A 57,671-nucleotide genomic window follows, 5' to 3' on the forward strand; every position below is an offset into this window, starting at 1 on the left:
CGTAATGGTAAACGGTATGCCGGTTAACGATATGGAAAACGGAGCTGTATACTGGAGTAACTGGGCAGGTTTATCTGACGTTACTTCTTTCATTCAAGTACAAAGAGGTTTAGGATCTTCAAAATTAGCTATTGCTTCTGTTGGAGGTACTATGAACTACGTAACCAAAGCTTCAGATTTGAAACAAGGCGGTACTGTTGGTACTTCTTTTGGTAACGATAATTTCTTCAAATCTAACGTTTCTTACAATACAGGAAAATTAGACAGCGGATTCTCTGCTTCTGTTTTATATAGCCACACACAAGGTGATGGATACGTTGATGGAACTAAATTTAACGGAGATAACTACTATGTAGCTCTTGGTTATACTACAAAAAATAACAAGCACGATTTCCAATTTACGGTTACTGGTGCTCCACAATGGCACGATCAAAGATCTACATTTATTACTATAGCTCAATACCAAAAATATGGTACAGAGTCTGATCCAAACATTAAATATAACTCTGATTGGGGTTATAAAAATGGAGAATCATTTAATATGGTAAGAAACTACTACCACAAGCCAGTTATTTCATTAAACTATGATTGGAACATTAACGAAACTTCGAAATTATCTACTGTAGCTTACGTTTCTTTTGGACGTGGAGGAGGTTCTAGAGGAGCTGGTGGTATTAGAGGTTTTAACTATGCCAATAACGCATTCAGAACTGCAGACGGTTTAGTTGATTTTGACAAAATTGTTGCTTACAACTCAGGACAAACAACAAACATCAATGGTATTAATTACACTCGTACAACTAACGGTACAAGCGGACAATTCCAAAACAGTTCTGCTACTGGAAGTTTAACAAACTCTACAACTGGTATTTCTCAAATTTCATCAGTTAACTCTCATAACTGGTACGGTGCAATTGTTAACTTCAACAAAAAATTCTCTGATCATTTAACTTGGGATTTAGGAGTTGACGTTAGAGGATACAAAGGTCTTCACTATCAAAACATAAACAACTTATTAGGAGCTAATGCTTACATTGATAACTTTGATGTAAACAATCCAAACAGAGTTTTAACAAACACATATTCTACATACGCTTCTTGGAATGTATTTAAAGATACTGACAAAGAAGAAAAAATCAACTTCAACAATGATGGCGATGTAAGATGGTATGGTGGATTTACTCAATTAGAGTATTCTACAGATAAATTTACTGCATTCGTGCAAGGAGCACTTTCTCAGCAAGGATTCAAAAGAGTTGATTATTTCAAATATCAAGCTGGAACTCCGTTGGCAAGTACTGATTACGAGAACATCTTAGGTGGTAACGTAAAAGGTGGTGTTAACTACAACATCAACGAGCACCATAACGTTTTTGTTAACTCAGGATACTACTCAAAACAACCATTCTTTAATGCTGTTTACCCAAACAACGCTTCATTAGTAAACGGTAACTTAACAAATGAGAAAATCTTCGGTATTGAAGCTGGTTATGGCTTACGTACACAAATGTTTACTGCAAACTTAAACTTTTACCGTACTTCATGGAAAGACAGATACCAAAGACAAAATGACGGAGCTGCTGACAACCCTGGAGGTTACTTTGATTTCGCTGGAATTACAGAAATTCACTCAGGTATCGAGTTTGACGCTACTGCAAAAATTATTGACAAACTTACTCTTACTGGAATGTTTTCTATTGGAGATTGGAAATATGACGGAACAAGTACAAGTAATCGTTACGATTCAGGAAACAATCCTATCGGTGGAGGAACTCCTATAACATTATACCTTGACGGTGTAAGAGTTGGGGATGCTGCTCAAACAACTGCAGCGTTAGGAGCAATTTACGAAATCCTACCTCGTTTTACTGTTGATGCAAACTATTTCTACAATGATAAGTTATATGCTGCAATTTCTCCAGGAAACTTTACTTCTGCAACTAACAGAGGGTCATTACAATTACCTTCTTATGGTACAGCTGATGCTGGATTATCTTACAAATGGTTAGTTGGTAAAAACAAAGACAACTCAGTAGGTTTCAGATTAAACGTTAACAACGTTTTTGATTACACTTACATTGCTGAAGCTAAAACAAATATATTTGCAGCTGATGTTCCTACTGTTCCAACATACAAAGGTATTGCTACTACAAACCAAGTATACTTCGGTTTCGGTAGAACTTGGAACTTTGCACTACGTTACGATTTCTAATATTTAGAATCTAAATAAATATCTAAAGCGGCATTGACTTTTAAGTTTAATGCCGCTTTTTTTTGACCAATTTTGCTATATTTGTTTTTAACAAAAAAACACAGTTTATGTATCATTTTATTCAAAAGCTTCATTCTGGCTGGGCATATCTAGCTTTACTGCTTTTATTGTTTGCAGTAATAAACGCTGTTATTGGCTTGACTTCTAAAAAAGAATTTACAGCGAAAGACCGCAAAATATCTTTGTTTGCCTTAATTGGAACGCATACACAATTATTGATTGGATTAATCCTTTATTTTGTATCTCCATTAGGAAAAGATTCTTTTGGCCAAATGTCTAATGCCGCATTAAGATTAACATCATTAGAGCATCCTCTTATTAACCTAATTGCTATAGTGTTAGTTACTATTGGATGGTCAAAGCATAAAAAATTAATTAATAGTGAGGCTAAACATAAAACCTTTGCTATTTATTACGGATTAGGATTAATCCTTATTTTAAGTAGAATTCCGTGGAGCCTTTGGTTCTAAAAAATACCAATTAAAGCCCTTCAAAAAAGGGCTTTTTTTATCTCGGCATATTATTTGTACAAACTCCCCAAGTCTGAAAAAAAAATAAACCATGAGTAAAAAAAACTTTATACTTACCGCATTTGCAATAACTTTTTTGAGTTGTTTTACCTACGTAATAAGTCAAACAAAGCCAGTAATTGATCCCAAAGTACCTCAAGACACTGTAAAAAATGCCAGACCAAACATTATTGCAATACCAACCGATTCTGTATTTACAGACAACGGTTTAAAATTAAAACTATACAAAAAAACGGCACATGCTTCCTACTATGCAGACCGTTTTAATGGTAGAAAAACAGCTGACGGCAGCAGATTTAACAACAACAAATACACCGCCGCACACAAGAAACTTCCCTTTGGAACAAGAGTTAAAGTAACAAATGAAGCAAACGGAAAATTTGTAATTGTAAAAATAACGGATCGCGGCCCATTTGTAAAAACCCGCGAAATAGATCTTTCAAAACGAGCTTTTATGGAAATCACAAAGCACAAAGGTGCCGGAGCTATGAAAGTAACAATCGAAAGAATAATAGAATAAAAAAAATCCCGTTCTGAAATTTCAGAACGGGATTTTTCATTTTTAGATAAATTTCTTAATGCCCATTATAATTCCGGTATGAATTCCTTCGTGATAACTTACGAAATCTAATGCATCCTGAACATTTTTGAGATCAAAACCCATACTGGTCGTGTATTGATTATAATTAGTAAAAACATTATCATTATAATCTTTTTCTGTTTGAAGTAAAGTTTGGGTAAGCAAATCTCTAATCTCATTCACTTCTTCCTGCAAAACATCTACTTCCGGTTTTGTTCCTTTTGAATATTTGGCAATAAGTTCATCTGAAACCTGCAAAGGCAGACCTGATAATTTATATACTAAAATTTGCTGCGAAGCGATACAATGTCCGATGTTCCAAATCAAATTATTTTTAAATCCGTCTGGGATTTTATTTAATTGTTCCAATGAATGATGGTCTAAAATTTTTACAAGGATTTCCCTAATAGTCTTTTGGGTTTCAAAAACTGAACTCATAATTTTATTTTTTTCTAAAATTAGACAATTTTAAGTTTCAAATGAATTTTCTTTGTACTCTAACAAATTCGAAAAAACATGAACAAAATATATTATTTAGCATCTTGCGACACTTGCCGTAAAATCATCAAAAGTCTTCCGAAAAACAATCTAGTTTTTCACGATATTAAACAAGATCCAATTACAGAAGCTGAATTAGGAGAAATGTATAAACTTTCTGGAAGTTACGAAGCTTTATTCAGCAGAAAAGCACAGCTATACAAATCAATGGATTTAAAAAACAAATCGCTGACCGAAGCTGATTTTAAAAAATACATTTTAGAACATTATACATTTTTAAGCCGCCCGGTTTTTATTATTGATGGCAAAATTTACATTGGCAACAGTCAAAAAAATGTAGCGGAAGTTATTCAGGCTTTGAGTTAGTTTTTTTTGCCGCTAATTTCACGAATTTCCACGAATTTCATTTAAGCTTATTAAGTCTACAAACTGCAAAATTCATTTGTGAGAATTCGTGAAATTCGTGGCAGAAAAACTTTAAATCCTGATATCCCTTACAGAATAGTATTTTACATCATAACACTGCAAACTTTTATTTATCTTTGCGCCTTTATACTCAATTATATGATACAATCTATGACAGGGTTTGGCAAAGCTTCTTTGCAATTGCCTACAAAAAAAATCACAGTCGAAGTAAAATCCTTAAACAGTAAAGGTTTAGATTTAAACGTAAGAATGCCATCGGTTTACCGTGAAATGGAATTAGGTTTAAGAACCCAAATCTCAACCAGACTTGAAAGAGGAAAAATTGATTTTGCAATTTACATTGAAAGTACTGCAGAACAAACTTCGACGAAAGTAAATGTGCCTGTTGTGAAAAATTATATAGCACAATTGAGAGAGGTTTATGCTGACGCTGATGAAACTGAATTAATGAAAATGGCGGTTCGTATGCCAGACACATTAAAAACAGAACGCGAAGAAATCGATGAAAACGATTGGGAGCAAATTCAGGTTATTATTGACGAGGCTTTACAAAACATTTTAAGTTTCAGAAAAGACGAAGGGGAATCTCTTGAAAAAGAATTTAATCTTCGAATTGGAAACATCCGTCAATATATGAATGATGCTTTGGCTCTTGATCCAGAACGTGTTCAGGCTATTAAAGATCGTTTACAGACCGCAATTGCAGAATTACAGGTTAATGTTGATGAAAATCGTTTCGAACAGGAATTGATCTACTATCTTGAAAAATTAGATATTACCGAAGAAAAAGTTCGTTTAACGAATCACTTAGACTATTTCATCGAAACTTTAGGAGGAAGCGAAGCAAATGGCCGAAAATTAGGTTTCATTACTCAGGAAATGGGTCGTGAAATTAATACAATGGGTTCAAAATCAAATCATGCACAAATGCAAAAGTTAGTTGTGATGATGAAAGATGAATTGGAAAAGATTAAAGAACAGGTTTTGAATGTTTTGTAATTGAACCTATTTTTTTGAAATATCAAAAATGAAAATAGAAAAAGGTACCATAATAAAGCTGAAGTCATTTTTAGGAACCTTAAATTCTAAAAATAAAATTAAAAATGATAATGATTATTGGAAACTAATTGGAGAAAAAGGAAGAGTAATTAATGACGTTGAAGCTACTGAAGAAAGGGTTTTAATATTATTTGATAAAAATCTAAATGATTTTAAAGTTGCAAACCATAATCCGATTCAGAATTCATTATGGATTAAAAAAACAGATTTAGAAATACTATAACCACTTCTGTACAAGTACATCAAAAAAGCTTAAAGCATATTGCTTAGAGCCTAAAGCATAAATTAATGAACAAAGGAAAATTAATTGTTTTTTCGGCGCCTTCGGGATCGGGAAAAACAACTATAGTAAAACATTTATTAGGACAAGAAGATTTAAATCTTGAATTTTCGATCTCAGCGGCATCACGTGATCCGCGCGGTGAGGAAGTCCACGGAAAAGATTATTATTTTATTTCACTGGAAGAATTCAAAAAACATATTAAAGCTGAAGATTTTCTGGAATGGGAAGAAGTTTACCGCGATAACTTTTACGGTACGTTAAAATCTGAAATTGAAAGAATCTGGGCTTTAGGGAAAAATGTAATTTTTGACATTGATGTTGCAGGTGGTTTACGTATTAAACATAAATTTCCGGAACAAACTTTAGCTGTTTTTGTAAAACCTCCAAGTGTAGACGAACTTAAACGCCGCTTAAAAGAGCGTTCTACAGAAAGCGACGATAAAATCAATATGCGTATTGCAAAAGCGTCTGTAGAATTAGCCACTGCGCCACAATTTGACGTGATTATCAAAAACTATGATTTACCAGTTGCTTTAGAAGAAGCGCATCAATTGGTTAAGGATTTTGTAAATAAGTAATTTTATTCCGCAGAGATTCACAAAGAAAAAATCACAGAGATTCGCAGAGTTCTAATTAAACTTTGCGAATCTTTGTGTTATCTTAGCGAATCTCTGAGAAACTCTAAAAAATGAAAATAGGTCTTTATTTCGGAACATACAATCCTATTCATGTTGGTCATTTGATCATTGCCAATCACATGGCTGAGTTTGCAGATTTAGATCAGATTTGGATGGTGGTTACGCCTCATAATCCATTAAAAAAGAAAGCCACTTTGCTTGATGATCATCATCGATTGCAAATGGTTTATCTGGCAACTGAGGATTATCCGAAAATCAAACCTTCAGATATTGAGTTTAAGTTACCTCAGCCGAATTATACCGTAATTACTTTAGCACATTTACAAGAAAAACATCCCAATCATGAATTTTCTTTGATTATGGGCGAAGACAATCTGAAAACGTTTCATAAATGGAGAAACTACGAAGTGATTCTTGAAAATCATGATATTTATGTTTATCCGAGAATTTCTGATGAACCTGAAAATACAGAATTAAAATCACACCCAAAAATTCATGTAATTGATGCCCCAATTGTAGAGATTTCTTCCACTTTTATTCGAAACAGCATCAAAGAAGGCAAAAATATTCAGCCTTTGTTACCGCTGAAGGTTTGGGAGTATATTGATCATAATAATTTTTATAAAAAGTAAAGATTATCAAATTTTAAATTGCCTCCAGTTTTAACTGGAGGTTTTTTAATTTCACAACTTAGGGCTTTAGCCAAAATTGAATATTTGGCTAAAGCCCTATTCCAAATCTATTCTCTAACCTCCAGTTAAAACTGGAGGCAATTGATTTCTTTGGAAAAGAAAAAACCTTTGTCAAAGTTTTAAACTTTGACAAAGGTCTCGGCTCATTAATAAATCCAATAAGAAAGCCTGAACTTACATTCAGGCTTTCTTGTTTTTATGCTTCAACGTTAACTTCGCTTTTTACTCGGTTTCGAATCTCACTTAGCGATTGATCTACTAAAAGTTTTCCATCTCTGAAAACCTCTTTCAATTCGCCTTGTTTTTCTTCTTCCCAAGAAACATTATCAGTTAAATGATACTTCCCGTCGATTAAATCGATTTTCATCAATCCTTTGGCCGATTTTTTAGTTCCGTCATCTGTAATCGGATCTTTGAAGATGGCTCTTCCCTCTCCTTTTACTTCTCCGTAAGTTGCTTTCATCGCAAAACCAAAAGTATCTCTGGTGTTATATTGATACGTAAAAGAACCTATTCCTAAAACTACGTTTGTAGACGCAAATCCTTTTTCTTTTAATCTTTCGCAGATTTGTGTCGCTCTTGCTACGGTAATACTATCACCATAAATTGCTCCAATTTGAGGAACTAATTCTTTAAATCCTTTGTTGTTTACAGATCCGCCAAAAACATCCCAAAGCAATTCAATTACACCTTTCTTTTCCTGTTCTGTTTTTCCATTTGGATTTCCGCAGATAATATCAACCGGATCACCACTATCAGGACGAATTACTACTTTGCCTTCTCTAGCAACAATATCTTCTCTTAAACGTGGTAAATAATCGGTTAAAACTTTCCACAAATCCCAAGTATCAGAAACAATAGAAACAATTCCTTTTGGATAAACTTCGGTAATTAATCTTTTAAAGGTTTCATATTCTCCTTCTGTTGTTCCCATACACATTACAGAATGTTCTGTTGCAGCAACTGAACCCGCAACTAATTCTGAATCTGAATTGGCTTTGTAATATTCTTCTAAGAAATCTATTGCCGGAATCGTATCAGAACCTGTAAAACTCAATAAATGCCCGGCTGCAGAAGTTACTGCGGCTTCGATTCCGCCCATTCCGCGCATAGAGAAATCGTGCGCCTGCCAATCTACAAATTCAGGAACAGAAGACGTTTCAACTGCATATTTATCCAATACTTTTCTGTATTCTTTTGCTAAAGTTGCAGAGTTACAAGGAAGCCAAATTACTGCTGAAAGCAATGTTTCAAAATAATTCGTCAGCCAGAAGAATTCTGGAATTGTATTGTACATTGTAAACATTGGAACTCTCAAAGGAACGCTTGCTCCTTCTGGCAAGGCTTTAAAAACCATCGGAATATATCCTAAATCGTGTAAATCTTCGATATGTTTTGTCCCAACTTGATTTTCGCCTAAATAGTTATTGATTCTTCTAGAATATTTCTTAACTACTTCTTCTTTTGGCTGTTTGAAGAAATATTGTTCAAAATCGTGAATGATATATTTTTTGATAAAATACTGTAATCCAAAAAACACAACCTCATCAAGATCTTCAATTCTTGATTTACGAGGCGTCCAGTTAGAATAAACTAAAGTGGTATTATCTGGGTATTGTCTTCTGTGGTCAACTTTGTAACCGTCGGTTAATAGTAATGGGTTCATATATTTTAATTTAATAAATTTTGAATTAACTCTTCTAATGTTTTAAATTTTTCTACCGAATATCTTTCGCATACAATATCAATATTGCCTTTGCGCCAGAAATTTTCTTCGACAACTACTTTCATTTTATGCGATTGCGCATAAAGTCCAAACTCCAGTAACGATATCGGAGACATTGTGTTATCTGCAAAATACATGATAATAATATCTGCTCTTTCAAGTGCCTGAAGTTCCCAGCTTACCTGTTCCTTAAAATGGATATTTTCTATAGTTTGCGACCAGCTGCTGTCCCACTCGTTTCTTCTTGGATTAAAAATAACGAATTGATCTTGCAGTAATTCTTCACATCTTTTCTGCCAGTTAATAGCTTTGTCCATCTCTATAGAACCTGCTAAGAAAACGGTTTTTAAATCAATTTGCAAAGGAATTTCTTCTGGTGCTTTATAAATTTTCTTCATGGTTATTTATTTCTTCCTTTTTCACTTGGATAAAACGTTTGTACAACATCACTCTGCCAAAATTCCTTTGTTTCAACATCAATACAAGTTAATTTTCCATAAAAACCAGCTCCGGTATCAATATTCCATACATTACAGCCTTGCATTGGCACTTCAACATTATAATGAAGTGTTGGTGTATGGCCAATATAAATTTCATTATAAAGTAATAATCTTTTTGGGTACGAAAGCGAATCTTTCTGGATTCTCTTATCCATTGTCAAAGCCATTTCCCAAAGCGTTCTGTCCCAAGAATAATTCGTTTTGTAATGTTCTTTTTCTGGTCCATGCATCGATGAAAAACCAGCGTGAATAAACAAATTATTATTTTCATCTACAAAGTAATCTTTCATAGTATTAAAAAAATGGCGATGTTTTTCTTTTTCCGAAGACTCAATATCCGCATAATTTTCTATCGTCGATTTTCCTCCGTGCAGAAACCAAATGTCGTTTATAATATCTTTTTCTAACCATTCCTGACACCATGCATCATGATTTCCTTTTATAAAAATGCATTCTTGTTTTTGAGATAATTCAATAAGAAAATCAATCAATTGTTTTGATTCGCTCCAGCCATCGACATAATCGCCCAGAAAAATAAATCTGTCATTTTGAGAATAATCAATTCTTTCTAATAACTGAATTAACGCTTTTAATCCACCATGAATATCTCCAATAACTAAAGTTCTCATTATATTTATTTATAAATGAAGTAGTAGTTTTTGCTACTTAATAATCCCAGATTAGTCCTTTTTCGTTTAGTCTGTATTGGTACTTTTGGGCATCGCCGAAAGTTTTATATTCTTTGTAATTTCTATTTATAATTTCATCATAAGCCAAAAACATTTGATTAGAGGCAATATGAAAAGGCATTCTTCCGCATCCAGTACATAAACCCGGAATTGTGACTGTTTCTATTTTAGGATTATTTATACAAGCTATCAAAATTGCTTTCATAGCTAAAAAGGCATTTACTGAAGTTGCAATATTAAAACTCATTGGAACTCGCATAGTTGGAGCTGAAATTAAAAAAGGAACTTCACTATCTCCTGTTTCTAACGTGATTGATCTTCCAATTAAGAGTTCTCTTTCATCAAGTTGAGCAATTTTTGCTTGAAGTTCATCCTGCAAATGCCATCCAAATCTTTCTGACAAATGCCAATCTAATCCGCCGTCCATGAATCCAAACGAATTTGCTGGACTTACAACTGCATCAGATTTTATTTTTGTAATATCCCCTTTTATTATGCGGAGATTCTCACATTCTGAAAAATCATTTCTCCATGAATTGCCAAGTTCATCTTCTAAGTAAACCAATTTTATATGCAGCATATTTTTGAATTAAAATTGAATATATCTAACCGGAACTTCATCTGTCAACCAAACGTTATTTTCAGACGAATAAAACTTGAATCCGTCTCTGTACATTTCACCGCTTCTAACGGTTAAAATTTGTGGAACTCCGCGTCTGCTTCCTACTTTTATCGCCGTTTCTTTGTCTTTGGAAAGATGTACATGCTGACGGCTCATTTTTTTCAGACCTTCTTTCTGGATGTTTTCCATAAACTTTCCAACAGTTCCGTGATATAAATATTCTGAAGGTTCGGTTTCTGCTAAATTCAATTCAACCGAAATGGAATGTCCCTGACTTGCACGGATTTTAGTTTCATCTTCGTTATAGGCAAAACGCTTTTTATCATTGTTTTCTACCACATAATCTAAAAGAACTTTATCTAATTTATTTCCTTTTTGAGAACATTTCAAAATTAATTCTTCTACATCTGCCCAGCCATTTTCGTCTAGTTTTAATCCGATTTTTTCCGGTGAATGTCTAAGTACTAAACTTAGAAATTTACTTACTGTTTTTGCTGTATTTTCATTCATGATTTCCAGAAATTTTTAGTTTTTTATTCAATTCCTCATCTTGAAAAACCAAAGGTTTCTCGGCAGGAATCAACAGATTTTCCAATTGTTTTTTCTGAACAAACTCATATTGTTCTTGTACAAAACCTGAAATATCTTCAATTAGCAGAATATCTTCTTTGGCAAAAGATTTAATAAAATTATCTCTTAAGCTCTTCTTTCTAATTTTCCTCCGTAAGGATCATGATCTGGATCCCATTGCAATCTTACCGAAGATGTTTTTACTTCTGTCTGCCATTCTTCATAACTTTTTCCAAGTGATGAATCGTGAGTAGAATAAACTGCATTTTGCAAATATTTTTGAAATGCATCTATTTTAAGATGAATTGCCAAAACTACTTCTTGTCCTTCTTTTGTTCCCCAGCCATTTCGATACATCATCCAAAGGAAATTTGGTTTAATCCATGTCATTCTTTCCAAACTGAATGCTCCTCCAAAAAACTGATTCTTTGCGGCAAATTCGCCTATTTCTTTTCTGTACGACTGATAAACAATTATTTCTTTATCATCGTATTGAGCCATTATATGATAACCTGATTTTGGCCATTCTTCTATTTGCTCGTTATATTTTTTTAATTCTATTTTCATTTTGTAAATACACAATAACGTGATTGTGTTTATTTTTTAATCATTATTTTGTTGATCAAACGTTCCTATGGAACGTAAATACAACCTGATAACATTTTATTCTACCGATGAAATGTTCCTATGGAACATCTATAAAATGTTTTTGTAAATCTGATAATTTTCATCATCGAAGCAGACAAAAATTACCTTTTCTATTTCTGAAATTCTTTCAAAATCTTTTACCGTTTTTATTGCTATTTCTGCCGCTTTATCTTTCGGAAAATGATAAATACCAGTACTAATATTTGGGAAAGCGATTGTTTTTATTCCGTTTTGAATAGCAAGGTTTAAACTTTTTTTATAACAGTCGGCTAACAATTTTGATTTCTCTTCTTTATCACCATTCCAAACCGGGCCAACAGTATGAATAACATATTTCGAGGGTAGATTTCCTGCTGTTGTTATAACCGCTTCACCCGTTTTGCAGCCGCCTTGCTTATTTCGAATCTGGATACATTCATCCAAGATCGCTTTTCCTCCTTTTCTGTGAATCGCACCATCAACTCCGCCGCCGCCAAGTAAAGAAGTGTTTGCAGCATTTACAATCGCATCAACCTGAATCTCTGTTATATCTGCTTTTAGAAGTTCTAAAATCATTTTTTAAATTCATTTAATTTGTTCCTTAGTCCGACATTTGAACTTACTGCTGAACGATCTGTGAATTGCACTTTTACTATTTCAATTTCTCCAACAATATTAGAATTGAAATCGTTTAAATCTTCTGACGGAATCCAAAGTTCGTTATGGTTTTTATCGCCTACATTTTGAACTTCATATTTCTCCAAAAAAGAGGTTTTGACTTCAAAAGCGGTGACTATTGCAATAAAACCTGAAAATTCATCAACGGTATTCCATTCTAAAGCAATTTGTTCTGCATATTGTTGATTCGTTACAGGATAAAAAATGGGCTGCCAATCTAATCTTGGTGGAAAGGCTTTGTACTCCAAATCTGCAATAAGCTCCATTTCTTTCAATCCAACCGGACGATATAATCTTGTTGTTTCCATAATTTATTTCAATTCATCCCTAACTTCCATCAAAGCAAAACCCAAAAGATTCAATCCCTGCCATTTTTCAGGATTTGAAGCATCTGTATGATCGCTCGCCATTCCGATTCCCCAAATGGGATCAACCGGACTTGCTTCAACTAAAACCCTGTCCTTTGTGTTTAATAAAAATGTTTTTAAATCTCGATTTTGACTGAATTTATGATAATTGCCTTGTTTTACAATTTCGTATCGGTTTTCTAACCAAAGTTTGTCATCATAATTTCTAACTTCTCTACCTAACTTTTTGGCTTCGGCTGGAGAATCAGCTGCTAGAATTTTTTCTAAGGTTTCTTCATCCTTAAATAACTCTGCTTTTTTTGCCATCATCCAGTGTTCTGCCGTTTTATAGGTCACTTTTTCAACTTTAAAAGAACTCAACCACCATTGACTGAAACAGGTTTTGGTAATTTTTCCGTCTTTATTAGCCTGATGTCCCCAGAAAAATAAAAACTTACTTTCTGGAGCTATATCTTGAATATTGTATTTCATATTAATTGATCTAATTTGATTTGGAAAACTCTTTCATCATCAAAATCTTTGAAAGAATTTGTGGTAAAGATTTTGTCAAAGCAATCCAGAACTTCAAAACCTTTATTGAAAATTCCGTGGCTTACGGCTAAGTATAATTTTCCGGCATTTTTCTTTTTTAATTCTTCGGCAAGTCCAACAAAAGTTCCGCCGCCGTCACAAATGTCATCTACAATTAAACAATCAATTCCGTTTAAATCGTCTTCATAAACTTTAAAACCAGATAATTTTCCTGTTTTTACGTCACGGCTTTTGCTACATTCTACCACATCAATTCCGCCTAAAAATTCAGAAACTTTGTAGATTTTCTTTAAAGCGCCGCCATCTGGAGAAATTAATTTTACGTTTTCTCCAATAACTTTTAAGATCTGCTGAATAAAAGTATGATTCGGAATTACGATACAATTATTTACCAAGGCCGGAGTAACTTCAGAATGTGCATCAAAAACAAAAACTTTATTTAACTGAAGTCCGTTTATAATATCAGCATACACTTTTACAGATAAAGGTTCGCCGGGAATCATAACACGATCTTGTCTTGCAGCCGGGAAATACGGAATAAACAAATCGATGATTTTAACGTCCATTCTGCGTAAAGCATCAACCGTAATACACAACAAACCTAAATCGTTGAAAGAATTTAATCTATGTGTAATTGTTATTTTTTGATTGCTATCAAAATCGGGATTAATTTTTATATGTGGTTCTCCTCCAGAGAATGTAAAACTTTGAAATTGGATTTCTTCCTGATTTTGGAAAGGAGCGAATTTTGGGTCGAGATTTAGTATCATAGTTTTTTAGTTTGCGTTAATTATACGCAAATGTAGAATTTAATTTTAAATAAACAATTTATTTTGTGTAAAAATTACGCAAACTTTATTTCGAAGTGAAAACCTTTTTGAGTTAACTCATTATATTTCTGCTTATTAAACTTAAAAAGTTTAGCCGGACGGCCTGTTTTTATTGGTGAAAACTTTTCTGTTTCCTCTAAAATATCAAAGCTTAAGATTTTTTTTCTGAAGTTTCGTCGGTCAATTTCTTTTTCTAAAATAGTGCAGTAAAGATTTTCAAGATCAGAAAATAAGAATTCTTCGGGAAGTAAATCGAAGCCGATTGGTTCGTAAGTAAGTTTAGATTTTAATCTTGAAATTGCTTTTTCGAGTATTAAATTATGATCAAAAGCCAAAGCCGGAATTCCATCTATTTTGCACCATTGTACTCTTTCGGCATCGGTACTGGCTTTGATATCTAAGTTTGAAGCATCGACCAAAGCATAATAAGCAACTGAAATTACACGATTTCTGGAATCCCTATAAATATCGTCTCCAAAGGTGAATAATTGTTCCATAAAAGTCAGCTGTACATTTGTTTCTTCGTGCAGTTCACGAATAACGGCATCGCTCAAAGATTCAGAATTTTGAACCAAACCGCCTGGTAAAGCCCAATATTTTTCTGAAGTTCCAAATTGCTGTTCAATCAATAACACATATAAATCATTGTTTTTGTATCCAAAAACAATCGCATCGACAGCAATTCTAATATTTTGTAAATTTTCCATAATCCTAAATCATATCAAACAAATATAACAAATGAGAGCCAATTTTATAATCTAATGCACAAGCATAAATTATAAAATTGACTCTCAATATTTTTCTTTTACTTTTTCTCTTTAAGTTTTTCTAATTCACGGTAATATTTTTCTTTGGGCTGCTGGTACATTCAGAACTTCCTTCTTTCGTAGTAACATCTGCCTTTACTTCAAAGTTTCCGGCGGCCGCATAAGTATGTGAAATACTCATCCCTGTTCCTGTACTTCCGTCTCCAAAAGTCCATTTTACAGAACTTATTGTTTTTGTTCCGGCATATTCTATCGAATAATTAATTTTCTTTGAATCAGCTCCATCAACAGAATGCTTTAATTGAATTAAAATCGATTCTCCAAAACAATCTACGATTTCTTCATCATCATGTTTACTACAAGAAATACTCAAAAAAGCTATAATAACAACTGCAAAAATTCTTTTCATCTTTTTCATAAGTTATTGATTTTAGGTTTGTTATATTCAAAAATAAATCTTTTTCCCACAGAAAAAACAAAAAGAGAGAATTTACTTTCTAAAGTATTGAATAATTACATTAGTTTTTACATTCTATTGCCATAAAACAATTTTAGCTCTTTTGAAATAATTTCGAAAAACGAATTCAAATTATTGTTTTTGGGAGTTAGCAAATACACAAATTCTTCCGGAACATGAAAACTGTTCCAAACTAACTGCAATTTATTTTGTTTGATGTAATCTCTTGCATTACAATTCCAGGTAACGGCTACTCCTTCGTTTTTAGATAAAAGTCTAAGCATTTCAGATTCAGAAGGAATAATATAATTAGGAACCATGGATGGTCTTTTTTTATTGAAAGCATGCAGCCAGAACATTTTTATATGCGGAATTCTCGCATCATGACTGTACCATTTTTGTGCATTCAGCCATTGTTCTATTTCTGTAAAATTATCGGCTTTTAATCTTTGGCGGAATTCTGTTATGTCTAAACTTGTTGGCGCAACCATAATCAGTTTAATTTTTCCAACAATTTCATAAGTTGTATCAAACGTATCAAACCTTTTTGTGGTAATAGCAAAATCAAGTTTTTTCGAATTAACTAATTCAAAAAGTTCGTCGTTTTCTGCAAAAGTAAAATCGATTAAATCAAACTTAGCAATCAAAAGATTACCAATACAATCAAAAAGATTTTTTGAAACTCCAACAGAAATTAATCGGTTGGCGTCTTCTGCTTTAGCTCTAAAACCTGTTTCAACACTTTCGAGTCTGTCAAGTGCGTCTATAATTAAATTATTCAGTAACTTAGCGTATTCGGTTGGCTCAACTCCTTTTGATTTCCGATTAAACAATTTATTCCCCACATGAGCCTCGAGCATAGAAATCTGCTGACTTACTGCAGGCTGGCTCATAAATAATTCCTTTGCGGCAACTGAAAAATTGCCGTTTTTGTAAACTGCTTTAAAAGTTCTGTACCATTCTAGATTAACCATGATATAAATTTGTCTATAGCAAACATAGTTTATTTTATTTTTACTGATATCACTTTCCGCGTAAATTTGTTAAAAATTTTAATCACATGAAAAAAATAGCACTACTCGCAATAATTGCATTTGCCACTGCAGGTGTTTCTGCTGTCGCACAAAAATCAAATAAAAAAGGGATGAAAAAAGTATTATTTGTTGTTACCAGCAACGATAAGCTGGGCAATACAGGAGAAAAGACAGGATTTTGGTCTGAAGAATTTGCTGCTCCTTATTATGAATTATTAGATAAGGGAATTGAAATTACAATTGCTTCTCCGCTTGGAGGACAACCGCCAATTGATCCAAAAAGTGCAGATCCATCATCAGCAACTGAAGACACAAAACGTTTTGACGCTGATAAAGGTTTACAGGAAAAATTAAAAAACACGCTGAAGCTATCAACTGTTAATCAAAAAGATTACGACGCCGTTTTTTATCCTGGTGGACACGGCCCGCTTTGGGATTTAGTTCAAGATAAAAGTTCTATCGCTTTAATCGAAGATTTTTATACTCATAAAAAACCTGTAGCTTTTGTATGTCACGCTCCGGCTGTTTTAAAAAATGTAAAAGTAAAAGGTGAATATTTAGTAAAAGGTAAAAAAGTTACCGGATTTACAAATGCCGAAGAAGAAGCGGTTGGATTAACTAAAGTTGTTCCATTTTTATTAGAAGATGCTTTGGCATCAAACGGAGCGATTTTTTCTAAAGGCGCAAACTGGCAGCCGTATGCTGTTGAAGATGGTCTTTTAATTACAGGCCAAAACCCGGCATCATCTAAATTAGTAGCTGGAAAATTATTAGAAAAATTGAAATAAAGATGCTAAGATTCTAAGTTGCTAAGGTTCTAAGATTTTAGCAACTTGGTGATTAGTAAATAATAATTGAGATGCTAGGCTACTAGAATATTAAGTTTTGAGAAAAAACTTAGAATCTTAGAACCTTAGCATCTTAGAAACTCAAAAAAAATCATGCTAAACTTTGAATTATACAATCCGACAAATTTGATTTTCGGAAAAGGACAAATTGAAAAACTTTCAACTTTAGTTCCAAAAGATGCTAAAATCCTTTTGGCTTATGGTGGTGGAAGTATTTTTAAAAATGGTGTTTACGATCAGGTAATCGCAAACTTAAAAGGTTTTGAAATCGTAGAATTTGGAGGAATTGAGCCAAATCCGCATTTTGAAACTTTAATGAAAGCTGTTGAAGTTATCAAAGCAGAAAAAATTAATTTCATTCTTGCTGTGGGCGGAGGATCTGTAATTGATGGTGTGAAATTTATTTCGGCAGCCGTTAATTTTGAAGGAAATCCAATTGATATTTTACAAAAACGAATTCTGATTAAAGAAAACGCTGTACCATTCGGAACTGTTTTAACGCTTCCTGCAACGGGAAGTGAAATGAATTCAGGTTCTGTGGTTACAATTGAAGCTACACAGGAAAAACTGGCTTTTGGTGGAAGCGCTTTATTCCCAAAATTTTCTATTTGCGATCCTACTGTAATTGAATCTTTACCTAAAAGACAAATCCAAAATGGTGTTGTCGATGCTTTTACACACGTAATGGAGCAATATTTAACGTATCCGCACGAAGGTTTTCTACAAGACAGAATTGCAGAAGGAATTTTGCAGACTTTAATTGAAGTTGGTCCAAAAGTGGTTGAAAATCCAAATGATTATGCTTTAGCTTCAAACTTTATGTGGAGTTGTACAATGGCATTAAACGGATTAATTCAAAAAGGTGTTCCAAGTGATTGGGCAACACATATGATTGGTCACGAATTAACGGCTCTTTACGGAATTGACCATGCGAGAACTTTGGCAATTATCGGCCCAAGTTTATACAACGTAATGTTTGAAACTAAAAAAGGAAAATTAGCGCAATACGGAAGACGTATTTTCAACCTTTCTGGTTCTGATGACGAAGTGGCAAAAGAAGCTATCAATAAAACAGTTGAGTTTTTCCATACAATGGGAATGGACACAAAACTTTCTCAATACACAGATGATTATACCAAAACGGCAGATTTTATCGTAAATCGTTTCGACGAAAGAGGCTGGAAAGGTTTAGGCGAAAATCAATTGGTAACTTTAGATAAAGTGAAGTCTATTGTGGAGCTTAGTTATTAAATAAATTCCAAAATTTAAAAATTCCAAATTCCAATTACATCTAAGATCATTGGAATTTGGAATTTTTAAATTGGAATTTCTACTAAAACTAAAAAAGGCGTTCTTAACAAGTTTAGGAACGCCTTTTCAAAATACTAAAACAAAACTAACTAACTCAATTCTTGATAAATTCATTAAATTCTAATTTACAATTAGTTACAACGCACGTTTTTATTCTTTATTGTATACTTGTTAAAAATATTTTTTATTTTATCCAAACATGCTGAAAACCATTGAAATTAAAGACATTCATCAAATTTCTTAAATCAGATTTTGTATTATTACTACATTATTAAGTACTTTTGTTTTAAATTATTAAAATAATGAGCGGAAAATTAAAATTTGCAGTAATTGGAGGAGGAAGCTGGGCAACGGCAATTACAAAGATGTTATGTGTGAATCTTTCAGAAATTGCCTGGTACATGCGTAATGAATCTGCAATCGAACATATCCAAAAATACAAACACAATCCAAACTATTTAAGTTCAGTTGAATTTGACACCAGCAAACTTAAATTAACAAGCAATATAAACGAAGCAATTGAATTTGCTGATTATATCATTTTTGCGATTCCATCTGCTTTCTTGGATGCCGAATTAAAAAACATGACGGTTTCATTAGCTGATAAAATCATTTTTTCGGCCATTAAAGGAATTGTTCCTGAAACAAGTTTAATCGTTGGTGAACACTTTCACATTCAATACGATATTCCATATTATAATATTGGTGTTATTACTGGTCCTTGCCACGCTGAGGAAGTTGCTCTTGAAAGACTTTCGTACTTAACAATTGCCTGCGGAGATCCTGAAAAAGCGCGTACGGTTGCAAAATCGCTTTCAGGAAATTACATTAAAGCTAAAATTTCTGATGATATTATTGGTACCGAATATGCTGCAATGCTTAAAAACATTTACGCCATTGCTGCCGGAATTGCTCACGGTTTAGGTTATGGAGATAATTTCCAATCGGTTATGATGAGTAACGGAATTCGCGAAATGAAAAAATTCATCCGTAAAGTACATAAAATGAAACGTAACATTAATGATTCTGCTTATTTAGGAGATTTATTAGTTACAGGATATTCTGTTTTCTCCAGAAACAGAATGTTCGGAAATATGATTGGAAAAGGATATACAGTAAAAAGTGCCATGATGGAAATGAGCATGGTTGCCGAAGGTTATTACGCAGCAAAAAGTGCTTATAAACTAAATCAGGGTTACGGAGCAAAAACACCTATTATAGACGCTGTTTATGCTGTTTTATATGATGGAAAAGATGCGAAGTCTGTATTTAAGAAATTGACGGAGTCTTTGGATTAGTTTTTTTGAAGAATATAGAATAAAGAGTATAGAAAATAGACCTATACTTTGAGAATAAAAAAGAGTCAAGACTTATTTAATTTCGTCTTGACTCTTTTTCTTTTCCTGCAAGGTTTCCAAAACCTTGTAGGTATTTATTATAGATGTGTTAAATTCTAAACCTACAAGGTTTTAAAAACCTTGCAGGAGAAATGTTATTTTACCATTATTCCTTCAACAAACAAAATCGGCACTTCTTCCGTATTATTTTCGTTGATTAAGTTTGATTTGAATATGAATTTCTTATCGTACAAAGTATTCCCGATAAAGAACGTTACCATAAATTCATTATTCAAAACCAAAAGGCTTTTCTCTATCATTTCGATCTTTACCACAGAAACAGCCGGAACTTCAACAAAAGCGTGACGTAAAACAGATGTTTTTTTCATTTCGCCATCAATAGTTCCAAATGCTTTTGAAACCACCATAACGCTGTCTAAATTAAAGTCGCTGTCGTTTACAAGATAAGCGTACCACACTTTTTCCATAAAATCATCGCTCCATTCCTGCACCGCAGCAATAAATACGTTCTCTACTTCTGGAATTGTTATATCTTTTTTCATTTTTATTAAAAGCTTTAAAACCTTTGTCAAAGCCTAAACTTCAACAAAGGTTTATTATATTATGATAATAAATTAGACATTCGAATTAATCTAAAATCTACAGTCTAAAATCTAAAATTGCAACTTATATATTTGCTTTAAATTGCTCTAAGAAACGAACATCATTTTCATAGAACATACGGATATCGCCAATTTGGTATAAAAGCATTGCAATACGCTCTACTCCCATTCCAAATGCAAAACCGTTGTATTCGTCTGGATTAATATCACAGTTTTTCAAAACGTTTGGATCAACCATTCCGCATCCACCAATTTCTAACCAGCCCGTTCCTTTTGTGATACGGTAATCTGTTTCCGTTTTTAGTCCCCAATAAATATCAATTTCAGCACTTGGCTCTGTAAAAGGGAAATACGACGGACGAAGACGGATTTTAGATTTTCCGAACATTTCTTTAGTAAAATAAAGTAACGTTTGTTTTAAATCTGCAAAAGAAACATCTTTGTCAATATACAATCCTTCTACCTGATGGAAAATACAGTGTGAACGCGATGAAATAGCTTCATTACGGAAAACACGTCCCGGAGAAATCGTACGAATTGGCGGTTTATGATTTTCCATATAACGCACCTGAACAGATGATGTATGCGTACGCAACAACACATCAGGATTTGTCTGAATGAAAAAGGTATCCTGCATATCACGCGCCGGATGATATTCTGGCAAGTTTAATGCAGTAAAGTTATGCCAGTCGTCTTCGATTTCCGGACCTTCAGAAACGTTGAATCCAATATTGGCAAAAATATCTATAATTTGATTTTTTACGATAGAAATAGGATGACGAGAACCAATAATTACTGGTTCTGCAGCACGCGTTAAATCACCAAAAATTCCTTTTGTTTCTTCTTTGCTTTCAAGTTCTTCCTGAATAACTCTTACTTTTTCTTCAGCAACAGCTTTTAAAGTATTTATTACTTGTCCAAAGTCTTTTTTCTGATCGTTTGGAATATTTTTAAATTCAGTAAAAAGTTCTTTTAATAAACCCTTACTACCTAAATATTTAATACGGAATTGCTCTAAAGATTCTTTATTTTTCTCATTAAAGGCTTTAGCTTCCTCTATATGCTGTTTTATCTTATCTATCATTTTCCTTCAATAATTGAGAGTACAAATTTAAGTAAAAAAGTGAGATGTTAAAGGTTAGACGTTAGAAGTATTCCAAACTTCTGCTATATTTTCAATCCAAAATCTAAAATCTACACTCTAAAATCAAAAATTATTTACTCAATAACGTTTCTTTCTAAAAAATAATTTACAATTGCTTCTTTCATTAAAACAGATTGTTCTCCGGCTTTTAGCGAAGGCAATTGTTCTTTTACTTTATAATGCGGCCAGCCTTCAGCATCAAAAAAATCAAATTCATAAAACCCGTAAGGTTCAAGTAATCTGCAAATTGCAATATGCATTAAGTTTAGTTTTTCATCTTTTTTGAATTCACGGTGCACTTTTCCAAGTTCCTGAACTCCAATTAGGTAAATTATGGCATCTAAATCTAAGTCTTCGCCTTGCGAAAATTGATTTGAAAGTATATCGACGAGCTTTTCCCAGCGCTCTTTTAATTGTGTATCTCTAGACATTTAATTTATGTTTTTTGATTGTAGATTTTAGACTGCTGATTTAAAAAATCAATTCTGAAGGGGGCAGAATCGCAATCTGAACTCTAAATTTTGATTTGCAAAGATACACAGTTCAAATTCAAACACGTTAAAAAAATTAAACACATAAAAACATAGATTTTAAATATTAGATAAATCAAGATTAAAAACAGCTGAACCTTTGCAACTCTGAGCCTCTGAACCTTAAAAAAACATATATTTGCGCCTTTATTAAACATACCAAAACATGAGTTTTTTTGATATTATCGTTGCCGCACTTTTAGTTTACAGTTTATACAAAGGAATTAAAAACGGTCTTTTTGTAGAAGTTGCTTCTTTTATTTCGCTGTTATTGGGAATTTATCTTGCAATTAAATTTTCTTCTTTAATTGCTGACATGATTTCAAAACATGTTTCATGGAACCCAAATAATATACAAATTACAGCTTTTATCCTAACTTTTATTCTGGTCGTAATTGGCGTTTATTTCCTTGCTAAAATATTAACCGGAATCGCTGATTTTGCAATGCTGGGCTGGATGAATAAGTTAGGCGGAGGCTTTTTCAGAATCTTAAAAACAATCCTGATTTTAAGTATTTTTATTGCTTTGTTTGAGAAAATCAACTTCAATAATACTTTCGCTAAAAAAGAAACTTTAGATAAATCTATTTTCTATAATCCGGTGAAAAAAGTCGCGGCTTTTGTTTATCCTTCTATTGAAAAATGGTACGAAACTTTTAAAGAAAAACAGGCTGAAAAATCTGAAGAAAAAAAAGATACTGCTAAAAAAGAATAATACTATTTACAAAGTAAACCCGACAGGTTTTAAAAACCTGTCGGGTTTAATCATATTTATTAATTAGAAAAAACCTTTATAAAAGTTTAAAACTTTTATAAAGGTTTTTTTCAAGAGAGATTAATAGCATTAATAGCCTCCAGTTTTAACTGGAGGTTTGAGAATAGATATACATACAAGGCTTTAGCCAAAATAATGCATTTAGGCTAAAGCCTTTGGTTGTTGAAACTAAAAAACCTCCAGTTAAAACTGGAGGCAATTTATCTGTTTGTCAGGCTGAGCGAAGTCGAAGCCCTTTTATGTTAATCGAGCCTTCGACTTCGCTCAGGATGACAGTAGTTTTCAAAATAATATTTAGAAATTTATTTCTGTTTTCTCATCTTTCTTTAAAGTAATATCTTGTTTTTTATCCCCAAAAATTAAAGTTGTTTTCCTTCCTTTTTTCGAAGAAATAATTACTTTTTCAGGTTTCTTATTGTTCCAGATTATTTCTAATTCAAATCCGCCTCTTGCGCAGATTCCTTTTACAGAACCTTGTTCCCAGGCATCTGGTAAAGCAGGAAGTAATCTAATTTCATTTTCATTTGATTGCACTAACATTTCGGCAACAGCTGCCGCTCCTCCAAAATTTCCATCAATTTGAAATGCCGGATGCGCATCGAATAAATTTGGATAAGTTCCTCCGCCTCTTCTTGGTTTTTCCGTTTTCTTTCCGTCCGGATCAACATAACGAAGCAATTCACGGAACATTTTATAAGCACGGTTTCCGTCCCAAAGTCTAGCCCAAAGATTAATTCTCCAGCCTTTTGACCAGCCCGTTGTTTCATCGCCTTTTATTTCGAGCGTTTTTCTCGAAGCTTCTGCAAGATCCGGAGTTTTTAAAGGCGTAATATGATCCCCCGGAAAAAGCCCGAATAACTGCGATTGATGGCGGTGTTTCGGATCATTATCTTCCCAATCAAAATACCATTCCTGAAGGTTTCCTTTTTTACCAATTTGATACGGATAAAATTTTGCCAATGCTGCTTCTAATTTTTTTCTGAACTCAGCATCAACATTAAGAACTTTTGAAGCTTTTATAGTTTTATCAAAGCATTCACGAATCATAGCTAAATCGGCAGTTCCTCCATATAATGTAGCGCCTACAAAACCATCTGTTAGTTTATATTGATTTTCCGGTGAAGTTGATGGTGATGTAATTAAATTTCCATTTTTATCGGTTACCAGCCAGCCAAGGCAAAATTCTGCTGCACCTTTCATCAAAGGATATCCTTCTTTCTTTAAATAAGCCTCATCCCGAGTAAAAATATAATGTTCCCAAATATGTGTGCTCAGCCATGCGCCCGCTATTGGCCAGCAAGCCCACATTGGTTCTTCTTTTCCAAATTGCCCAACGGGATTTGTCATTGCCCAAATATCAGAATTGTGTGCCGCTGCCCAGCCTTCGTTTACACCATAAAAAGTCTTCGCGGTCACTTTTCCGGTTACCGAAAGATTTTTTATAAAACTCAAAAGCGGCAAATGCATTTCTGAAAGATTGGTATTTTCTGCCAGCCAGTAATTTTCTTCGAGATTAATGTTCATCGTATAATTACTACTCCAAGGCGGATTCAAATACGGATTCCAAATTCCCTGTAAATTCGCCGGAACGCCCAATGTCCTTGAAGAACTTATTAATAAATAGCGACCGTAATTAAAATAGAGAATTTCCAGGTTTTTATCTTCTTTTCCGTCAGCGTAGCGCAGTAAACGTTCGTCTGTTGGTAAATCTGGTGCTGTGGTTTTGCCTAAATCTAACGTTAGACGGTTGTAGAATTTTTGATAATCGGCAATATGAGATTCTTTTAATTTATCAAAAGGTTTTGCAAATGCTTTGTTCAGGTTTTGCAATGCAATGGCTACATCATCAGGACCTTCTGTTGCTGGATTTTTGTCAAAACCATTAAAACTTGTGGCAACAGAAACATAAATAATAGCTTCTGTCGCATCTTTTAAAATTAAAGATTCTCTGGAATTTGTAATTTTTCCATCCGTTTTTTTGATTTGGACTAAAGTCGTAAATTTTGTTCCTCTATCTTTTATCTCCAAATATTTTGGAGAAGCAGTATATCCGGCATTTTCATGAATGGGTGCAGAACCGGTCATTACCAAAATATTATTTCTTACTTCGACATTAGACTGTAAAAGACTTTTTAAATTGATATCAAAATTTAAAGCCCCTTTTTGATCGGCTGTTAATTTGATTACCATAATTTGATCTGGAGCAGAAACAAAATATTCACGTGTATATTTTATGCCGGCCATTTCGTAACTTACTTTTGAAACTGCATTCGAAATATCCAGTTCTCTATGATAATTTACAGCTTTTCCTTTTTCAGAATTATTGATTTCTAATGTTCCTAAAGGCGCATATGACTCGGAGTTTTTTCCCTGAAGTTTCTTGTTTAATTCTTCAGCCAGTTTGTAATTTTCATTTTTTAACGCTTCGCGAATTGCCGGAATGTTTTTATAAGCTTCCGGATTCATTTTAGCATTTACGGGCTCTCCCGACCAAAGTGTGGCATCATTCAAATAGATTTTATCTGAATTTGAACCTCCAAAAACCGTTGCTCCCAATTTCCCGTTTCCTAAAACTAAACTTTCTTCAAAGAAATCGGCAGGTTTATCGTACCATAAAACATTTTTCGATTGCGCCGAAATGTTTGTGTAGTAAGAGGTGAAAAGTAAAATGAGAAATGTTTTTTTTATGATTTTTGGATTCATAGGTTTGTTGTTTTTGATCATGCTTTTACATCTGGTATTTCTGCAATCTTGTCATTCCGAGGAACGAGGAATCTTCGCAAGTAACTCGACAAAGATTGATGATTTACTTTACGGAGTTTCTTGCGAAGATTCCTCGTTCCTCGGAATGACAAAACTATCGTGTTAATCTTGCACTACCAAATAATTGTTCCTAACGGAAAATTTCTTATCACCTTTGTTCGCGTGAGGGATAGGAGCTGGCTACCGAAGTAGCGCGGATAGCCCGACCGTACCGAGATAAGAAGGCGTATTTACGCAAAGTATATTTGCCTTCTTATCTCGGTATGGTCACGCCCAAATGATTATTTACTCACTTTATAAACTTCATTCGCCGTAATCATTTCCCAATTATCAGTTCTAAATGGTGATGCCGGAAATTTTTCTTTATTGAAAAGATTGATTTCGGTATCGTCATCTGCCCAGCCGTAATGAACGACAACGGGATTTTGAACCTGATCGCTTGATACAACTATTTTATTGTCTTTAATTATCGCTTTCGCAGAATGAAAAACTTTATCTGCGCCAGCAATTTCGAATCCTTTTAGTTCATCGTTATTTGGCGTTGATAATCCAGTTCCTAAATTGTCGAAAGTCAAAATAATTTGATTTCCTTTTATTTCTTGTGATTTATAAGTTGGTCCGCTGTGAACTTGTTTTTTGCCATAAACATTGTTTAAAGCAACTGCTGCCAAACGCAAACCGATATCTTGTTTATTAGTTGGGTGAATATCTTTTGCATTTCCGATATCGGTTGTAACGGCCATTCCTGTATTTGGTAATTTTAAAGTTTCAGATTGTGCTTCGCGAAGTTCTGCCCAACGGCTTCCTGTTTTACTGTTTCCGTTGAACTCATTGAAAGTTGATAATTGAACGAAATAAAAGGGAAAATCACCTTGTTTAAATTTGGTTCGCCAGTCTGTAATCATTAACGGAAATGCTTTTTTATACTGATTCGCTCTCCAAACATTCGCTTCGCCCTGATACCATAAAACGCCTTCAATAGCATACGGAACCAGCGGATTTATCATTGCATTGTATAATAGCGAAGGATAACTGTTTGGTGACAAAGCTGTTTTGACAACAATAACTTTAAATTTCCATTTTCCGTCAAGCGGAATATTTTTACTTCCGAGAGCTAATTTTAAATCTGCAGATTCGCCGTAGATTCCGCCTCCGCCGCCGTTATCGACAATTCTGACTGCAATTACATTTTTGCCTTCTTTTAAAATATTTGATGGGATTTCGTAAACACGTTTTATATCGTATTGTGTATTTCTTCCAACTTCAATTCCGTTTACATACGTAATGTCTTCATCATCGATTTTTGAAAGATAAAGTGTTAATTTGTTTTTAATATCTTCTGCAGAAAGCGTAATTGTTTTTCGCATCCAAACAATTCCGTCTAAATCGCCTAAAGGTTGGTTTTCCCATAAACTCGGCGTATTTAATTCTCCCCAAGATGAATCGTTGAAATCAAATTCTTTAAAAGTATTTTCATTATCTGTACTTACCGGAGTTCCTTGAATTTTTTCGACTCTTTCTTTCATGTTTTTGGCGTACAATTTCGAGATCGAATCTACATTTAGCGAAGGAACTTCAGCAATCATAGATTTGAAATCGTCGCTTTTTTGAAATGCTTCACGGCTTGTCCAGGTTTCTACATTAGTTCCGCCCCAGGAAGTATTGATGATTCCAATTGGGATTTTTAATTCGGCATATAATTTTCTGGCGAAATAATATCCAACTGCTGTAAAATTACCAACTGTTTCTTTATTTGCTGTTTCCCATTTTCCCGCTTTTAAATCGTCTTTTGGTTTGCCGCTTAAATCTTGTGCAACTCCAAAATGACGAATCATTGGATAATCAGAATTAGCAATTTCTTTTTCGGCATTTATAGTTTTTGAAACTTGAAATTCCATATTCGATTGTCCGCTGCAAATCCAGACTTCACCAACCAAAATATTTTTGATCGTGATTTTATTTTTTCCGATAATGATTAATTCGAAAGGTCCGCCTGCTTTTTCAGAATTTAGATTTAAAGTCCATTTTCCGTTTTTATCGGCAGTTGTTTTTTGTATTTGTTTGTTAAAATGAACCTCTATTTTTTCATTTGCATCGGCAAAACCCCAAACTGGGATTTTTTTGTCGCGCTGCAGCACCATTCCGTCAGAAAACAGCAAAGGCATTTTGACATTAGCATTAGCTAAAACATTTATTATCAGAAAAATAAATACAACACATTTTTTCATTTCTTCTAAATTTAAATTGATTAAACCATATAAGTGATATAAGTAAAATTAAGTTTTAAATTATAATTGAACTTAAATTATCTTATATCACTTATATGGTTTAGATATTTTTTCTACTGTAATCCTTCTTTCAAAGCGGTTAAGGCCTGAGTATCGAAAACGGAATTATCACTTCTATTAAAAATTCCAAAACCATTATTTCCGATGCTTCCTTCGTCCCAATAAAAAGGTAATAATCCATTTGCTTTTGCTGTTTTTACCACCGTTTTTAAATAATACGCTCTCGAAGCTAAATGTAAAGTTAAGGCATCTCCAGTTAAAGACGTTCTGCGTATGGCTCCAAATTCTCCTAATAAAACCGGAATTCCTTTATCGACAAACTGGGTTTTCATTAATTTAAAGTTTTTCTCCAAATCAGCTTCTTCCCCATAAGTTGCATTTCGTTCCGTATCGGTTGTGGAATGATAATTTGCTCCCCAATAATAGAACATTTTTCCCCAGCTTTCATCTTTGGTTAAACCGCCAAAATTCCACGGAGCATAATAATGAACCTCAACCATCATTCTGCTTGTCGCAGAATCTGTTGGCAAAGTAGTCATTAATTTGTTTGTTTTGTCAATATCAGTTGTTGGTCCCTGAACCACTAAAGTACGATAGGCATTTTTTCCTCCGGTTGAGCGAACTGCGTTTATAAAAGTTTGATGATAGGAAGTTAAAACTGCCATTTGTGCGGCATCTTCAACCGCTGGTTCATTGGCACTCGCAAAAAGCAAATGTTCGTCAAATCCGCGTAAATGTGTTGCGATTTGTTCCCAAAAAGCTTTTTGTTTCGCATTGTTTTCTACTTTTTTAGCTTCGGTAATATTATTTTCCAGCCAGCCGCCGTCCCAGTGAATATTTACTAAAACATACATATCATTATCCACACAATATTGAACTACTTCTTTTACTCTGTCCAGCCATTCGGTTTTGATTTTTGCTGTTGCAGCATTTTCCAAATTCTGGTTCCACGAACACGGAATTCTTATCGCATTAAATCCGTTTGCTTTTACAGCATCTATCAACGCTTTTGTCACTTTTGGATTTCCCCAAGCGGTTTCTCCTCCGGTTGCTTCCAATGTATTTCCGATATTCCAGCCCAATTTTATTTTTGTCGCTAATTGTACAGCTGTACTTGACATTCCGGATTGATCTGCCGTAATTGGGTTTGTATTGTAACTTGGATATAAACTCGTAACAACCGCCGCGCCTGCCTGAGTAACTGCGATTTGTACCGATGAAGTTTCACCTGAATTAATTGTAATCGTTCCCATTCTTGCTTCTGTACTTGTATTTTCTGAAGCTGTTATTTTAACAGTAATAGTTCCAGATGTTCCTCCTGCCTGACTTAACTGAATCCAGCTTGAATTTGGATTACTAATGGTCCACGCCGTAACATTTGTATTTATTTTTACGCTGGCTTCGCTTCCTTTGCTTACAAAATCAATTTTATTGGTATCGATTGTAAGTGTTTTTGCCGTTGCTTTTTCTTCTTCTTTATCTGAACTGCATGCCCAAAGACTTAAAAATGAAAAGCATAAAAAGGCACTTAAGAAATAAGTTTTAATTGTATTTTTCATCTTATTTGATTATTACAGCGATTTCTTTTTTAATATCTCTTGAAGAATTCCCCACTTTTAAAGTGTATTTTCCTGGTTCAACTGTCCATTTTTTGGCAGCAACATCATAATAAGCTAATTCTTTTACCGGAACTTTAATTGTAACGGTTTCAGATCCTCCAGCTTTTACCAATACTTTTGCAAATCCTTTTAATTCCTGAGCTGCTCGAGTAACTTTAGAATCTGATTTTGCAACATATAATTGAACTACTTCTTTTCCATCCACTTTTCCTGTGTTTTTTACTTCAACAGAAACTGAAATTGTTTCATTTTGCGCATAATCTGTTTTATCTGATTTCGCATTTTCAAAAGCAAAAGTGGTGTATGATAATCCATAACCAAAAGGATATAAAGGCGCAATGTTTTTAGTATCAAACCAACGGTATCCTATTAAAATTCCTTCGGCATAATTTACTGTTTTTCCTCCAGGGAAACTGTTTGTGGCGTGCGCAGGAGAATCCACAATTGCTTTAGGCATTGTCCAAGGTAATTTTCCCGACGGATTTACTTTTCCTAATAATACATCGGCTAAAGCATTTCCTCCTTCAGAACCATTAAACCAAGACCAGACTACAGCTTGCGATTTTTTACTGATATTTTCAATTTCAAAAGGCGCTCCGGCAACAAAAACTACAATTGTTTTTGGGTTTACAGCCAATACTTTTTGAATTAATTCTTCTTGTCCGAATGGTAAATGCAAATCTCTACGATCGGAAGCTTCTGTTTCGTAATCACGGTTTGAACCTGCAAAAATGATGGCAACATCAGATTTTTTAGCGGCTTCAACTGCTTCCTGAACTTTTGCCGGATCTAACTGATCAATTGTTACCGGACCATTTGAGGTTATGTTTCCTAAATTTCCTTTATTTTTTTCGTCGTAACGCTCTAAATATCCTTCAGCATAATTGATTTTTATTGAAGATGGAAGTCTGTTTTTTAAACCTTCAAGCGGCGTAATTTCTCTTTTTGTTTTTACTCCCGCACCAAATCCGCCAAGAGCGTTTTTCTTTGTGGCGTTGTTTCCAATTACGGCGATAGATTTAACTCCGTCTAATTTTAATGGCAATGCGTTGTTATCATTTTTCAATAAAACTACCGCTTCTGCAGCAATTTTATAAGCGTCTTGGTAATGTGCTTCGGTTGCGATACTTCCTTTTGCACGTTCGCCCCCGCCCATTGCTTTAACCTGAAATAAAACTCGTAAAATACGTTTTACATGAAGATCAATTTCTTTCTCTGAAACTTCTCCGGATTTAACCGCAGCAATTAATTTATCGGCTAAGAAAAATTCATTGAACGGTTTTGGTGTTCCCATTTCAATATCTAAACCATTTTTTAATGATTTTGCTGTAGAATGCACCGCAGCCCAGTCTGAAACCACAATTCCTTTAAATCCCCATTCGTCACGAAGGATTTTATTTAGCATATAATCGTTTTCACATAAATATTCTCCTCTAAATTTATTGTAAGCGCCCATTATGCTGTATGCTTTTGCTTCTTTTACCGAAGCTTCAAACGCCGGCAGATAAATTTCGCGAAGTGTACGTTCGTCAATTTGCACATCAACATAATCACGATTGGTTTCCTGATTGTTTGCTGCGAAATGTTTCACGCAAGCCATTACGTCTTTTTCCTGTAAACCAACGATCAAAGGCACTGCGATTTTTTTATTCAAAAACGGATCTTCAGACATGTATTCGTAAGTTCTTCCTCCAAGGGGCGTTCTTACCATATTAATTGCCGGAGAAAGTAACATGTCTTTGTCTCTTGCACGTAATTCTTCTCCTAAACTAGTTCCGAAAGTATGCGCCATTTCTGCATTCCACGTTGCAGCCAAAGCGCCGCCTGCCGGATAATAAGTTGCAAAATCGTTTGTCCATCCTGCCGGAGCCCAATTGTCACGTGAAATTTCTTCACGAACACCAAGCGGTCCGTCGGCCATTTTTAATTCCGGAATTCCTAAACGTTTTACGCCCGCATTGGCAAACATACTGTTACCGTGCAGCATTCCAATTTTTTCCTCAAGTGTCATTTGAGAAATTAATTTATCTATTTCGGCATCATGTTCTGTACCGATTTCTTTTCCTATATATTCTTTTTGAGCTGATTCAGCATCTGAATTTTGTACTTCATTTTTGCACGAAACAAACAGCATCACTGCCAATGCTGCTGAGAAGTATATAAATTTGTTTTTCATTGATTGTGGTTTTTTAGTTTTTAGATTTTATAGTTAGTTTACTGTTTTACAAATCTAAACATATAAACATCATTTTCATTAATTGAAATATCTCTATTAAAGGTTCCTTTTGAATCTATTTTTATTTTTTCTGTGGAAATTAAACAGTCGTTATTTTTTTCTTTCAGCAATTTTACCTGTTCTTTACTTAACTGTTTTGGACTTTTCATTGCCAGATAATCGGCATAAACATCGTGTGTTTTATAACCGACTTTGTAAATTTCTAAATCATATTTTCCTTTTGCTAAATGGTCTAATTCGATTTTTACAATACCTTTTGATTTCGACAGTAAATCCTGAAGATAATAGGTTTGATTTAAAACTTTATCGCCCGGATGTGTATTGGTAAAATCCCAGAACAAAAGCTGTACATCGCCTTTTTCATTTTTGGTTATCCATGAATTTTTATCTGAATTTTGAAGTTCTGTTTCTCCTAATTTATTCATTAAATAATAAGAGAAATAAGCTGGTTTTTTAATTCCCTGCGTATTCAGTAATCCGAAGCCGCCGTGGAAAGGTGTAAATCTTGGTCCTGCTTCTTCAAAAATATCGGTGAAAACCCAATACGACATGGAGTTTGCCGCATTGCCAACTTGTTTTATTTTCTGCAGAATATACGCTGCGGAATGGTAACTGTCGTGAATTGGATCTGCCGGAGTATAAGAAGTGCTCCATTCTGTATAATGTAATTCTAGATTTGGTTTTGCCGAAGTTGCTATTTGTTTTCTTGAATTTAAAATATCACCGCTTACGCTGAATTCATCCTGACTCAAAATTGTTCCCGATGTTCCGAATTCGTCCAGATATCCGTGTTTTACGCCGTAAGTATGTGTTGAAATAAAATCGATTGGAACATTATTCTTCGCACAAAAATCAATTGTTTCTGGAACCCACGCTGCGCCTGCAGTTGCCGGGCCACCGACTTTGTACTCTTTATTTACATTTTTTACTGCACGCGCTGCATATTCATATAACTTGAAATAATCGGCTTGTGTTCCTGTCCAGAAACCTGGTGATAAATTAGGTTCGTTCCAAACTTCAAAATACCATGTTTTTACTTCGTCTGCTCCGTAACGTTCTGTAAAATGCTGCGTTAAATTTTGAATTAAATCTTCCCATTTTTTATAATCTTTAGGAGGCGTTACGTTTCCTTTCCACCAAAAAATAGTTTCTTTTCCGCTTGCCAATGCATTCGGCATAAAACCTAATTCTACGAATGGTTTCATTTTTAAGCTTACAATATAATCGAACAAAACATCGACATATTGATAATTGTATTCTGGATTTCCTTTTTCATCTTCACGATAAACCGCCATATCATCGGTCAATAAACCGTGCATTCGGATATATTTAAAATCGCATTCTTTTTTAACCAAAGCTAATTGTTCCTGCCAATCGGCACGCAGACCTTCGTTTGCTCTTCCTGCGCCAATGCATTCTTTAAACATCGTGTTTAGTTTTCCTGCGTCTTTGTTGTAGTCGATTTTTATGATTCGGTTTTCAGCATTACTGTTTTGTCCAAACAAATTAATATTGATTAGATTAACGAAAATCAGGAATGTTATAAAAATTCTTTTCATATCTGTTCGGAATTACGTTGTGTTAGACGCACTGTTGTGCGTCTCTACGAATTGCGTTGCGCATAATCGCTATGTGAGTAAACCCGACAGGTTTTTAAAACCTGTCGGGTTTTAATATGCGTAATTATAATTTCTTAAATCTAATTGCTGTTCCTCCTGCTCCGCCTAATTTTAATTTTAGCGAATCTGAAGCTTTTACGGTTTTCTTCGAAATCGCTACTGCTTCGGGATTGTGTTTTTGATCTGTTCCTTCTGCATCGGCATAAATTTGTGCTTCGTATGTCGCGTTTTTATCTAAGAAGGAAAGTGAGATTTCTAGCTCTCTTGGGTTTTCATTCGTGATACTTCCTAAAAACCAATCGGCGCTGTTTCTATCTTTACGGGCAGTTGTGATGTATTGACCAATTTCTCCGTTTAAAACTTTAGTATCTTCCCAATCTGTTGGAACATCTTTTAAGAATTGTAAAGCTGGTTTTCCTTCGTAGTTTTCAGGAAGATCGGCAAGCATTTGAATTGGAGAATAAGTGGTAACATAAATCGCCAATTGCTGCCCCACTGTTCCCTGAATTCTTTTTCCCGGATAACCTTGTTTTACCTCAACATCAAAAATTCCAGGTGTAAAATCCATTGGCCCAGAAAGTAATCTTGTAAATGGAATAATGCTTAAATGATTCGGCGGATTTCCTTCACTCCACGCATTATATTCTTGTCCGCGCGCGGCTTCTCTCGAAACCATGTTTGGGAAAGTTCTGCGTTCTCCGGTATCTTTTATCGATTCGTGGTATAAAACCGCTAAATCATATTGTGCTGCTTTTTCTAAAATATATCTGAAATAATTTACTCCAAACTGCCCAAAGTGCATTTGTTTCATATTTAATTTAGAACCTACGTGTCCAATTTTTACGGTATGAATTCCGAGTTTTTTGTATAAAGCAAAACCTTCGTCAACTTGTTTTAAGTAATTAATCAGGTTTGAACCTGTTTCGTGATAACCAATTAATTCGATGTTCTTTTTCTTTCCGTATTCCACCACTTTTTCTAAATCGAAATTGTCGGCATTTTGGGTGAAACTAAACATGTGCATACGGTTTTCATACCAGCCCGGCGTCCAGCCTTTGTTCCAGCCTTCAATCAATAAATGATGAAAACCTTCTTTTGCCGTAAAATCAATATATTCTTCGGCGTGTTTTGTGGTTGCGCCTTGTTTGTCGCTTTCCCAAAAAGTATATTTCCCAATGTGCATTCCCCACCAAATTCCTAAATATTTATAAGGTTTGAAATAAGTGTTTGTGTTTTTTAATTTGTTTGGTTCATTCAGATTTAAAATTAAATAAGACATAATTAAATCTGCAGGTTTTTCACCAATTTGAATCGTTCTCCAAGAAGAAGTGAAGGTATCTTTTACACGAACTTTTACACCGTCTGCCCAAGGAACCAAATCTGTTTTTAATTGTGTGCCTTCATTATTTACCAAAGTTGTACTGGCGTAATCAATTAGATTTGCTTCATGAAAACTTAATGCTAATCCGCTTTTGCTTTCTATTGTAAGCGGAGTTAAAACGGTATCTAGTTTACTAACGGGCGCAGCTTCAAATAAATATTCATCTCTGTTTTCTCTGTTTGCCGGAATCCACCATGCTTTTCCATCTTCTTTTAAATTAAAAGTCGTTTTTTCATCCATAATGAAAATACTGTCTTTTACATTTTGTTTTGGATATACATATCGAAAGGCAACTCCGTCATCAAAAGCTCTAAACTGAATTTCCAGTTTACGTTTGTTTCCTGTTTTTTGCTGTAACTCTACCGAAAGCTGATTGTAATGATTTCGGATGTTTTTCTTTTCTCCCCAAACTTGTTCCCAGGTTTCGTCAAAAGTGGAGTTTTTTACATTTTTGATTTCGAAGTTGGTACTGAAATCTTCATTTCCTTTCAATAAAAACCCTAAATCCGATGGCGTAATGACTTCCGTTTTTCCGTGTGAAACGGCATATTTTGGAGCATTTTTTATCAGTTCGAATTTGATTTTATTTTGTCCGTTTGGCGAAGCGAGTTCGTAAGCATTTTTTACTTTTTGGCTGTATCCAATCGAAACTGAAAGTAATAAAGCGGGAAGAATGAGGTGTTTTTTCATGGTCATTTTCTTAATTCATTTTTTAATAAATCGGGCGTTGCAAAGCTTTCGCCCGATTTAGAAACTCAACAAAAACTTATTTTTAATGCTGTATGTGATTTTTAAACACATAGAGACATAGATTTACTAAACTTATAAAAGGCATTTCATTTGTTTAAACAAACATAGCTGAATTTGATGTTCACATTTTTTACATTTTCTTATCTCGTAGAGATTTTATATCGGTAGAAAAAGAGAAATCCGTTTCCAGTGTCCCGTTAGGGACTATATGTTTTCTAAATTTGTTTAGTCCCTAACGGGACAAAATATAATGCGTAATATTTTTTTTCTACCGATATAAAATCCCTACGGGATAAACACGATCTACATAATTGCATTTATTTCTATGTGTGAAGAAACTAGTTTCTTTTTATTTTCTTTTATTCACAAACAAAAATCTATGTTCCTATGTGTTTAAATATTTTATTTTTTTGCCACGACCCGAACGATAGCGAATAGGCGAAGCAATTACACCAATTATCACAAATTTAATTCGTGCAATTCGTGGCAAACTTTTTTATTTTATCCACTCTGTTTTAAAAGTGGTTTTTCCATTTAATGGGTTTGCTGTTACGTCGAAATTGTTTCCGTTTTTGGTCACTTTTATTTCCTGAACGGCTGTGTCATTTGGTAAAAATACTTTGGCTGTCGCCGAAGTTGTTTTGTCACTCGCATAAACTTTCAACGTTAATTTACTCCAATCCATATCTTTTGTAGATTGCGCTAAACCAATGTGAGGCAATGCCGTTCCGTCTTTTACCAAAACTACGATTGGCACTTCTCCTGCTTTGATTTTATGCCATCCAGATTGGTATACTTTTTTAGTTTGGTAATCGATCCATGTTCCTTCCGGAAGATAAACGTCTCTTTCTGTTACTTCTTCAAAAAGTGGTGCAACTAAAATGCTTGATCCGAATAAATATTCATTATCTACTAACCAAGCGCCTGGATCATTTGGATATTCTACAAAAAGAGCACGCATCATTGGTAAACCTTTTTGAGAACTTTCTTTTGCCTGAGCGTAGATATACGGCATTAATTCGTAACGCATATTATCTGCTTTTCTAAATCCTTCTAAGAAATCTTTGCTGTATAACCAAGGTTCGCGCGGAGGTTCGCCGTGGCTTCTTACATGTGAAGTAAACATCCCGAATGGTGCCCATCTTCTGTATAAATTCTCTGGTGATTTTGTAGCAAATCCTCCCACATCGTGACTCCAGAAACTGAATCCGCTTAAGCCTAATGAAAGTCCGCCGCGTAATTCTGCCGACATTGCTCCGTTTGAAGTTTCGGCGTCTCCTCCCCAATGGAGCGGATAACGCTGAGATCCAGCCCAAGTACTTCTTGCCCAGATTAAAGTATATCCTTTTTCTTTTTGGGTAATTTCGGCAACGGCTTTATTATATCGTAACGGATATAAATTATGCTCATAAAATCCTGTTCTTCCTGAATGGTAAATTCCGTCTGGCGGAGCAGCTTCTCCAAAATCAACTTTGAAAACTGAAACGCCCTCATCGAATAATTTTTTCAATTTTCCCTGATACCAACTTACTGTTTCTGGGTTTGAGAAATCTAAAACGGCATCTTCATAAGGAAGGTTTCCTTTTCTATCTCTTACGGCTAAGTTTTTATCCATGATTTCAGGAAACAAAGTATTCTTTGGTGTGAAATAAGGTAATTGCCATAAACACACATGAAAACCATCTTCTTTTAAATCTGACATCATTTTTGTTGCATCCGGGAAACGCGCTTTTGCAAACTCGTAATTGTTTCTCCAGTCTACATCAAACCAGCCTGTATCGAAGTGAATTACATCGGTTGGGATTTTGTATTTGCGTAAATCTTTTGCTACTTCTCGACCTTCTTTTTCTGAGAAATACGTGATTCGGCTCATCCAAAATCCGAATGACCAAAGCGGCGGCATGGCAGCTTTTCCGGTTAAATTGGTGTATTGATCTAAAACGTCTTTTGGTTCTCCGATAAAGAAAAACAAATCGGCTTCGTCGTCACCAATATACATTTCGTTGGCACTTCCAAAATATTTTCCAAAGTCAACAGTTATTGGTGTTGAATGATGCATGAAAACACCGTAACCGCGGCTGCTCATGTAAAACGGAATTGGTTTATACATGGTTTCGTTTTGGATTCCGTTTGCATCATCTGTCCATAAAACTACTTTTTGTCCGCGTTTATTGAATTGTGTAAATGATTCTCCACAGCCAAATATTTTTTCATCTGGTTCTAAGCTAAAAGCTGCGCCCATACTTCTTGAATAATCGCTGTTTCTGCGCACATACGAGAATGGAAGTGTTGGCGTATAGGTATTTTTAAAATCGGTATCGTGAAGTGTACTTGTAAGCAATTTTCCGTTTTCATCGTAGATTTTTACGTGCCACGGTTTGGTCAAAATTTCAATTTTTCCGTGTTTACTTGTGTAACTATGTCCGCCTTCAATTTTAGAATATTTCCATAATTCAGGATGATTTGGCGCAACGCCGTCAACTAACATTAAGGATTCTTTTTGTGGATGAAATTGCGGCCCTGAAGTTGTTTTTATTCTGATCGTTCTATCCGAAACAAACTGAATTTCGAATGGCAAAACAGGAGATTCTTCATATTCTGTTGTTGGAAATTCGTTTGCTTTTTCCACATCTGGTTTCATCATCATATTGTTGAATGCCTGACGTGTTTTGTAATTGTATCTTAGATATTTAATGGTTCCTTTTCCGGTTGCCGGATCGAAAGATGCCAATTCATCGGCAAAATAAAAAGTGTTCAGGTAATTCTGAAAATCTTTGCTGATATCTATTGGAGCGTTTAACACATCTGCATTTTGGATTTGTGCCGATGCTTTTGGCGTAAGCAGCAATCCAAAAATACAGATTGAAAACAAAGTGGTTAGTTGTGCGTTTTTCATTAGTTTAGTTTTTGTATTTCCTTCCTGCAAGGTTTTCAAAACCTTGTAGGTTTATATTTTTTCTTCTATTTAAAATCTCATTTTATTCATCCTGCAAGGTTTTTCAAACCTTGTAGGTTTTGTGTTGACTTATCTAAAACTTAATTATACCTACAAGGTTTTGGAAACCTTGCAGGAACGTTGAAGTTGAGTTATTACTACTCTGTTGTGATTACAATTGTTGCGGGTTTTAATCCATTTGCTTTTGCGGTTAATTCCAGTCTTCCTGTTTTATCTCCAGATTGTACGATTACCAAACATTTTCCAGCCAAAGCAGTATGTTTATTTCCTTTATACGATTCGTGACTTACTGGGTCTCCGCTGCAAACACCAACAATTTTTCCGTTTCCTTTTAATGAAAAATTGATTTCGTTATTGGCATTTGGAACCAGAGTTTCTTTATCATCTAAAATATCTACGGTTACAAAAGACAAATCATTTTTATCTGCTTTAATGGTACTTCTGTCTGCAGTTAGTTTTAATTGCGAAGGATTTCCGGCTGTTTTAATTTCTTTCTCTAAAACTGTTTTTCCGTTTTTACGAGAAATAGCTTTTAGCGTTCCAGCTTGAAAAGGGATTCTCCACATTACGTGTAAATCGTCTCCTTTTTTGCTTCTTTTTCCAACTGATTTTCCGTTTACGAAAAGTTCCACTTCATCGGCATTATTATAATAGGCCCAAACATCAACAGTTTGTCCGGCTTTCCAGTTCCAATGTGGGAAAATATGAAGAACCGTTTTATCTGTCCATTCGCTTTGGTACATATAATAAACGTCTTTCGGGAAACCGGCTAAATCTACAATTCCGAAATACGAACTTATCGACGGCCATTCGTATGGAGTTGGTTCTCCGATATAATCAAAACCTGTCCAAATGTACATTCCCGAAAGGAAATCGTATTTTTTAATGACTTTCCAGGTTGCTTCGTGCGTTGAACCCCAAGGTGCCTGAACCTGATCGTAAGCAGAAACAGTATTTCCGGGATTTCCTTCTGTAAATTTAAGATCCCATCTTACGGGCCATTTTTTTATAGTATCTGAAACGGCATCATAATAACCACGCGTTTGTAAACCTGAAGTTGTTTCGGTTGCTATGAAAGGCTTGTTTGGGAAATTTTCTTTGTGATGTTCGTAGGTTTGATGCGCATAATTATATCCTATTAAATCTAAAATACCAGATGCGGCAAGTGGATTAATTTGAATATTTTTCTTTTCGAATTGTAACGTTACATCATCAATATTCATATTTACCGGCGGATTCATAGCGGCGGTAACTGGTCGTGTTCTATCCGTTTTTCTTACTATTGCTGCCAATTCTTTGGCAATTTCAACTCCGGTTTCGTTCCATTGTTCCGGGATTTCGTTACCAATACTCCATATAAAAATACTTGGGTGATTACGGTCACGAAACAATTGATCAACTAAATCTTTTCTATGCCATTTGTCCCAATCATTTGCATAATCGTATTTAGTTTTGTTTTGTTTCCACATGTCAAAAGCTTCATCCATTACAATGAAACCCATTTTATCGCATAAATCTAAAAGTTCCGGAGCGGGTGGATTATGAGAAGTTCTGATTCCGTTTACGCCCATTTCTTTCAGAATTTCTAACTGACGTTCGATTGCGCGTGTATTGATTGCAGAACCCAACGGGCCTAAATCGTGATGCATGCAGACTCCTTTTATTTTGACTTGTTTTCCGTTTAAAATAAAACCTTTGTTCAAATCAAATTTAAAATCTCTGATTCCGAAATTGGTTTTGTACTGATCAACGATTTTATCATCAACCAAAATCTCCGTAACAGCTGTATATAATTCTGGTTTTTCAACTGACCATAAAACTGGCGATTCAACTTCCGCTTGCGCAGTTAAAAATGTGCCGCTTTTTGGAGTAAGTGTTATATATTGGGTAACTGATGTTACTTCTGTATCTTCTTTATAAATAGTAGTTACTAATTTTACTTTTTTTGATTCTGAATGCTCGTTTTGAATTCGGTTTTCAATATTTACAGAAGCTTTTTCGGCAGTAACTTTTGGAGTCGTTACATAAGTTCCCCAATGTTCAACATGTAATTTATCTGTGGTTTCTAACCAGACATTTCTAAAAATTCCTGATCCTGAATACCAACGTGAATTTGGTTGTTTTGAATTGTCAACCTTTACAATTATTTCGTTGGTTTTTTCTCCATAATTTAAGTATGGTGAAAGCTCATATTGAAAGCCAATATATCCGTTTGGACGTTTTCCTAAATAATGTCCGTTTATCCAGACTTCACTGTTTTTATAAACGCCGTCGAAGGTTATTGATATTATTTTATTTATATCTTCTTTTGATATTCTGAATGTTTTTTTATACCATCCTAAACCTCCATTAAGTGATCCACCGCCATATCCAGCGGGGCTTTTCTCATCAAATTTGCCTTCAATGCTCCAGTCGTGCGGAAGATCTAAGGTTCTCCACTTGGTTGAAGTTCCAATGGTATCTTTATCTGTTAAACTATCATTTAAATGAAAACTCCAATCGGCATTAAAAGAGATTTTTCGGTTTGCAAAAGCATCTTCTTTTTTACTGCAGGAACTTAATAAAAACATCGCAGAGAAAATCAATACGGAAAATCTGCTTAGATATTTAAATGTGGTTTTCATAGATAGTAGTTTTTGTGGTTTGTATAACAAATATAAACATACCGACAGGTGTCTGTATCGATCACCTACCGGTAGTTTTCTTTTTTACAATGTATTATGGTTTAGGCTTGTAGTGAAAAACGATTAAACAAACGCCTTCACCTGTTCTGCTTTTATCTCTGATAACGGCTAAACGTAATGATGTTGCTGATAATTCTACCACTTTTACACTATACCAGTTGCTTACGTCTCCATAATAATCTCCTCCGTAAAGCATTTCAACTCCTCCGTTAAAAGTTAGTTTGTTGTTTGCAATGTCGAAGTTATATGTTCCTGATTTTGTCGTTTGTTGTGCGCTTGCAAGTGCGGTTTGTATTACGCTTGTATTGTAACCTCCGTTAAGGTCAAAATGCATTTCGCCCCAGTTTTTATTTGGCATTACCCAAGAGTTACTTGCATAATCCGGAAACCAGTTCCAGTTGTCTCCAGAGGCTGCAGGATAATCTAAGCCTGCCCATCCTACAGGATCTATAAAATCCAGAACCCAAGTTTTGCCCGCTACTCCATTTGTCAGCATTGTCCATTTTGGGTTGCTGAAATATTCTTCATCATTTTCAGTTACGGTAACCTCAACCGGAGCGGCTTCTACAGAACCTCCTCTTGTGTATGCGGTGTAATAAACAGTATATTTCCCAGCAAATGGCAAGGCAATTTTATCACTGCTTTTGTTAGAATGTCCTAATTCGTTTCCGTTGCTGTCCACATATTTCCAATACGGAATTACTGCCGGATCTGGATTACTTAAAATTACTTCATTTGTATTGGCAGGATTCTGCGTTACCGAAAACTTAAGTGTAGACGGCGTTAATGTTACTGCCGGTAAACTGTCGCGGTCTTCTACAGGCTCGCATGAAAATAACATAGAACCAATAGTTACTGCCGCTAATACTATATATAATATACGTTTCATAATCATTTTGTTTTAAAGTTAATTCCAACCTGGATTTTGAGTAATAGTTCCGTTTGAAAGTATTACCTGAGATTGCGGTAAAGGGAACCAGCCTTGTGTTTCTGTTCTAAAAGTCACATTAAACTGAGAATCTCCAGTATTGTTATCAATAGCTTGTTTCGTTGCAGACATTCCTTGTCTTAATAAATCGAAATAACGAAGTCCTTCAAGAGCTAGTTCTAACTGACGCTCTTTCATGATGTTTGCTATGTTAGCCGTAACTCTGTTTGTTGTGTTTTTAAAAGCACGGTCACGAACTCTGTCTAAATCTGTTTGGGCTAAAGCCGGGTTTGATTCCAGATTCAATTCGGCAGCCATTAATAATACATCCGCAAAACGAATAATCGCGTAATCCTGATAGTTATCAATTTGGAAATTTCCTCCATTTGCTTCAACAACGCTTGTTCCAGCTGCATTGGTAATTGGACAGTATTTTTTCCAGGAATATCCTGTATATTGACGCTGTTCTCTCGCTTGTGCATCAAAATTTAAATTTTCACCCACATAATCAATAAATGAAGCTCCTTTTCTGGTATCAGCTGCGCTGTAGGCAGCAACCAGTTTTTGATTTACTGTTGCTCCTCCCCATCCTGTTGCATATTTTCCTATTGCTCCTCCACGCGGTGCAATGTTTACCTGAAAACGGTTTCCTTCGTGTAAATCCCAGTTTCCTTTTCCTGAACCGTTAAAGCGAACAGCCCAAACCATTTCAGTATTATCTTCTCCAACAAAATTTGCTAAAGAAGCTGCTAACCAAAGATTAGCAAAATCAGGCACTAAACCGTGTCCGCTGTTAGTTACTGCATCATTGATATAAGTTACAGCCTGTGCTTTTGTTACTACACCAGCCAAATCTGTTTTATTGTAAACTCCGGTATAGAATAAAAATGTTCTGGCTAAATACGCTTCGGCAGCCCATTTTGTGATACGTCCGAAATTAGCATTTCCGTTTTGAGAATAATTTTCAGACCCTAAATTGTCTGCAGCAAATTTCAAATCGCCTGCAATTAAAGCATACGTAACTTCCGGAGATTGTCTTGGTAATTCAAACTCACTTGTTGTTACAGTATGATCCAACGGAATAATATCTCCAAACATTTTAGCTACTGTAAAATGAAAGTGCGCTCTTAAAAAACGGGCTTCGGCTTCGTAACGCGTTTTCAAAGCAGTGTCTGATCCCCAGTTTACTTTATCCAGATTTTCTAATAAAATGTTGGCTCTGTAAATCCCTAAATAAGCATTAGCCCAAATATCTTTGTTCATGTCCTTATCAGACACATATAAAAAGCGATCCCATTCAATATCGGCCTGACCATCGGCAATTCCGTAACCTCCAAAACAATCGTCAGAAGCTTGTTCACTCACTAATAAAGGTCCGCCATAAGCTTCACGCTGCAATACATCATAAACAGCAACCAATCCTTCAAAAGCATCAGATGGGGTTTTATAAAAATTGTCGGTTACTTTATCTGTATATGGTTCATTTTCCAAAAAATCCTCCGAACAAGAACCTAACATAAATAGGCTTGAAAGAGCAAATAATTTTATATATAGTTTCATTGTTTTCATAATTTAAAAGTTAACATTTAGACCCATCATGTATGTACGCGGCTGTGGGTAATATCCAACATCAATTCCTTTTGCCCAAGACTGGTTTACGTTTCCAAAACCAATTTCCGGATCCATTCCCTGATATTTTGTGAATGTGTAAATGTTATTTCCGGCAACATATAATCTGAATTTAGTGAAGAAACTAAGTTTGTTTGTCAGCTTTGTTAAGTCACATCCAATTGTAGCATTTTTGATTCTGAAGAAATCAGAATTTTGAATGTACAAATCAGAGAATTTAGTATAGTTTCCGTTAGCGTCAGTTCCGTAAGTAACTCTTGGCGTTCTGTTTGAAGATCCTTCCGTTGTCCATCTGTTTAAGATATCAGTTGTATTGTTGGTATAAGCACGAGTATAATCGTGAACTCCAAAAACGTTTTGTCCTCCAGCAATTCCGTATGTATTAATAGAGAAATCAAAAGCTTTGTATGAAACTTCCAGATTTACACCATAATTAATATCCGGATTTGGGTTTCCAACTTCAGTTTTATCATTGGCATCAATTTTTCCGTCATTGTTCAAATCCACAAAACGAACGTCTCCCGGCTGTGCATTTGGCTGAACGCCCGCTGCAACTTCTGCTGCATTTTGGAAAATTCCGTCGGTTTTTAATCCGTAGAAATAACCCATTGGTTTTCCAACCTGAACGCGGTTCATCTCATCTAAACCTTGAAATAATACGTTTGTTTCTCCGTGAATAATTCCTTCGTTGTTGGCAATTTTAAGTACTTTATTTTGGTTGCGCGAAAGATTTGCATTGATTCCAAAATTCCAGTCTTTTCCAATATGAGTTCTATATCCTAAACCAATTTCAAAACCTTTATTGCTCACATCTCCACCATTTATATAAGGTGCAGTAGCTCCTGCATAAGTTGGAATCGAAGCCAGAACTAACCAGTCTTTGGTTTTTTTATCGTAATAATCAAATGTCAAAGTGAAGTTATTAAACAATACAGCATCAAAACCTAAATCTAATTGCTCTGAAGTTTCCCATTTTAAATCGCGGTTTGCTAATTGATCCGGGCTTGAACCTACTAATAATGTTTCATCGCCAGTACCAAAGTGATAGGTTTTATCTGTAGAATTTACGGTTGACATATAAGCAAAACGTCTTGCAAACTGGTCGTTTCCATTTTGTCCCCAGCTTCCTCTGAATTTTAAAGTATTTAAACCATTTTTTTCTGCGAATAAAAAAGACAAGAAGTTTTCTTTGTCAAGATTCCAACCTGCAGAGAAAGATGGAAAAACAGCATATTTGTTATTTGGTCCAAATTCTGAAGATCCGTCACGACGAACTGTTGCAGACAACAGGTATTTGTTATTGTAATCGTATAACAAACGTCCGAAGTAAGACTGAATCGCATAATCTTTACGATTTCCTTTTACCACATTTGAAGTTGGATCTTTTGCGTTATCCAGATAAGCATGTTCGAAATCATCAAAAATTAAATTTCTTCCTTGCCCTTCCATATAATCAGAAGTATTCTTTTTTGCCGATGTTCCCACTAAAACATCAAAGTTGTGAGCATTTGCAATTGTAATTTTATACTGCAAAGTGTTTTCAAAAATCCATCCTGAACTTTTCGTTGCGCTTTGAGTAACGCTCGAGACGGTGTTATTATCATTTGAAGAAAGAGAATAAACAGGTCTGAACGAACGGAAATTACTATCGGTCATATCAACACCAAAACTAGTTCTGAAAGTAAAATCTTTGAAGAATTTTAATTCTGCAAAAATGTTCCCAACATAACGATTGTTCTTTGTTTGGTTGAAATTGTTATAGTATAAAGATCCAACCGGATTGCTGATATCTGCCGAAATAACAGAATGTGCAAAATCTCCATTGGCATCATACGCTGCATCGATTGGCGCTGCGTTTAAGAAACTTCTAATACCGTTGCTGTAAATTCCGTCATCGGCAATTCCGCTGCTTTTTACATTTGCAAAAGTGAAGTTTTCTCCAATTTTCAAATGATTTTCAATCACTTCTGAAGTAGAGTTTACACTAAAAGTAATACGATCGTATTGCGATTGATTCGCTACTCCGCCAATCATTCCTTCTTGTCCGTAGTAAGATAGTCCTGTTGCGATAGTTGATTTTTTATCTCCTCCGGTAATTAAAAGGGAATGATTTTGTTTGATTGCTCCATCATTGAACAAATCATCCTGCCAGTCGTGATTAGGAAATGCTGCAATTTGTGCCTGAGTGTATAATGGTGCATAACCAGAATTTACACGTGCTTCGTTTGCAATTGTGGTGTATTCCTGCGTATTCATTAAATCCAGTTTTTTGGCAACCTGCTGAAAACCTGTGTATGAATTTAGGGAAACATTCATTTTTCCGTCTTTTCCTTTTTTGGTTGTCACCAAAATAACTCCGTTTGCGGCTCTTGCACCGTAAATAGAAGCCGCCGAAGCATCTTTAAGAACGTCAACCCTTTCAATAACTGAAGGATCTAAATATCCAATTCCGTTATCAACCACAACACCATCAACCACATAAAGCGGATCGCTGTTTCCTGCTGTACCTGCTCCACGAATGTTTACTACCATATTGGCTCCGGGTTGTCCTGAAGATGAAGTAACAGAAACCCCGGAAGCCTGACCTTGTAAAGCATTTACAACATCAAGACTGGCAACCTGCTGAATATCTTTTCCTGAAACTAATGAAGTTGCGGCAGTATTGACCTTTTTCTTTTGTGTTCCGTATCCGATAACTACAATTTCTTTCAATTCTGCAGCTTCTTCCTGTAAGGTAACATTGATCGTTTTTTGAGTTCCTACTGTTACTTTCTGTGTTTTAAATCCAATAAAAGTAAAAACAAGAACGTCTCCTGCTTTTGCTTCTATTTTATAATTTCCATCAAAATCGGTTGCGGCACCAATTTTAGTTCCTTCAACTGCAACAGTTGCTCCGGGAATACCCATTCCGTCAACAGCCGATGTTACAATTCCACTCACAGATCGGGATTGTGCCTGAGCAAAAGCCGACTGCATCATAAATAAGCTAAACAACAGCGTCGTGCAAAACGAGAGCATTGTTGTTTTAATACAATATTTGCTTTTCATAGTAAATAAGAGTTGGTTTAAATTAAGTTAGTTACGTTTATTGTGATCAAAGTGTAAGTTTCTTTTCTCTATAATTTACCTGATAAGACTATTTTAAAAATTGATTTTTTAAACTTATAGTCATTTTGAAAATATCTTATGGTAAATTTGACTACAAGTGTAAAACTTTTTTTCTATTTTAGCAAAATATTAAGGTTATTTTTTTTCTATTCTGATTTATGGGGATTCATTTTTGTCAATCCGATAAGATTAAAGATTAAAACGAAATAAAAAATATCAAAAAAATAACGCTATAGCATTTTGACAATCAATCGTTTAAAAGATTTTTATTTGAAATTTGATTTTTCATCCTAATTTCAATCAGCTGATTATCAATTTTTTGCTTTGTTAAAAAAATATTAAGTAATCAAAAAAGACAGTTATGCATTTTATTTGTTTAATTTGTCAAAATTTATTTCGCATATGGATAAAAAAGTAGATGCCGACTCTGTTGCAAAAAGCGAACAAAATGCAATGAATGCAATCACGATTGACTGCGTTGTTTTTGGTTTTGATGAAGGAAGTCTGGAAGTACTTTTAGTCCAGCACGCAGAAGGTATCAGTAAAGGAAAATGGGGTTTACCCGGCGGATGGATTTATAAAAAAGAAAGTACCGATGATGCCGCACATCGTTTATTGAACGAGCTTACGGGTCTTGATAATATTTATCTGGAGCAGTTAAAAGCTTTTGGCGATCCGGATCGTTTCCCGCTTCGACGTGTTATCACGATTGGATATTATGCGCTTGTAAAAAGAGAAGATTATAATATTAAAGCCGGTTTTACAGCTTCTGACGCCAAATGGTATAAAATCAACAGTATTCCTGATTTGATTTACGATCACAACGAAATTTTATCTTATAGTATTCAAAATCTTCGCAACCGCGTTCGTCAGGCGCCAATAGGATTTAATCTTTTACCGGAAAAATTTACTTTATTGCAGTTAATGCATCTTTATGAGGAAATCTTTGGAATTGAAATGGATAAATCAAATTTCCGCCGAAAAATTCTGCATATGAAATTATTAGTCGCTTTAGATGAAAAACAACAAGATGTATCACACAGAGCTGCAAAATTATATAAGTTCGATTCGGAGATTTACAAAAAACTGACTGAAAAAGGTTTTAATTTTGAATTTTAAAAAACAAGTATAAAGGCTAAAATGGCAACAGTATCTTCTACAAAAACTTCTAAAACCGAAGGCACATCTGCTTTAAATAATGCGACAGCAATTGACGGAATTTCAATTGACTGTGTCATTTTTGGTTTTAAAAAAGAAAGTCTTGAAGTGCTATTGGTTCAGCATGCCGGCGGAGAAAGTGAAGGAAGCTGGGGAGTATTAGGAGGCTGGCTGAAAAGGGAAGAAAGTGCCGATGATGCTGCACAACGAATTTTATACGAACTTACGAGCTTGGATAATATTTATCTGGAGCAGCTAAAAGCTTTTACAAATCCTGCTCGTGTTCACGATCGCCGCATTGTAACTATTGGTTATTATACACTTGTAAATCAGGAAGATTATGATGTAAAAGCAAGTTTGGATGTTCGTGAAGCAAAATGGTGCAGAATTAATGAGGTTCCCAATTTAATTTTTGACCATAATGAAATTTTAGATTTTAGCTTGATGCAGCTTCGAAACCGCGTTCGTCAGGCGCCAATTGGTTTTAATCTTTTGCCTGAAAAATTTACTTTACTGCAATTAATGCATCTTTATGAAGAAATACTGGGAATTGAATTGGACAAATCTAATTTCCGCCGAAAAATTCTGCATATGAAACTGCTTTTGGCACTCGATGAAAAACAGCAGGATGTTTCGCACAGAGCCGCAAAACTCTATAAATTTGATGCTGAAATCTACAAGAAACTGACTGAAAAAGGATTTAATTTTGAGTTTTAGGGCTAAATTTGAATCTCCTCTTTAACTATCAATCGCTCATCATTCCAGAATCCAAAACTTTGCGCTATCTTTGCGCCTTAATATGATACGCTAAAGCAATTGCTGTTGCGTTATTTACATCCTAAAAAAAGATTTAAAACTCGTTTAGAGAACTGATATATTACAATGAAGAAGATACGTAACTTTTGCATTATTGCACACATTGACCACGGTAAAAGTACACTGGCAGACCGATTATTGGGCGCTACTCAAACTGTTACAGCTCGTGAGGAAAAAGCACAATTGCTTGACAACATGGACTTGGAGCGCGAGCGCGGTATTACCATTAAAAGTCACGCCATACAAATGGAATATACTTATAAAGGTGAAGAATATATCTTAAACTTAATCGATACTCCGGGACACGTTGACTTTTCATACGAAGTTTCGAGATCGATTGCTGCCTGCGAAGGTGCTCTTTTGATTGTTGATGCTGCGCAGAGTATTCAGGCGCAGACTATTTCTAACTTATATTTGGCTTTAGAGAATGACCTGGAAATTATTCCGGTTTTAAATAAAGTGGATTTACCAAGTGCTAACCCGGAAGAAGTTAGTGATGATATTATTGATTTATTAGGATGTAAATTAGAAGATATTATTCATGCCTCTGGTAAAACAGGATTTGGTGTTGAAAATATTTTGGCGGCTATTATTGAAAAAATTCCAGCTCCAAAAGGAAATAAAGAGGAACCTTTACAAGCTTTGATTTTTGACTCGGTTTACAATCCGTTTCGTGGAATCGAAGTAATCTTTAGAGTTGTAAATGGTGAAATTAAAAAAGGTCAGAAAATTAAATTCATGGCTACCGGCAATGAATATTTTGCTGACGAAATTGGAACTTTAAAATTAAATCAGGTTCCTAAAAATGTGATTTCTGCAGGTGATGTTGGTTATTTAATTTCTGGAATTAAAGAAGCTAAAGAAGTAAAAGTTGGTGATACATTAACAGATGCAAAAACGCCAACAACCAATATGATTACAGGTTTTGAGGATGTAAAACCAATGGTTTTCGCCGGAATTTATCCTGTTGATACAGAAGATTATGAAGATTTGCGTTCTTCGATGGAAAAATTGCAATTGAATGATGCTTCGTTAGTTTTTACACCAGAAAGTTCTGCGGCGTTAGGATTTGGTTTCCGTTGCGGATTCTTAGGAATGCTTCACATGGAAATTATTCAGGAGCGTTTAGAGCGTGAGTTTGATATGACTGTAATTACTACAGTTCCTAACGTTTCGTATTTGGCTTATACCAAAAAAGATCCTGAAACTGCTTTTGTTGTAAATAATCCTTCTGACTTACCTGAACCTTCTCGTTTAGACAGAGTTGAAGAACCTTTTATTAAAGCAACCATCATTACAAAAGCTGATTTTGTTGGAAACGTAATGAGTTTATGTATTGAAAAACGTGGTCAAATTACCAATCAAACCTACTTGACTACAGAAAGAGTTGAATTGAATTTTGATATGCCTTTGGCGGAAATTGTATTCGATTTTTACGATCGTTTAAAAACGGTTTCTAAAGGTTATGCTTCCTTTGATTACTCTCCTATCGGAATGAGAACTTCAAAATTAGTTAAACTTGACGTTCTTTTAAATGCTCAAACGGTTGATGCACTTTCTGCATTGATTCACGAAGATAACGCTTACAATATCGGTAAAAAAATGACCGAGAAATTACGCGAATTAATCCCAAGACAGCAATTCGATATTCCGATTCAGGCTGCAATTGGTGCTAAAATTATCGCTCGTGAAACTATTAAAGCACTTCGTAAAGACGTTACCGCAAAATGTTATGGTGGAGATATTTCGCGTAAGCGTAAACTTCTTGAAAAACAGAAAAAAGGTAAAAAACGTATGCGTCAGGTAGGAAACGTTGAGATTCCTCAAGAAGCGTTTATGGCTGTTTTGAAACTTAATGACTAGATTTTTATTTTAGAAGAAAGAATAAAGAGAATAGAATATAGATTTAAACCCGATGACATTAATTCATCGGGTTTTTTGTTTTTTTGTATTATGGATTTAGGTTGTGTAGATGCAAAAGGGAATCATTTCTTTGTCGATACACAGGACGTAGACGCACTACTGTGCGTCTCTACGGATATACTTTGTCAAAATATATTTTCTATTACACATCCTATTTCCTCACACAGTCTCCACGAATATACTTTGTGAAAATATTTTTCCTATTACACATCCTATTTCCCCACGCAGAATTGTAGAGACGCACTGCAGTGCGTCTACGCAAAGAGAATCGACATTTCTTTGTGAATTTACAGGACGTAGACGTACTGCTGTGCGTCTCTACGCATATACTTTGTGAAAATATATTTCTTCTATTGCAACCAATTTGCCCACACAGAATTGTAGAGACGCACAGCAGTGCGTCTACGCAAAGTATATCGACAACAAAAAAAACAAAACGGAATAAAATATGGATTTAGATTGTGTAGACGCACTGCTGTGCGTCTCTACAGGTGCAAATTGCGGATAATTTCACCAATGAATCTGTTCTAATTTGGGACACATTTCTTATTTATTTAAACTATGAACCTTTGTATCTTTGAACCTCTGAACATCAAAAGAAAAAAATGCTCGACGAAAGCCCAAAACGATTTGACCGAATTGTTGCCATTCTTATCCAATTACAATCTAAAAAAATTGTAAAGGCTCAGGAATTGGCAGATCGTTTTGATTGTAGTTTGCGAACTATTTATCGGGATATTCGAACTCTTGAAGCTTCAGGAGTTCCTATTTACAGCGAAGCCGGAGTTGGTTATGCATTGATGGAAGGTTACCGACTTCCGCCTGTAATGTTTACGCGTGAAGAAGTAAGCAGTTTTATTGCTGCGGAGAAATTGATGCAGAAATTTACCGATCCGTCTTTAGGAAGTCATTATACATCGGCGATGTATAAACTGAAATCTGTTTTAAGAAGTACGGATAAAGACTGGGTTTCGAATATAGAATCTCGTGTTGTTATGCAGACGGCCGAACCCATGTTTAACGATAATTCACCAAACACTTTGGCACTTCTTTTTGAAGGTATTGCAGAGAAGAAACAAATTTTACTTTCGTACAAAACGTATGAAACCGATGCCACTACGCAAAGAAACATAGAGCCTGTGGGCGTTTTTCACGATAATAACAATTGGTATTTTTTAGGATATTGTCATTTGCGACAAGATTATCGTCAGTTTAGAACAGACAGAATTCAGGGTATTCGAAAAACAGATTGTGATTTTACAATCGAACACGATGCTTTAGAAACCTATTTGACTAAAACAGAAACTTGTCCAACAACAAAAGTCCGCATATTAATTGAGAAGAAAATTGCAAGATATCTGTCAACTGAAAGAAAGTATCACGGTTTTATTTCTGAAAAAGAAATCGGCGACAAAATAGAAATGACATTTATGTGTCGCGATATCGACAGTGGATTTCCGCGTTGGTTTTTAATGTTTGGAGATCACGCTACGATATTGGAACCGGAAAGTTTAAAAACCCGAACTTTAGAATTACTGGAAATCAACAGAAAAAGACTTTTATAAAAAAACTCCCGAGAGATTATCTTTCGGGAGTTTTTTATTTTATTTCTGTTTTACAACATTGTAAAAATTATAATCTGTATTTGAGGCATCTGTAATTCCGATGTTTCGACCCATTGTTACAATTTGGCCTCTGTGATAAGTGCCATGATTGACAACCTGGATTAAATAATCGGCAATTGGCTGTTCGCATTCAAACCATGGATTAACGATTTTAACTTCTTTAACTAAATCTTCTTCTGACAATGAATTAATAAGATGTTTCAATTTTGTAGATGAATTTAATAAGCCTGCAAAGATTTCTTCTTTAGACAATTCAGTTTCCGGTTTCTTTGCTGACATCTCAGTTTCAGCAATAATAGAAAACCAATACTCTTCGGTAGACCAAATATGATCCAGTGTTTTTACAATTGTTGAAAAACTCGAAGGTACTTCTGCATACAGCAGTTCATCAGATTTCGGCGAAAGCCAATTCACAAATTGCTGGTTTACCCATAAATTATAATCTGCATAATTGGTCATTATCTTTTTTAAACTCATAGCCATTAATTTTAGATTTATTCAATAAAGTTACAATTTTATCAGATTATCTTTCCCAAAAAAATGGTGGTTCGATATTTAAAGCTCTTAAATATACATACGCTTGTCCACGGTGATGAACTTCATTATCAATAAAATACAAGATATTTTGAATAACAGGAAACTCATATTGTCCAAAAAGATTAAAGGTTTCGCTGAAATCTTCAATAGATAATTGTTCCCAATATTTATTGATTTCTGCTGTCGCTTCGTCCCATTTTTCAAGATACTGCGCTTTAAAAATCAATTTTTCTGCTCCTTCTGAGAATGGTGCGGTTTCTTTAGTTACAATTCCTTTCAAACCTGGAACCGCAATTGCTAAAAGTTCGTCAACTAATTTTGCAAAAGGACGCATTCCGGCGATTGAAAATTCAAAGAAATCTTTCTCTGGAAACAATTCAATTAAACGACGTGTAAGAGCGCGGTGACCTTGCCAGTGTTTCAATAAATCTTCTGATGTAATTACTTGTGCTTCTAAAGTTTTCATAATTTTTAAGTTTTTAAATTTCTATACATCAAAAGTAAAATGGGCTGGTGACAACAGTTTGTCAGCAGGAAAAAAATATTTTAAAATATTTTTTTTCCTGCTGCAGAAACGCACGGTAGAAACGCATTGTAAAGGTGCACAGCAGTGCGTCTCACGCAACGTAACCTCAATTTATTTTATAGAAAAAGAGAGCAATAAATAGTATTGAGAGCAAATTGTGGTTACTGGATTTTAGACGCACTGCTGTGCGTCTCTACGGATAAATAGGGCGTTTAAAAACAACTTAGAATCTCAGAATCTTAGCATCTTTAAAAAAAACCTTTGTACCTTTGCCCCTCACAAACTTTGGAACTCAAAAAAAATGATCGAAGATAAAAATCCGCAGCGTACCAGTTTAGCACAATTAGGCGAGTTTGGCTTAATTGACCACTTAACCCGAAATTTTGATGTTACACAAGAATCTACTTTAAAAAGTATTGGTGATGATGCAGCTGTTCTTGATTTTAAAGACAAAAAAGCAGTTATTTCTACTGATTTACTAATTGAAGGCGTACATTTTGATTTGGCTTATATGCCGTTGAAACATTTAGGATACAAATCGGTTGTGGTAAACCTGTCTGATATTTGTGCGATGAATGCGAAACCAACTCAAATTACAGTTTCTGTTGCAGTTTCTAATCGTTTTCCATTAGAAGCATTAGAAGAATTATTTGAAGGGATTACCCACGCTGCAAAAGAATATAAAGTTGATGTTATTGGCGGTGATACAACCTCATCTCAAAAAGGGTTAATTATCAGCATTACGGCAATTGGTGAAGCAGATGAAAATGAAATCGTTTACAGAAACGGTGCAAAACAAACTGATTTATTAGTCGTAACCGGAGATATTGGTGCTGCTTATATGGGATTACAGGTTTTGGAGCGTGAAAAACAGGTTTTTCAGGTAAATCCAAACAGTCAGCCAGATTTAGATCCTTATACCTATTTGGTCGAAAGACAATTAAAACCAGAAGCAAGAACAGACGTTCGCACACTTTTGCATGCTCTTGAAATTAAACCAACTTCGATGATTGATATTTCTGACGGATTATCTTCAGAAATTATTCATTTGTGTAAGCAGTCTAAAGTGGGTTGTAATTTATATGAAGATAAACTGCCTTTAGATCCGCAGTTTATTTCGACTTGTGAAGAATTTAATATCGACAGTACAACGGTTGCTATTAATGGCGGAGAAGATTATGAACTTCTTTTTACTATTGATATTAATGATTTTGATAAAATTAAAGGAAATCCAAACTTTTCAATAATTGGCCACATGGCCGATGAAAGTGAAGGCGTTCATTTAGTAACTCGTGCCAATACCAAAATTGCTTTAAAAGCTCGCGGCTGGGACGCCCTAAGTGAATAAAGTTTTTAACTTTCAAATAAAAAATTCCAAATTCCAACTTGATTATCAGTTTTGGAATTTGGAATTTTTTTATTTGAAATTTCATTCTAAAAAAGCCCTTTGCTTTTTGCTTCTTTTACTAAATCATCATCAGAGCCGGATCGTATTTTAAGCAATTCTTTAAGGCTGGTTCTGCGTTTTTCGATTTCGGTTATTGAAATTGGAATGTATTGCGGCATTTCCTCAACTTCGGTTCCTTTTGATAAATGAAATAAAATCTGTTTATCAAACTCATCAATTTCTATTGAATTATGAGAAGATTGATTCAGCATTTTTACAACAGACTGACTGTAATATTTTTCGCTTTTCATTACTTTATCAAAGGCAAAAAGCAATTCATCAAAAGTCAGATCGTTTTTAATAATTAATCCGTTTGGATTAATTGTTCTTATAATCGTTTTAATTTTAAGCAGTTCTGTATACATTGTTAATAGAACAATTTTGCAGTACGGCATTTTTTTCAGGATTATTTTTGCCAGATCTTCGCCAGAAAAAAGGTTTTTTTCTTCATAAGCCGGCATACTGATGTCTAAAAAAGCGATGTCAAACTGCGGGGTATTTTCATCTTCTAATATATCATAAGCCGATTTACAATCGTGTGCCTGCGCAATTATAAATTCATATTCTTTTGGATTATACCGCGTTATTGCATTTTTATACCCTTCGATGATAAAAGGGTGATCATCAACAATTAAAATGTTAGGCTGAGTTAATTCCGAATTTGGGGCTTTGAAATTAAGTGTCATTTGTCTGTAGGTTTATTTTTTGATCAATTGGAACTTTTATAACTAAGAGTGTTCCTTCTCCTTTAGCAGATTTTATGGCAACGGTACCTTTACATTCTGCCGCTCGGTATTCAATATTATGCAATCCAATACCATTTTTGGTGCGTTTGGTATTAAATCCAACTCCGTTATCCATTATTGACAAAACCAGATGATCAATTTCGCTTTTAAATTCAACTTTAATCGTGTCTGCCTTGGCATATTTATTACAATTTTGAAGTGCTTCCTGAACAATTCGGTACAAATTTATTTTGACCATATTGTTTACGAGCTCCCATTTTATATGGGAATCAAAAGATGTTGTCAGTTTTGACGGATATGTATTCTTTTGATTTTCAAATAGCTTTTTTAATATTACGACAAAGTTATTTATTAATTCAGATTTTTCTCTATTTAGGTCATGCGAAATTTCTCTAATGTCTTCTTCAATATGTTTTAGTTCTGCTAAATATTTTTTTCGTTTCGCAGCCGCTTGTTCTTCATCCATTTTATCCAAACTATCCAAGCTTATACGGATACCAAACATTCGCCCTAAAACGCCGTCGTGCAGTTCCTGTGCTACTTTTTTCTTTTCTTTAATTCGGGTTGTTTCAATTTCATTTTGCTGGGAAATCATCAAATTATAAATATCTTCATTTGCAATTTGCTGCTGCTGTTTAAAAAGCAATTCCCGGTTTTTTGCCTGTTGTGTTTTATAAACGTAAAAGAACAGGCCCAGCAAAGTACAAATACTAAAAACATAAACCAGTGTTTTATTCTTTTCTTGCAAATTTGAGTTTTGATCTTTTATTTCATTGGTTTCATATTCTATACGAGAGAATTTTTCTCCCATTTTACGTTCAACTTTTAACATTTTGTCGTTAAGCTGAATATATTCTTTAGAATATTTTGACGCATTTTTGGGATCAACTGCTGCTAATTGTTTTAAGGCTTCGAGAGTATTTCTTAATTTATCAGATCTTTTAGAAAGATTTAAAGCTTGTTTAGAGAATTGAATTGCCCGAAAGGTATCTCTTTTAACGGCATAAAATTCTGATAAATGTATTTTATTTAAAATTATTCCTGAAGTCAAATTTAAACTGTCCCTAATTTTCAAAGACCTGTAAAATTGTTCCGGAACATCTTTAAATTCATTTAATTTAAATTTTGAGTATGCCAGATTATCCAGCAACATGGCATATAATGATGTACTTTCCTGAAATAAATTCTTTTGCTGAAGGCCTTCATGAAAATTTATTTTTGATTTCTTATAATTTTTCATGCTCAGGTAAACAAAACCAATATTGTTAAGCGAAGTTGCTTTAAGCTGAAAATCTGCCGGAATTGATTTATCTTTCAGAATATTTAAGGCTTTATTGTGAAATTCCAAAGCCTTATTATATTCTTCACGTTCATTATATAATATCCCTAACAGATTATAACACTGGTAAAGCAGATCGCTTACGTTTTCCTGATCTTTAAGTATTTTCAGTGTTTTAAAAATTGTAATTTCACTTTCAAATAAATCACTTTCCTTAAACTGAAGATTCGCTTTACTTAAATATGTTTTAGCCAGATTCGTTTTATCATTAATCTGTTTATAAAGTTTTTCGGCTTTAAAGTAAACCAAAAAAGCACTGTCTGAAATGGACTGACCACTATAATAATCTCCCAGATAAGTATATGCTTTTGCTAAATTTACCGAATCATTGCTGTTTTGTGCTCTTTTTACAATTAATTTAGAGATACGTCCGTATGACTTTAAATCATTCATATTGTAGTATCGATTAGCAACTTTAAATAAATTTACTTTATTTAAGGAATCATCTTTTTCATTTAAAATAATAGATAAAGCCTTTTCATTATACTGCTGCTTAAATTTATAGGGCAAATTAATATCGTTTGCCAGTGATAAATAAACAGGCAGACTATCTTTAGAAGAATTTGTATTTTTATAAAAGTCGCTTTTCTTGGTACAACCAAATAAAATTAGGAATAGAAACAATAATATTTGGCCGTATTTTTTCAA

Annotated in this window: 49 protein-coding genes (1 of these 49 running past the window's edge); 17 read left to right on the top strand and 32 right to left on the bottom strand. The window is 34.5% G+C overall.

All coding sequences use genetic code 11. The features are described from left to right. The 3 genes from B3C18_RS12845 to B3C18_RS12855 form a co-directional block, all read left to right on the top strand. Positions 1–2,212, top strand: partial view of a TonB-dependent receptor gene (locus B3C18_RS12845; protein ID WP_291147359.1) — the 3' portion only. Its footprint begins 533 nt before the window's first position; the window shows 2,212 of its 2,745 coding nt (coding positions 534–2,745); its start codon lies beyond the left edge, outside the window; its stop codon occupies positions 2,210–2,212. 107 nt (positions 2,213–2,319) lie between these two features. Next, complete coding sequence (locus B3C18_RS12850) at positions 2,320–2,742, top strand: hypothetical protein (RefSeq protein WP_291147362.1); 423 nt, start codon at positions 2,320–2,322, stop codon at positions 2,740–2,742. A gap of 91 nt (positions 2,743–2,833) precedes the next feature. Next, positions 2,834–3,322 (top strand): septal ring lytic transglycosylase RlpA family protein, encoded by a 489-nt coding sequence (locus B3C18_RS12855; protein ID WP_180855942.1) that lies wholly within the window; start codon positions 2,834–2,836, stop codon positions 3,320–3,322. Between the two features lie 42 nt (positions 3,323–3,364). Here the strand turns inward: B3C18_RS12855 and B3C18_RS12860 are convergent, their stop codons facing one another. Next, positions 3,365–3,820, bottom strand: coding sequence for a DinB family protein (locus tag B3C18_RS12860; RefSeq protein WP_291147368.1), 456 nt, complete (start codon positions 3,818–3,820; stop codon positions 3,365–3,367). Positions 3,821–3,898: 78 nt separating this feature from the next. Between B3C18_RS12860 and B3C18_RS12865 the strand changes: the two genes are divergently transcribed. From B3C18_RS12865 to nadD, 5 genes are all read left to right on the top strand, one after another. After that, positions 3,899–4,246 (top strand): arsenate reductase family protein, encoded by a 348-nt coding sequence (locus B3C18_RS12865; protein ID WP_291147371.1) that lies wholly within the window; start codon positions 3,899–3,901, stop codon positions 4,244–4,246. A 198-nt stretch (positions 4,247–4,444) separates the two neighbouring features. Further along, a complete protein-coding gene (locus B3C18_RS12870) occupies positions 4,445–5,305 on the top strand; it encodes a YicC/YloC family endoribonuclease (protein WP_291147374.1) in 861 nt (286 codons plus the stop codon). A gap of 28 nt (positions 5,306–5,333) precedes the next feature. Continuing rightward, entirely contained in the window at positions 5,334–5,588 is a 255-nt protein-coding gene (locus tag B3C18_RS12875) for a hypothetical protein (protein ID WP_291147377.1), read from the top strand. A 65-nt stretch (positions 5,589–5,653) separates the two neighbouring features. Next, positions 5,654–6,226: a guanylate kinase gene (gene gmk / locus B3C18_RS12880; protein WP_053473399.1), complete on the top strand. Its 573-nt coding sequence runs from the start codon at positions 5,654–5,656 to the stop codon at positions 6,224–6,226. Between the two features lie 110 nt (positions 6,227–6,336). Then, on the top strand, positions 6,337–6,918 hold the full coding sequence (gene nadD, locus B3C18_RS12885) for a nicotinate (nicotinamide) nucleotide adenylyltransferase (protein WP_291147381.1): 582 nt from the start codon (positions 6,337–6,339) through the stop codon (positions 6,916–6,918). A 256-nt stretch (positions 6,919–7,174) separates the two neighbouring features. Here the strand turns inward: nadD and B3C18_RS12890 are convergent, their stop codons facing one another. The 13 genes from B3C18_RS12890 to B3C18_RS12950 form a co-directional block, all read right to left on the bottom strand. Continuing rightward, entirely contained in the window at positions 7,175–8,644 is a 1,470-nt protein-coding gene (locus B3C18_RS12890) for a nicotinate phosphoribosyltransferase (RefSeq protein WP_291147384.1), read from the bottom strand. A 5-nt stretch (positions 8,645–8,649) separates the two neighbouring features. Next, on the bottom strand, positions 8,650–9,102 hold the full coding sequence (locus B3C18_RS12895) for a nucleoside 2-deoxyribosyltransferase domain-containing protein (protein ID WP_291147387.1): 453 nt from the start codon (positions 9,100–9,102) through the stop codon (positions 8,650–8,652). A gap of 2 nt (positions 9,103–9,104) precedes the next feature. Then, positions 9,105–9,836, bottom strand: coding sequence for a metallophosphoesterase family protein (locus tag B3C18_RS12900; protein ID WP_291147466.1), 732 nt, complete (start codon positions 9,834–9,836; stop codon positions 9,105–9,107). A 34-nt stretch (positions 9,837–9,870) separates the two neighbouring features. Continuing rightward, on the bottom strand, positions 9,871–10,473 hold the full coding sequence (locus B3C18_RS12905) for a macro domain-containing protein (RefSeq protein ID WP_291147390.1): 603 nt from the start codon (positions 10,471–10,473) through the stop codon (positions 9,871–9,873). Positions 10,474–10,482: 9 nt separating this feature from the next. Then, positions 10,483–11,025, bottom strand: coding sequence for an RNA 2'-phosphotransferase (locus tag B3C18_RS12910; protein WP_291147392.1), 543 nt, complete (start codon positions 11,023–11,025; stop codon positions 10,483–10,485). A gap of 186 nt (positions 11,026–11,211) precedes the next feature. After that, positions 11,212–11,652 carry a DUF4291 family protein gene (locus B3C18_RS12915; protein WP_291147394.1) on the bottom strand — a complete coding sequence of 147 codons (441 nt, stop codon included), beginning with the start codon at positions 11,650–11,652 and terminating at the stop codon, positions 11,212–11,214. 129 nt (positions 11,653–11,781) lie between these two features. After that, entirely contained in the window at positions 11,782–12,288 is a 507-nt protein-coding gene (locus B3C18_RS12920; RefSeq protein WP_291147396.1) for an O-acetyl-ADP-ribose deacetylase, read from the bottom strand. Next, positions 12,285–12,698 carry an ADP-ribosylation/crystallin J1 gene (locus B3C18_RS12925; RefSeq protein ID WP_291147398.1) on the bottom strand — a complete coding sequence of 138 codons (414 nt, stop codon included), beginning with the start codon at positions 12,696–12,698 and terminating at the stop codon, positions 12,285–12,287. Before B3C18_RS12925 ends, B3C18_RS12920 begins: the two co-directional genes overlap by 4 nt. Positions 12,699–12,701: 3 nt before the next feature. After that, complete coding sequence (locus B3C18_RS12930) at positions 12,702–13,229, bottom strand: NADAR family protein (RefSeq protein ID WP_291147400.1); 528 nt, start codon at positions 13,227–13,229, stop codon at positions 12,702–12,704. Next, positions 13,226–14,059 (bottom strand): ribose-phosphate diphosphokinase, encoded by an 834-nt coding sequence (gene prs, locus B3C18_RS12935; RefSeq protein ID WP_291147403.1) that lies wholly within the window; start codon positions 14,057–14,059, stop codon positions 13,226–13,228. Before prs ends, B3C18_RS12930 begins: the two co-directional genes overlap by 4 nt. Positions 14,060–14,133: 74 nt before the next feature. Beyond that, positions 14,134–14,826 carry an NUDIX hydrolase gene (locus tag B3C18_RS12940; RefSeq protein WP_291147405.1) on the bottom strand — a complete coding sequence of 231 codons (693 nt, stop codon included), beginning with the start codon at positions 14,824–14,826 and terminating at the stop codon, positions 14,134–14,136. 121 nt (positions 14,827–14,947) lie between these two features. Beyond that, positions 14,948–15,304 (bottom strand): PKD domain-containing protein, encoded by a 357-nt coding sequence (locus B3C18_RS12945; RefSeq protein WP_291147407.1) that lies wholly within the window; start codon positions 15,302–15,304, stop codon positions 14,948–14,950. A gap of 107 nt (positions 15,305–15,411) precedes the next feature. Next, entirely contained in the window at positions 15,412–16,317 is a 906-nt protein-coding gene (locus B3C18_RS12950; RefSeq protein ID WP_291147409.1) for a LysR family transcriptional regulator, read from the bottom strand. Between the two features lie 86 nt (positions 16,318–16,403). Between B3C18_RS12950 and B3C18_RS12955 the strand changes: the two genes are divergently transcribed. The 3 genes from B3C18_RS12955 to B3C18_RS12965 all read left to right on the top strand — a co-directional run bounded on the left by B3C18_RS12955 (position 16,404) and on the right by B3C18_RS12965 (position 19,834). Further along, positions 16,404–17,165: a type 1 glutamine amidotransferase domain-containing protein gene (locus B3C18_RS12955; RefSeq protein ID WP_291147411.1), complete on the top strand. Its 762-nt coding sequence runs from the start codon at positions 16,404–16,406 to the stop codon at positions 17,163–17,165. Positions 17,166–17,318: 153 nt separating this feature from the next. Further along, the gene (locus tag B3C18_RS12960; protein WP_291147413.1) at positions 17,319–18,476 is read left to right on the top strand and encodes an iron-containing alcohol dehydrogenase; all 1,158 of its coding nucleotides are present in this window, start codon (positions 17,319–17,321) and stop codon (positions 18,474–18,476) included. A 362-nt stretch (positions 18,477–18,838) separates the two neighbouring features. After that, the gene (locus B3C18_RS12965; RefSeq protein ID WP_291147415.1) at positions 18,839–19,834 is read left to right on the top strand and encodes an NAD(P)H-dependent glycerol-3-phosphate dehydrogenase; all 996 of its coding nucleotides are present in this window, start codon (positions 18,839–18,841) and stop codon (positions 19,832–19,834) included. 194 nt (positions 19,835–20,028) lie between these two features. On the opposite strand, the gene B3C18_RS12970 is transcribed toward B3C18_RS12965, so the two are convergent. The 3 genes from B3C18_RS12970 to B3C18_RS12980 form a co-directional block, all read right to left on the bottom strand. Beyond that, positions 20,029–20,436 carry a hypothetical protein gene (locus B3C18_RS12970; RefSeq protein ID WP_291147417.1) on the bottom strand — a complete coding sequence of 136 codons (408 nt, stop codon included), beginning with the start codon at positions 20,434–20,436 and terminating at the stop codon, positions 20,029–20,031. Between the two features lie 124 nt (positions 20,437–20,560). Beyond that, positions 20,561–21,580 (bottom strand): phenylalanine--tRNA ligase subunit alpha, encoded by a 1,020-nt coding sequence (gene pheS / locus B3C18_RS12975; RefSeq protein WP_053473415.1) that lies wholly within the window; start codon positions 21,578–21,580, stop codon positions 20,561–20,563. Between the two features lie 134 nt (positions 21,581–21,714). Continuing rightward, positions 21,715–22,071 (bottom strand): hypothetical protein, encoded by a 357-nt coding sequence (locus B3C18_RS12980; RefSeq protein WP_291147420.1) that lies wholly within the window; start codon positions 22,069–22,071, stop codon positions 21,715–21,717. A 265-nt stretch (positions 22,072–22,336) separates the two neighbouring features. On the opposite strand from B3C18_RS12980, the gene B3C18_RS12985 reads away from it, so the two are divergent. Beyond that, complete coding sequence (locus B3C18_RS12985; RefSeq protein WP_291147422.1) at positions 22,337–22,885, top strand: CvpA family protein; 549 nt, start codon at positions 22,337–22,339, stop codon at positions 22,883–22,885. A gap of 354 nt (positions 22,886–23,239) precedes the next feature. Here the strand turns inward: B3C18_RS12985 and B3C18_RS12990 are convergent, their stop codons facing one another. The 11 genes from B3C18_RS12990 to B3C18_RS13040 form a co-directional block, all read right to left on the bottom strand. After that, complete coding sequence (locus B3C18_RS12990) at positions 23,240–25,648, bottom strand: glycoside hydrolase family 95 protein (RefSeq protein ID WP_291147424.1); 2,409 nt, start codon at positions 25,646–25,648, stop codon at positions 23,240–23,242. 341 nt (positions 25,649–25,989) lie between these two features. Next, positions 25,990–27,936: a sialate O-acetylesterase gene (locus tag B3C18_RS12995; RefSeq protein ID WP_291147427.1), complete on the bottom strand. Its 1,947-nt coding sequence runs from the start codon at positions 27,934–27,936 to the stop codon at positions 25,990–25,992. A gap of 113 nt (positions 27,937–28,049) precedes the next feature. Continuing rightward, the gene (locus tag B3C18_RS13000; protein ID WP_291147429.1) at positions 28,050–29,555 is read right to left on the bottom strand and encodes a cellulase family glycosylhydrolase; all 1,506 of its coding nucleotides are present in this window, start codon (positions 29,553–29,555) and stop codon (positions 28,050–28,052) included. A gap of 1 nt (position 29,556) precedes the next feature. Beyond that, complete coding sequence (locus B3C18_RS13005) at positions 29,557–31,791, bottom strand: glycoside hydrolase family 3 C-terminal domain-containing protein (protein WP_291147431.1); 2,235 nt, start codon at positions 31,789–31,791, stop codon at positions 29,557–29,559. Between the two features lie 38 nt (positions 31,792–31,829). Further along, positions 31,830–33,410, bottom strand: coding sequence for a GH39 family glycosyl hydrolase (locus tag B3C18_RS13010; RefSeq protein ID WP_291147433.1), 1,581 nt, complete (start codon positions 33,408–33,410; stop codon positions 31,830–31,832). 124 nt (positions 33,411–33,534) lie between these two features. Then, the gene (locus B3C18_RS13015; RefSeq protein ID WP_291147435.1) at positions 33,535–35,541 is read right to left on the bottom strand and encodes a glycoside hydrolase family 97 protein; all 2,007 of its coding nucleotides are present in this window, start codon (positions 35,539–35,541) and stop codon (positions 33,535–33,537) included. A gap of 556 nt (positions 35,542–36,097) precedes the next feature. Further along, on the bottom strand, positions 36,098–38,497 hold the full coding sequence (locus B3C18_RS13020) for an alpha-xylosidase (protein WP_291147437.1): 2,400 nt from the start codon (positions 38,495–38,497) through the stop codon (positions 36,098–36,100). Positions 38,498–38,694: 197 nt separating this feature from the next. Next, positions 38,695–41,181, bottom strand: coding sequence for a glycoside hydrolase family 2 TIM barrel-domain containing protein (locus B3C18_RS13025; RefSeq protein WP_414655349.1), 2,487 nt, complete (start codon positions 41,179–41,181; stop codon positions 38,695–38,697). Between the two features lie 94 nt (positions 41,182–41,275). Beyond that, a complete protein-coding gene (locus B3C18_RS13030; protein WP_291147439.1) occupies positions 41,276–42,130 on the bottom strand; it encodes a hypothetical protein in 855 nt (284 codons plus the stop codon). Between the two features lie 18 nt (positions 42,131–42,148). Then, entirely contained in the window at positions 42,149–43,729 is a 1,581-nt protein-coding gene (locus B3C18_RS13035; RefSeq protein WP_291147441.1) for a RagB/SusD family nutrient uptake outer membrane protein, read from the bottom strand. 12 nt (positions 43,730–43,741) lie between these two features. Continuing rightward, on the bottom strand, positions 43,742–46,846 hold the full coding sequence (locus tag B3C18_RS13040; RefSeq protein ID WP_291147442.1) for a SusC/RagA family TonB-linked outer membrane protein: 3,105 nt from the start codon (positions 46,844–46,846) through the stop codon (positions 43,742–43,744). A 462-nt stretch (positions 46,847–47,308) separates the two neighbouring features. Here B3C18_RS13040 and B3C18_RS13045 point away from each other — a divergent pair, with 462 nt between their 5' ends. From B3C18_RS13045 to B3C18_RS13060, 4 genes are all read left to right on the top strand, one after another. Beyond that, on the top strand, positions 47,309–48,025 hold the full coding sequence (locus B3C18_RS13045) for an NUDIX hydrolase (RefSeq protein ID WP_291147444.1): 717 nt from the start codon (positions 47,309–47,311) through the stop codon (positions 48,023–48,025). A gap of 21 nt (positions 48,026–48,046) precedes the next feature. Next, on the top strand, positions 48,047–48,781 hold the full coding sequence (locus B3C18_RS13050) for an NUDIX hydrolase (protein WP_291147446.1): 735 nt from the start codon (positions 48,047–48,049) through the stop codon (positions 48,779–48,781). A 165-nt stretch (positions 48,782–48,946) separates the two neighbouring features. Then, the gene (lepA, locus tag B3C18_RS13055; RefSeq protein ID WP_291147448.1) at positions 48,947–50,743 is read left to right on the top strand and encodes a translation elongation factor 4; all 1,797 of its coding nucleotides are present in this window, start codon (positions 48,947–48,949) and stop codon (positions 50,741–50,743) included. 665 nt (positions 50,744–51,408) lie between these two features. Beyond that, positions 51,409–52,368 carry a helix-turn-helix transcriptional regulator gene (locus B3C18_RS13060; protein ID WP_291147450.1) on the top strand — a complete coding sequence of 320 codons (960 nt, stop codon included), beginning with the start codon at positions 51,409–51,411 and terminating at the stop codon, positions 52,366–52,368. Between the two features lie 39 nt (positions 52,369–52,407). Here B3C18_RS13060 and B3C18_RS13065 read toward each other — a convergent pair whose 3' ends face one another. Next, positions 52,408–52,905, bottom strand: a complete 498-nt coding sequence (locus B3C18_RS13065) for a DinB family protein (protein WP_291147452.1) — start codon at positions 52,903–52,905, stop codon at positions 52,408–52,410. Positions 52,906–52,951: 46 nt separating this feature from the next. Continuing rightward, a complete protein-coding gene (locus B3C18_RS13070; protein ID WP_291147454.1) occupies positions 52,952–53,431 on the bottom strand; it encodes a DinB family protein in 480 nt (159 codons plus the stop codon). A 361-nt stretch (positions 53,432–53,792) separates the two neighbouring features. On the opposite strand from B3C18_RS13070, the gene thiL reads away from it, so the two are divergent. After that, positions 53,793–54,839: a thiamine-phosphate kinase gene (gene thiL / locus B3C18_RS13075; protein WP_073485724.1), complete on the top strand. Its 1,047-nt coding sequence runs from the start codon at positions 53,793–53,795 to the stop codon at positions 54,837–54,839. 86 nt (positions 54,840–54,925) lie between these two features. On the opposite strand, the gene B3C18_RS13080 is transcribed toward thiL, so the two are convergent. Further along, a complete protein-coding gene (locus B3C18_RS13080; RefSeq protein WP_291147456.1) occupies positions 54,926–55,624 on the bottom strand; it encodes a response regulator in 699 nt (232 codons plus the stop codon). Then, on the bottom strand, positions 55,614–57,671 hold the full coding sequence (locus B3C18_RS13085) for a tetratricopeptide repeat-containing sensor histidine kinase (RefSeq protein WP_291147458.1): 2,058 nt from the start codon (positions 57,669–57,671) through the stop codon (positions 55,614–55,616). The genes B3C18_RS13080 and B3C18_RS13085 overlap by 11 nt, the downstream gene beginning before the upstream one ends.

The sequence above is a fragment of the Flavobacterium sp. UBA7680 genome (assembly GCF_002482975.1).
Taxonomy (GTDB): domain Bacteria; phylum Bacteroidota; class Bacteroidia; order Flavobacteriales; family Flavobacteriaceae; genus Flavobacterium.

Coding starts and splice junctions, on each gene's coding strand:
- B3C18_RS12895 (WP_291147387.1), bottom strand. CDS start 9,102: ATGAAGAAAATTTATAAAGCACCAGAAGAAATTCCTTTGCAAATTGAT.
- B3C18_RS12890 (WP_291147384.1), bottom strand. CDS start 8,644: ATGAACCCATTACTATTAACCGACGGTTACAAAGTTGACCACAGAAGA.
- B3C18_RS12855 (WP_180855942.1), top strand. CDS start 2,834: ATGAGTAAAAAAAACTTTATACTTACCGCATTTGCAATAACTTTTTTG.
- B3C18_RS13000 (WP_291147429.1), bottom strand. CDS start 29,555: ATGAAAAATACAATTAAAACTTATTTCTTAAGTGCCTTTTTATGCTTT.
- B3C18_RS12860 (WP_291147368.1), bottom strand. CDS start 3,820: ATGAGTTCAGTTTTTGAAACCCAAAAGACTATTAGGGAAATCCTTGTA.
- B3C18_RS13045 (WP_291147444.1), top strand. CDS start 47,309: ATGGATAAAAAAGTAGATGCCGACTCTGTTGCAAAAAGCGAACAAAAT.
- B3C18_RS13025 (WP_414655349.1), bottom strand. CDS start 41,181: ATGAAAACCACATTTAAATATCTAAGCAGATTTTCCGTATTGATTTTC.
- B3C18_RS12980 (WP_291147420.1), bottom strand. CDS start 22,071: ATGTCTAGAGATACACAATTAAAAGAGCGCTGGGAAAAGCTCGTCGAT.
- B3C18_RS12910 (WP_291147392.1), bottom strand. CDS start 11,025: ATGAATGAAAATACAGCAAAAACAGTAAGTAAATTTCTAAGTTTAGTA.
- B3C18_RS13040 (WP_291147442.1), bottom strand. CDS start 46,846: ATGAAAAGCAAATATTGTATTAAAACAACAATGCTCTCGTTTTGCACG.
- B3C18_RS12905 (WP_291147390.1), bottom strand. CDS start 10,473: ATGCTGCATATAAAATTGGTTTACTTAGAAGATGAACTTGGCAATTCA.
- prs (WP_291147403.1), bottom strand. CDS start 14,059: ATGATACTAAATCTCGACCCAAAATTCGCTCCTTTCCAAAATCAGGAA.
- B3C18_RS12955 (WP_291147411.1), top strand. CDS start 16,404: ATGAAAAAAATAGCACTACTCGCAATAATTGCATTTGCCACTGCAGGT.
- B3C18_RS12985 (WP_291147422.1), top strand. CDS start 22,337: ATGAGTTTTTTTGATATTATCGTTGCCGCACTTTTAGTTTACAGTTTA.
- B3C18_RS12950 (WP_291147409.1), bottom strand. CDS start 16,317: ATGGTTAATCTAGAATGGTACAGAACTTTTAAAGCAGTTTACAAAAAC.
- B3C18_RS13070 (WP_291147454.1), bottom strand. CDS start 53,431: ATGAAAACTTTAGAAGCACAAGTAATTACATCAGAAGATTTATTGAAA.
- pheS (WP_053473415.1), bottom strand. CDS start 21,580: ATGATAGATAAGATAAAACAGCATATAGAGGAAGCTAAAGCCTTTAAT.
- B3C18_RS13065 (WP_291147452.1), bottom strand. CDS start 52,905: ATGAGTTTAAAAAAGATAATGACCAATTATGCAGATTATAATTTATGG.
- lepA (WP_291147448.1), top strand. CDS start 48,947: ATGAAGAAGATACGTAACTTTTGCATTATTGCACACATTGACCACGGT.
- B3C18_RS13060 (WP_291147450.1), top strand. CDS start 51,409: ATGCTCGACGAAAGCCCAAAACGATTTGACCGAATTGTTGCCATTCTT.
- nadD (WP_291147381.1), top strand. CDS start 6,337: ATGAAAATAGGTCTTTATTTCGGAACATACAATCCTATTCATGTTGGT.
- B3C18_RS12865 (WP_291147371.1), top strand. CDS start 3,899: ATGAACAAAATATATTATTTAGCATCTTGCGACACTTGCCGTAAAATC.
- B3C18_RS12965 (WP_291147415.1), top strand. CDS start 18,839: ATGAGCGGAAAATTAAAATTTGCAGTAATTGGAGGAGGAAGCTGGGCA.
- B3C18_RS12930 (WP_291147400.1), bottom strand. CDS start 13,229: ATGAAATACAATATTCAAGATATAGCTCCAGAAAGTAAGTTTTTATTT.
- B3C18_RS12990 (WP_291147424.1), bottom strand. CDS start 25,648: ATGAATCCAAAAATCATAAAAAAAACATTTCTCATTTTACTTTTCACC.
- B3C18_RS12920 (WP_291147396.1), bottom strand. CDS start 12,288: ATGATTTTAGAACTTCTAAAAGCAGATATAACAGAGATTCAGGTTGAT.
- B3C18_RS13035 (WP_291147441.1), bottom strand. CDS start 43,729: ATGAAACTATATATAAAATTATTTGCTCTTTCAAGCCTATTTATGTTA.
- B3C18_RS12945 (WP_291147407.1), bottom strand. CDS start 15,304: ATGAAAAAGATGAAAAGAATTTTTGCAGTTGTTATTATAGCTTTTTTG.
- B3C18_RS13010 (WP_291147433.1), bottom strand. CDS start 33,410: ATGAAAAGAATTTTTATAACATTCCTGATTTTCGTTAATCTAATCAAT.
- B3C18_RS12875 (WP_291147377.1), top strand. CDS start 5,334: ATGAAAATAGAAAAAGGTACCATAATAAAGCTGAAGTCATTTTTAGGA.
- gmk (WP_053473399.1), top strand. CDS start 5,654: ATGAACAAAGGAAAATTAATTGTTTTTTCGGCGCCTTCGGGATCGGGA.
- B3C18_RS13005 (WP_291147431.1), bottom strand. CDS start 31,791: ATGAAAAACAAATTTATATACTTCTCAGCAGCATTGGCAGTGATGCTG.
- B3C18_RS12915 (WP_291147394.1), bottom strand. CDS start 11,652: ATGAAAATAGAATTAAAAAAATATAACGAGCAAATAGAAGAATGGCCA.
- B3C18_RS13030 (WP_291147439.1), bottom strand. CDS start 42,130: ATGAAACGTATATTATATATAGTATTAGCGGCAGTAACTATTGGTTCT.
- B3C18_RS12940 (WP_291147405.1), bottom strand. CDS start 14,826: ATGGAAAATTTACAAAATATTAGAATTGCTGTCGATGCGATTGTTTTT.
- B3C18_RS12970 (WP_291147417.1), bottom strand. CDS start 20,436: ATGAAAAAAGATATAACAATTCCAGAAGTAGAGAACGTATTTATTGCT.
- B3C18_RS13015 (WP_291147435.1), bottom strand. CDS start 35,541: ATGAAAAAACACCTCATTCTTCCCGCTTTATTACTTTCAGTTTCGATT.
- B3C18_RS12995 (WP_291147427.1), bottom strand. CDS start 27,936: ATGAAAAAATGTGTTGTATTTATTTTTCTGATAATAAATGTTTTAGCT.
- B3C18_RS12925 (WP_291147398.1), bottom strand. CDS start 12,698: ATGGAAACAACAAGATTATATCGTCCGGTTGGATTGAAAGAAATGGAG.
- B3C18_RS13050 (WP_291147446.1), top strand. CDS start 48,047: ATGGCAACAGTATCTTCTACAAAAACTTCTAAAACCGAAGGCACATCT.
- B3C18_RS12850 (WP_291147362.1), top strand. CDS start 2,320: ATGTATCATTTTATTCAAAAGCTTCATTCTGGCTGGGCATATCTAGCT.
- B3C18_RS13080 (WP_291147456.1), bottom strand. CDS start 55,624: ATGACACTTAATTTCAAAGCCCCAAATTCGGAATTAACTCAGCCTAAC.
- thiL (WP_073485724.1), top strand. CDS start 53,793: ATGATCGAAGATAAAAATCCGCAGCGTACCAGTTTAGCACAATTAGGC.
- B3C18_RS12870 (WP_291147374.1), top strand. CDS start 4,445: ATGATACAATCTATGACAGGGTTTGGCAAAGCTTCTTTGCAATTGCCT.
- B3C18_RS12960 (WP_291147413.1), top strand. CDS start 17,319: ATGCTAAACTTTGAATTATACAATCCGACAAATTTGATTTTCGGAAAA.
- B3C18_RS13020 (WP_291147437.1), bottom strand. CDS start 38,497: ATGAAAAACGCACAACTAACCACTTTGTTTTCAATCTGTATTTTTGGA.